The following is a 57,671-nucleotide window of genomic DNA, read 5'->3' as shown; positions in this document are numbered from 1 at the left end:
AGGTGCAACGCCATGGCTAATAGCCAAATAAACTAAAAAAGAACCAATTAAAATTTTAGTAGCGCCAACAATAATCCAACCTGGGCCGGCCAAAATTAATGCACTTAGCCATTGTTTTGGATTGTTTTTTTTCTGAGGTAAAAACCGTAAAAAATCAACTTGCTCACCAACTTGGGCTATTAAAGAAAACATGATAGAAGCGGCTGCACCAAAAAGTAGCAACTGAAAATGATTAGAATTTTGATTATCCAGTGAGTTTAGCTCGTAATTTGTCCAACCTTCAAAAGCTTGCCACTCGTAAATAGCAATAAAAATTAAAGGGATAATTTGTAAAAACATCCAAATGGGCTGAGTCCAACGTTGAAATTTACTTATTTGGGTGATGCCATGAGTGACTAAAGGAATAACCATCACAGCAGATAAAAAATAGCCTATGTATAGCGGTATGTTTAAAGTCAATTGCAAAGCCATCGCCATAATAGCCGCTTCAATAGCGAAAAAAATAAAAGTGAAACTGGCATAAATAAGCGATGTAATCGTTGAGCCTATATAGCCAAACCCTGCGCCCCGCGTTAGTAAATCTATATCTATTCCATTTTTAGCTGCGTGATAGCAAATTGGTAAAGCGGTTAAAAAAATAATTAAAGAGACAAGTAAAATGGCAAGAACAGAATTAGTGAACCCATAAGACAAGGTCATAACGCCACCAATTGCTTCCAAAGCCAAAAAAGAAATCGCACCGATAGCTGTAATAGCGATTTGTGAACAAGACCATTGTCTAGCCGATTTGGCTGTAAAGCGTAATGAATAATCTTCTAATGTGTGGTCAGCAACCCATTTATTGTAGTTTCGTCTAACTCGAAATATATCTTGTTCTGCAGACATTTTATTACCTGATGACTTGATCTTAGAGATTCAATAAAGAATGAAGCTGTAGCAATGAATAAGCCATATTGGCAAATTAAATTTTGATGAGATTTAAATCCTATTTATATACGTCAATTAACGTATCCGTTTAAGTGAAATGTACCAGGGCTAAATAACGCAGTTGGCTAGTGCATTGCGCTAATAGTTTGATTTTTCGAAATGCGTAGACTGATTAACTAGCTTAAGAGCTCAACTTTTAAAGCTTTCGGATAACTAAACTTTCGGATAATTAAACAAGGTGGCGATATGAAAACACAATCAGGAATAAAAACAAAAGTAAGTGGCTTACTTAAAAAGTTAGCGCTTCCACTGGCTATCTCTTTAGCCACTTATTCTCAGGCACATGCAGCCGACGTGAATACCACAGGCTTAGCTGTAACAGAAGATACAGTTAAGGTTGGTATTTTACATTCAGTAACCGGCACCATGGCGATTAGTGAAACAGGTTCTGTCCAGGCTGAAAAGCTTGCGATTGAACAAATAAATGCCATGGGTGGTGTATTGGGTCGTAAAATTGAATATGTGCAGGAAGATGGCGCAAGTGATTGGCCGACGTTTGCTGAAAAGTCGAAAAAGTTATTAGTTAACGACAAAGTTGCGGCCGTTTTTGGATGTTGGACTTCAGCGTCTCGTAAAGCCGTTTTACCTGTGTTTGAGCAATATAACGGGATGTTATATTACCCGACGTTTTATGAAGGCTTAGAGCAGTCACCAAACGTTATTTATACAGGGCAAGAAGCGACTCAACAGATTCTTGCAGGGATTGACTGGCTGGTTAAAAATAAAGGGGCAGAAAAATTCTTCTTGTTGGGTTCTGATTATATTTGGCCCAGAACCTCTAACAAAATAGCGCGTAAACACATCCAAAAGTTAGGTCTTAAAGTGGTTGGCGAAGAATACTACCCACTTGGCCACACCCAATTTAACTCTGTTATCAACAAAATAAAGCTTAAGAAACCAGATGTTATTTATGCGATTGTGGTAGGTGGTTCTAACGTTGCCTTTTACAAGCAATTAAAAGCCGCTGGCATTGATATGACTAAAGAAAAGCCATTGGTACTGACTATCTCAGTAACTGAAGATGAAATTTTAGGTATTGGCGGCGAAAATATTGAAGGTGCTTATGCTGCGATGAAATATTTTCAAAGCATTGAAAATAAAAATAATGAATCTTTCGTATCGGCATTTAAAAAGCGCTGGGGAGACGACATTGTTATTGGCGACGTAACGCAAGCTGCATATTTAGGTCCTTGGTTATGGAAAGCGGCGGTCGAAAAAGCAGGATCTTTCGATATCGATAAAGTTAGAGCGGCTTCACCAGGAATTGAATTAACCACTGCACCTGAAGGCTATGTTCGTATCCATGAAAATCATCACCTTTGGTCTAAAACGCGTATCGGTCATGCTCAAGCAGACGGTCAATACGATATTGTTTATGAAACTGACGAGTTGATGGAACCTAACCCGTTCCCTAAAGGTTACCAATAAAACCTCTTGGCGTGGGTTAGTTTTAGCCCACGCTATCTCATCATTACAAGATGTTTCAATATGACCGGAGGATGGGGATATGTTTGCTGAATACAGCGCATCTGAACTAACGGCAATTTTTGCAATGCAAGGCTTTGCCGGCTTAATACTCTTTTCTGTGCTTGTTTTAATGGCGCTTGGTTTGGCAATTATTTTTGGCCAAATGGGTGTGATAAATATGGCTCACGGTGAGTTTATGATTTTGGGGGCTTATATTACTTATTTGACTTCCAATGTGTTTGCTGAATACCTGCCTAGTTTATTTGTAGGTTACTTTTTTGTTGCCATGGTGCTGGCATTTGGGGTCACATTTTTACTCGGGATGGCTGTTGAATGGGGGTTAATTCGTTTCTTATATAAACGCCCTTTAGATACCTTGTTAGCAACTTGGGGATTAAGTTTAATTTTACAGCAGCTTTATCGTACTATTTTTGGCGCAAGAGAAGTGGGTGTGAGTTTACCCGATTGGATGATGGGCTCTTACGCACTGACCGATATTATAGAAGTGCCAATTAACGGTATTTTTGTGATGATCCTAACGTTAGTCATCGCGTTAAGCGTGTATTGGTTGATGTATCGATCAGGTTGGGGACGTCAAGTTAGAGCGGTTGTTCAAAATAGACCAATGGCAAGCGCAGTTGGCATTAATACCGAAAAAGTAGATCGTGTAACTTTTGGATTAGGTTGTGGTATTGCTGGTATTGCAGGCAGTGCATTTACCATGGTTGGTTCAACGGGCCCAACTTCTGGACAGCTTTATATTGTTGATACTTTCTTAGTTGTTGTTTTTGGTGGTGCACAAAGTTTACTTGGCACAATAGCTTCAGCTTTTTCAATTTCACAAGCTCAATCTACCATGGAGTTCTTCTTGAGTGGTTCTATGGCTAAGGTACTGACCTTGTTGTTTGTTGTCGGCATATTGATGCTTCGACCACAAGGCCTATTCGCGATGAAAATCCGTCACTAAGGATAATATTATGATGCATTCATTAAAACAGATATTTCCGCGCAATGATTTGGTCGCTTTTGCTGTATTAGCTGCAATTCTAGCGATTGTTTTTCCGCTAACTATGGATATTTTTAGGCTTAACCTAGTTGGAAAATATTTAACTTATGCCTTTGTCGCTTTAGGGTTAGTTTTATGCTGGGGTTATGGTGGCATTTTGAGCTTAGGTCAGGGAATTTTCTTTGGGCTAGGCGGTTATTGCATGGCTATGTTTTTAAAGCTTGAGGCTTCAAGCCCTGAAAATACAGCGATTCAATCAACGCCTGGTATTCCTGATTTTATGGACTGGAACCAAATAACCGAGCTTCCTTGGTTTTGGGAACCCTTCCATAGTTTACCTTTTACTATTTTAGCTGTGATGGTTGTACCCACAGTATTTGCATTCTTTATTGGTGTAGCCATGTTTAAGCGGCGTGTAGGGGGTGTTTATTTTGCGATTATTACCCAAGCTATCGCTGCCATTTTAACTATCTTAATTATTGGTCAGCAAGGTTTTACCGGAGGTGTAAACGGGATCACTGATTTAAGAACTTTCTTGGGTTGGGATATTCGTACCGACAGCGCTAAATACCTATTATATTTTGTTAATTTAGTTTTATTGTTTATCTGCTTAGTGATAGCTCAATTTGTTCGTAAAAATAAATTGGGTCGCATCTTAGTTGCAATGCGAGTTCGTGAAGAAAGGGTGCGTTTCTCGGGCTATGACGTTTCAAATTTCAAAATATTTGTATTCTGCTTAGGGGCGCTATTTTCAGCACTAGGCGGCGCCATGTTTACATTGCAAGTCGGATTTATGTCACCAACATTTGTGGGCATAGTGCCTTCAATTGAAATGGTTATCTTATGTGCCGTTGGTGGTCGTTTATCGATATTTGGCGCAATTTACGGTGCATTATTAGTTAATTTTGCAAAAACTACTTTTTCTGAAACCTTTCCTGAACTTTGGTTATTCGCAATGGGCGCTTTGTTCATTAGCGTTGTGCTGTTCTTTCCGAATGGTTTAGCAAGTTTGTACCAAGAATACTTTTTGCCTTGGGTTAAAACCAAGTTCAACTTAACTAACAAAGCCAGCAAAGCCATAAATGCTGAGCTTGAATCTAAAGTTAAACCACAAGTTGAACCACAAGTTGAACCTAAAGAACAGCAAGATAATTCAGCGAAATTACCAGCAGGTGCCAGATATGAAAGCTAATGATTTTGTTTTAGCGGTTGAGGGATTAACCGTTTCTTTTGATGGATTTAAAGCAGTTAACGATTTATCTCTATACGTTGATGAAGGAGAAATACGAGTCATTATTGGCCCTAACGGTGCCGGAAAAACCACCGTTTTAGATTTAATTTGCGGGAGAACTAAATCAACTTCAGGCTCGATTAAATTTAGAGACAAAGAGCTGACAAAAATGAGCGAGCACCAAATTGTTCATGCCGGAGTGGGGCGTAAATTTCAAAATCCGTCTATTTATGAAGACCTCACTGTATTTGAAAACTTGGAGCTGTCTTACCCCAAAGGCAGAGGGGTATTTGGGGCTTTGTTTTTCAAAAGAGATCAGGATGTGATTAATCAAGTACAAGCCATTTCTGAAAGTATTTTTTTGGAGAACTTGCTCGATAAACCGGCTGGTTTATTGAGCCACGGCCAAAAACAGTGGTTAGAAATAGGAATGTTACTAATTCAGGATCCTGATTTGTTGATGTTAGATGAGCCCGTAGCCGGCATGTCTGTAGCCGAGCGTCGAAAAACAGCTGAGCTACTTAAGCGTATTACTAAAGGTCGTTCAGTCGTTGTTATCGAGCATGATATGCAATTCGCTGAAGAAATTGCAGATAGAGTAACCGTATTGCACCAAGGCAAAGTGTTGTCTGAAGGCAGTATGGAACGAGTGCAAAACGACCCTAAGGTGATTGAAGTTTATTTAGGTCACTAATTTAGAGTTATCAGGCGGAGAAAATTATGCTGCAAGTTAAAGATTATCGTGTTTCTTATGGCCAAAGCGAAGTAGTGCACGGCGTTAACTTTGAAGTTAAAGAAAATGAAATAGTAGCCATTATGGGCAGAAATGGCATGGGGAAAACTTCATTAATGAAATCACTGGTAGGCATGGTGCCCGAGAGTGGCGGCTCTGTTTCATTGGGCGGAACCGATTTAACCGGAATGAAAAGTTTTGCTCGTGTTGCCAATGGTGTCGGTTTTGTACCTCAAGGACGAATGATATTTTCAACAATGACAGTGCTTGAAAATATTGAAACCGGATTAACCTCAACTAATCAATCTAGGCTAACGGATGATAGCGACCTCTACGAGTTATTTCCTGTTTTAAAAGAAATGAAAAAACGCAGAGGTGGCAATTTATCAGGGGGCCAACAGCAACAACTAGCGATTGCCAGAGCGCTCGCTAGTAACCCTAAAGTATTAATTTTAGACGAGCCCACAGAGGGAATTCAGCCTTCAATCATTAAAGAAATGGCTCGAACACTTAAACGTATTCGCGATGAGCGAGGTTTATCTATTTTGGTGTCTGAGCAAGTTTTAAGTTTTGCCTTAGAAATTGCTGACAGAGTCTTGGTGATTGAAGGGGGCAATATCGTTCATCAAGATGAAATCGCCAATATAGATGAAGACAAAGTTGCCAGTTATTTATCAGTTTAATGTTTTATAAATTTATTCCATTTTTACCGCAACCCAAACTGCGGCTGGTCCGCAAGGAGAACTACAATGACTAAAACAATTATCAAAGTTGATTTAAACCAATCTGCATATGAAAATGAAAAGCTTCATAATCGTTGGCATCCAGATATCCCGATGGCTGAAACGGTCAAACCAGGTGATGATTTTATTATTGAATGTATTGACTGGACTGGCGGCCAAATTAAAAATAATGACGACGCGAGCGATGTTCGGGATGTTGATTTAACCCAAGTGCATTTTTTATCAGGCCCTGTTGGGGTAGAGGGTGCTGAACCCGGTGATTTATTAGAAGTTGATATTTTAGATATAGGTACTTTTGATGAAAGCCAGTGGGGTTTTAATGGTTTCTTTTCAAAGAAAAATGGGGGTGGGTTTTTAACCGAGCATTTCCCCGAAGCGCAAAAATCGATTTGGGACTTTAAAGGTATGTTTACGTCGTCTCGACATATACCGGGAGTTGAGTTTGCAGGCATGATTCACCCAGGTTTAATTGGTTGTTTACCCTCTTCAGAAATGTTAAATGAATGGAATACTCGCGAAAAGGAGCTTTACGATACCGAGCCAGATCGAGTTCCCGGGTTAGCTAACTTACCTTATGCTGATACTGCTCATATGGGCAAAATGAGCGGCGATGCTAAGAAAGCAGCGGCAGCTGAAGGCGCTCGTACCGTGCCGCCTAGAGAACACGGCGGTAATTGCGATATTAAAGATTTATCTCGTGGTTCAAAAGTATACTTTCCGGTTTATGTAAAAAATGCAGGATTGAGTGTTGGCGACTTACACTTTAGCCAAGGTGATGGTGAAATTACGTTTTGTGGCGCAATAGAAATGGCTGGGTGGATACATTTACGCGTTAAGTTAGTAAAAGATGGTATGCGTAAATATGGCGTAAAAAATCCAATCTTTCAACCAAGCCCAATTACTCCAAAATACGATGACTACCTTATTTTTGAAGGGATTTCAGTTGATGAACAAGGCAAACAACATTACTTGGATGTAAATGTTGCCTATCGTCAGGCTTGCTTAAATGCCATTAACTACCTTGAAAAATTTGGTTATACCCGCGCTCAAGCTTACGCAATTTTAGGGACCGCGCCTGTGCAAGGTCATATTAGTGGCGTGGTAGATGTGCCTAATTCATGTGCGACTTTATGGCTACCAACCGATATATTCAAAGAAGATATTAAGATCAATTCTGAAGGACCAACCAAATACTACGATGGATCAATTGATGTACCAAAAGCGCCCGACTTAGATTAAAGCACTACATTTTTAGCGTTATTTGCATACTGCTCTGTACCCTGTTTGGCTCAGAGCAGTTTAAATGCTTACGAAATATTGATTGTGTTTATTTAACGAGAACAGAATGAACTAATATTGGAGTTATGCTATGCCATTATACGATTATAAGTGCAGTAAACATGGTGTTTTTCAAAAGATGGTGCCAATTGCGTTGGGCGATAAACCATGCGAGTGTCCACATTGTGCTCAACTGAGTGCTAGAGTTATTTTAGTTGCCCCAGAAATCCTGAATATGGCAACTGAAAAACGAAAAGCCCATGAAACTAACGAAAAAGCGAGTCATCAACCTGTGTTTTCTACAGTTGAAAGTCGAGATAAAAAGCATGGTCGAAATTGTGGCTGTGAAAGCAAAGCAAGTAAAAGTTCTCGAGCCGTTTATCTAGCAGATGGGAGTAAAATTTTCCCATCTGCCCGCCCTTGGATGATTAGTCATTAAATTAACCTTAACTCGGGTTAGATTACATTGCTGGCTGAATAGTATTATCAGCTAGCACCTCCCTGAATTTTTTAAAATTTGCGATAAGTCACTTCACACTTATCCCCAGCTTAGGTATGCTTTGTCGCAATTTTATCAATTCTAAAAATATACAGGGAAGCGCTTTATGTCGCAGTCATTAACAACCGTTATTCTTGCCGCTGGTAAAGGCACAAGAATGAAATCGTCATTACCTAAAGTTCTGCATAAAATAGGTGCTAAACCTATGGTTAAGCATGTTATTGATGCGTCGCATTCACTCGATGCACAAAAGCTTATTATGATTTATGGTCATGGTGGCGATAAATTAAAAACTGCATTAGCAGCAGAATCATTAATTTGGGTTGAACAAAAAGAACAATTAGGCACAGGCCACGCTGTACAGCAAATTATTCCTGAAATTACCGATAACGAGCAAGTGCTTATTTTATATGGCGACGTACCCCTAATTAGTTCAGCCACGCTTGAAAAACTATTAACCTCAGCGCCAGATAAAGGCATAGGGTTATTAACCGTTAATCTTGAAAACCCAACCGGATATGGCCGTATTATTCGTGACACAGATGGCAACGTAACCGCCATTGTTGAAGAGAAAGATGCAAACGGCATGCAAAAACAAGTGAACGAAGTGAATACCGGCATTTTAACCGCACCTGCGAGTTTACTTAAAACTTGGTTAGCGGATTTATCTAACGATAATGCCCAGCAAGAATATTACTTAACCGATATTATTGCTATGTGTGCGGACCAAGGTTATCCGATTGAAACTGCAAACCCAGCAGAAACGGCCGAGGTAGAAGGCGTTAACAATCGTTTGCAACAAGCTACATTAGAGCGAATTTATCAACAGAAACAAGTTGAAAGCCTAATGGTTGAAGGGGTTACATTTAGAGATCCAGCCCGCGTTGATGTACGTGGTACGGTAAGTGTTGGTCAAGATGTGGCAGTTGATATCAATGTGGTTTTTGAAGGTGACGTTGAACTGGGTAACAATGTTACCATTGAACCAAACTGTATTTTACGTAACTGTAAAATTGCCGATGGCACCTTAATTAAAGCCAATACCATTATTGAAGATGCCGTGATAGGCCAAGCTTGTTTTATTGGGCCATTTGCGCGTATTCGCCCAGGGTCAGAATTTGCAGAAGGCGTGCATATTGGTAATTTTGTTGAAACCAAAAACACTAAAATAGCCAAAGGTTCAAAAGCCAATCACTTAAGTTATTTAGGTGATAGCGATGTAGGTGCTGGCGTAAACGTGGGTGCAGGTAGCATTACTTGTAATTATGACGGAGCAAATAAATTTAGAACCACAATTGAAGATAACGTATTTGTTGGATCTAACTCATCAATTGTTGCCCCCGTTAAATTGGCTAAAGGTACAACAGTTGGAGCTGGCTCAACCATAGTTAAAAGCTCTGAAAACGATGAGCTAGTGATTGCCCGCGCTAAACAGCGTCATATATCAGGTTGGCAACGACCGGTTAAAAATAAAAAATAACTTATATTTATAGTGAACCTTCATATTTTAAGAATGCGACAAATTGTCGCATTCTTTGTTTTACACGCTTTTATTAAAGACTAAAATCAACAAACTTATTTTATTCTACTTATTTAAATGCAATTTTTTTGACTTTGTTGCTGTCTACTAATTGAATGATACATTATCAGCCATTACAAAAAGGAAGAGTTCAGACATGTTTAATCAAATTAAATTATTAAAAGGTGCGTTTATTACATTATGCACAGCCACCTTGTTAGCAGCTTGTACCGCGGCCAGTGTAGATAAACAGCACATAGGTGAAGACTCCTATAGCAACCTAGATAGCTTTGTTTTAACCACAGGTGATCGATTGCCATCGGTTACGCTTAACGACAGCCAAGGCCAGCAGCACAATGTTAGTTCGTTAAGTGATAATCAAAATATTTTATTAGTGGTTTATCGCGGTGAATGGTGTCCGTTTTGTATTGGCCAGTTAGAGTCGTTTGAAAACGTGCTACCAGAGCTTAAAAATTATAATACCCGCTTAGTCGCCATAAGTCCTGATAGCCAAGCAACTAACAAAAACACCCAACGAAAATTTGGTTTAGATTATTTGTTTTTAAGCGATGCCAAAATGAAACTTATTGATGAGCTTGGCTTGCGCAAAAACGATAAAGTGCCTCACCCAGCCACAATATTAATAAGCAAAGGCGGCGAAGTACTTTGGTATTATGTAGATAAAGACTTTAAAACCCGGCCAACAGGCGAGCAAATGAAAGCCGTTTTAAAGCAAAATTTAACTAAATAATATTAAGCCCCACGCTGTGAATAACCTGAGGGTAACATGTGGGTTAGCTGTGATTTGGTTGTGAGTTGGTTATTAGTTAGTTATGAGTTAAAAGCGTGCTTTTATAAGCAAAACCAGCAAACAAATTAAATGGCTTGGGCGTTATGCTCAGGCCATTTTTTTACAAAATTTTTTATTCAAGCCCAGTTTAAATGAATCTCTTTACCGTATCGCGCCAAAAGTAATGGGCTTTTGTCTCGGTTAGCCTCAGGGCAAAATCATACTTGAATCATTTTCATACAAAGATTAAAGGGTGAGCCATCATTTTCGCAAAAACGCTGCAAGTACATTCCTGTAAGCTTGAATTTTTCGTCCTGAAAAAACCATTTTGCTCTAAATAACGACTCTCCTAGATACTACCCACTATATTTCAGAATGTGATCTTGCCTATGGTTAGTCTGCATTTAGGTCAATTTATTAAAAAATGACTTGCAGCTTAGCGCTACTTCTGTTTAAATTTCGCCCTAACTTTCAGACCGAAACTTAACCTTAATAAAAAGAAACTAACCGAAAGATGTCAAAACGTAATACTCAACAAAGACGCCACACTATTCATAGCCTAGTTAATGAAAACGGCGAAATGAGCGTTGAAGCTTTATCAGAGCGTTTTGAAACTTCAGTGGTTACTATTCGTAAAGATTTAGCCGCACTTGAAAAAAGCGGACTTTTATTACGCCGTTATGGTGGTGCAGTGCCACTACCGCAAGAGGTGATAACCGACGCTGAAAAAACCGTTTCGCCAGCCAAGCAAAGTATTGCGTTAAAGGCGGCTGAGTGCATTCGTGAACATAACCGAATTTTAATCGATAGCGGACGAACAACTGCCAGCTTAATACCGCATTTAAATCACAAACGTGGCTTAATTGTGATGACCAACGCACTAGATGTCGCCAACCAATTACGTGAGCTTGAAAACGAGCCTACTATTTTAATGACAGGCGGCACCTGGGACCCTCATTCAGAATCTTTTCAAGGCCAAGTTGCTGAGCAAGTTTTAAGATCTTATGATTTTGATCAGCTTTTTATTGGTGCCGATGGCATAGATTTAGAGCGCGGTACCACCACTTTTAACGAACTCATCGGTTTAAGCCGAGTGATGGCAGAGCAAGCCAGAGAAGTCATAGTGATGATAGAGTCAGACAAAATTGGCCGCCGAATCCCAAACCTAGAGCTAAACTGGAATCAAATTACAAGAATCATCACCGATTCAGACATTACAGCTGAAGCGGTTAAACAAATTGAAAAAATGGGTGTGGTTGTGAATATCGCCAACTCACCAAAACAAGGATAAAGGAACATAAATTATGTGTGGAATTGTAGGTGCAGTAGCACAAAGAGACGTCGCAGAAATTTTATTAGAAGGCCTACGCCGCTTAGAATACCGAGGCTATGATTCAGCCGGCTTAGCCGTCATTCAAAACAGTGAATTGCAGCGTATTCGTCGTGTGGGTAAAGTTAAAAATTTAAGCGAAGGCTTAGCTGATCAATTTTTATCAGGTGGCACTGGTATAGCACACACTCGCTGGGCAACTCATGGTGAACCGACAGAGCGCAATGCCCACCCACACATGTCACAAGACAGAATCGCAGTTGTTCACAACGGTATTATTGAAAACTACCGTGAATTAAAAACACAATTAACCGAGCAAGGCTATCAGTTTAACTCAGATACTGATACCGAAGTATTAACGCACCTTATTCATCAACTATTAGACTCTGGCCTAGATTTACTAGCCGCTGTACAAAAAGCTGCACAAACGGTGACTGGTGCATATGGGACAGCGATTATAGATAAACAAAACCCAGATCAAATGGTCGTCGCACGCTCTGGCAGCCCGCTTGTTATTGGCTTAGGCATAGGCGAAAACTTTGTTGCCTCTGACCAACTTGCACTATTACCGGTAACCAGTCGTTTTATTTATTTAGAAGAAGGCGACGTTGCCCGAATTAGTCGTAAATCAGTTGAAATTTTTGATAAATCTGGCGAACAAGTTGAGCGAAAAGTTAACTTAGTTGACGCTAAAGCGGATTCAGCTGATAAAGGCGAATATCGCCATTACATGATGAAAGAAATTTTTGAACAGCCAACCTGTGTGCGTCAAACCCTAGAAGAGCGAGTTTCAACCTCGGGTATTGAAACTGGCATTTTTGGTAATGGTTTTGAAGAGGTGATCCCTCAAATTAACCACGTAACCATTGTTGCATGTGGAACCAGTTACCACGCAGGCATGGTCGCCAAATATTGGTTTGAACAATACGCAGGTGTCAGTTGTAGCATCGAGATAGCGTCTGAATTCCGCTACCGTAAATTTTATGTTCACAACGGCAGCTTGTTTGTATCAATTTCACAATCAGGTGAAACCGCCGATACTTTAGCCGCGTTAAAACTAGCAAAAGAGCAAGGTTATTTATCGTCACTCACTATTTGTAATGTGATGGGATCATCGTTAGTACGTGAATCAGACTTTCACTTTATGACCCGCGCCGGGACTGAAATTGGCGTTGCTTCAACTAAAGCATTTACCACCCAATTAGTTTCATTATTATTATTAGTATTAACCATTGGCAAACACAAAGGCTTAAATGCTGAAACTGAACTAAACATCGCCTCTGCATTAATGCAGCTACCGGGTAAAATTGAAAACGCATTACTCGCCAATGACGAAATTGAAGCCCTAGCTGAAGAGTTTGCCGACAAACACCATGCATTATTTTTAGGCCGCGGTGAGCAATACCCAATTGCAATGGAAGGTGCGCTTAAACTTAAAGAAATTTCATACATTCACGCCGAAGCTTACGCAGCCGGTGAATTAAAACACGGTCCAATTGCATTAATTGATGCTGAAATGCCAGTGATTGTAGTCGCCCCTAATAATGAATTATTAGAAAAACTACATTCAAACGTTGAAGAAGTGCGCGCGCGTGGCAGTGTACTTTATGTATTTGCCGACAAAGACGCCAAATTTGAAAGCGACGAAACTCAAAAAGTAATCAGCGTAGTGCCAACTGAAGATATAATTGCACCGATTGTTTACACCATTCCACTACAATTATTAAGCTACCATGTAGCCGTAATTAAAGGTACAGATGTGGATCAGCCTAGAAACCTAGCCAAAAGCGTAACTGTCGAATAAGTTATTGAAAAATAATTAAATTTTTGGGTAAGCAATTAACATGCTATCCCACAGGTTTATGAGCTGCCATTTACGCAGCTCAAATTTTCGTTCTATTGTAGGTTGCGGTAAGCCAGAGGCGCACCCAACATTGTGGCATATTAAATAAAAATGTTGGGATTCACTTTGCTCGACCCAACCTACCGAGCTTCGCCCGGCTCGGTCTTTATTTAGACTAGCCCACAAAAGCAAGACCAGCCCAGAGTTGTAAGCATAGCCTTCGCAAACTAAGTCCACTTCCAATGCAAAAATTGGCACCATTATATATTGTCCGTTAACCGCCTCAGACTTACCCATTCTTCGCCATATTTTGTAAAGACAGAAGCAAATTTATAACCATCACCATGCGCAGTAAAACAATCCAAGCAAAACATTGCCCAACTTGAATTGTTTTTAAAAGGTCCGTCAACAAAAAACGTTTCGTCGGCCAAAGGGGATTCACAGCACTCACAATCAGGAGGACTACCTATAAATTTTTCGTCGATTTTCGAAAGACAGTCTATATCGAAACACTGCTTCAAAATCATCGTGTGACTAAAAATAGGTTCTACTAAAGCTCCTTTATGGTAGGCATTTATTCTCTGATAAATTTGTCTGACCATTGATTGATTTTCATGCAAATAATAAACAAAGCTTTCAATTGCTTCCTTTGATTCGCAAACAACCCACCTAAAGTCTTCAAATCGTTCGAACCGCCTCTCATTATTGTATTTCCTCACCTTATAGGTTTTGTAACTTAACCCCAAATCAAACAATATGTCGACGTGACGATCATCAGAATGGTCTCCCATCATCATACACACAATATTAGCTACAACACCGTTGTAATACTTATCCAAAATATGTCTAAATCCCTTTGTCGGATTATGAGCTTCTAACATACCTTGGTAAGAAATGTCTTCGTCACTATCAATAACGTTTATCGAAAAGTATGGCAAATATGAGGTTGGATCTTTATAGTGCACCGATAAATAAATCCCCAAAATGCCAAGAGATAAATTGGAAATATTAATTTCTACAATTTTCTTGTCTTCGATTAATTCATTGATGATCGATAACACATGGTTTTTCCATGGGGGATTATTTCTTAAACAATTTTCGACCCTACGTTTTACGTAAGCTGCCTCAGACTTAATTGATAAATTTGCTTTTCCACTAAATTTTTTTGAATCTACAGTTTCAATTTCATTTAATAAAGTGTCGTCAGTTAAACATTGATTCAAACCAAATGTTCCAGCTTTAATCAATTTTAAAACTCGAAACCCCATAAAATGTAATTTTTCCGAAAACTTAGCAGGATTTTCTATGGTTAGGTAATCACACTCTACTAATCCCAAAAGACCAGCAAAATTATCGTAAATTGTTTGAGTATCCGGATTAGCGCATAGTTCTTCGGTATCAACAAATAAATTTTTAGAATATTTCTCTATTTGCCTTAGATAAAACTCTTTACTTTTACGTTGATGAGCAAGAAAAACTAAATATTGGAAAAGTTTAACTTGGGGTATTTGTCTTGGTGAGGAACCAAATAGCGTGGTTAAGGCGGATTCCACCCTATCTTGCTCGTCTTTTGCAAAGGAACTTGGTACTTTCACAACAACGATTATAAAGTCATTTAATTCCAATTTTTTGCAAGATTTCTTAATACTATCAATACCACACTTTAATGAGGTTTTATCCAAATACCAAAAACCTTCATACCAGGGTGCAAACATGCGCCCTTCAGAAAAATCCAGAATTTCCACTTTTGTCGCACGAACATCAGACTGATTGATAAACTCTAGTTGTAAGCCAAGTGTATCTATTGAGCTTTCATGATAAAAACGAGAAAAAGGCACAATCAACTCGCTCCATACCGTCGAAGCAACTATAACTCTTATCTCGTCTTCTCTTGCCGAAAAATGAGATTTTACTCCTTCTAAATACTTGTAGATCTCATGGATCGCCTCTCTAGAGCTGGCGTTAGATTTTTTTAATTCAATAAGTACATGCTTTCCATTTTTATCCCTCGCGTAGATATCAATAAAACCTCTTGTTCCAAGGTCGTTGGGAATGTACTGTTCTTTTTTTAAAAACGTCAACCCAGATTCGATAAGATCGACATTAGCACACAAAATTTCCTGAATTTGCGACTCACTTAAATTTGTCACCATTATATATCCTTTATTTGGGTATTTTTTGAATGTGTAGAACCCGAAATTAGCAGATATTTTTTCGTTATTAATGCTTACCATTGAAAAGTACATAATGTTCTGGTCAATTCCAGTCAGCCACTTTTCTTAAAAAATTAAACGCTGCTAGTTATTAGCTGAGTAAAGCCGTTGCAGGTTGTTCAGAAAAATAGATATTAATAAGAGCTGGTCTTACAATTTTGCTAATACTTGAATAATGTAAAATAAAATACTCATCTATTTCTTTCAAAGTATAACCTCCGATTTGGTAAGCTCCTATAATAGCCTAACCCCAAGTTTGATTTTTCCCATAAGCATTAATGTAAACCCAACCTACAGTAATTGAAAAATCATTGCATTTAAACGGCTTAAACTCATAATCAGACGCCTAATAGAAACATATTTAAGATCTGTCGCCCAAGCCTGATGTTTGTTTATGTCGGCTTACGCGCCCACGGCGCTAAACCGACCTACATTGACCTACACGGTTTCCATTGACCTATGCGGGGTTGTACCGACCTAGATAGATTTGCACTAACCCACACAGACCAATGCCGGTTTCACCAACCAATATCTAATTATTCCTATTTAATCATACCGGTATTGATACCGTCTTTTACCCATTTAATTTTCATTAGTCACTTTTAACTTTTGAACTAAAAAATCTACAGCTGCTTTTACCTTTGGTACTAGGTAGCCTTGTTTTTGATATAACAAATAAACCGCCATATTTGCGTTTTGAGTGATTGCTAATTCATGCTCAAATTTTAGTTCTTGTAGCTTTCCTGATTTAAGGTATGGCGCTAATGCCCATCGCGTAGACATTAATATACCTTCACCGTTACAGGCTTTTTTGGCTAGCCAAGGCCCGTTATTTGAAATCGCGACCGCTGGGCCAGAAACATCTTGCCATTGACCCTCTATATCACATAACCAAGGGGTTGGCCCTGTCGGCGTTTTAAAATAAAGGCCTTTATGTTGCTTTAATTCCTGTACGGTTTGAGGTGTGCCATGCTTTGTTAGGTAACATGGCGAAGCAACAGGAATAAAGCTATTGTCCATTAAGTTTATTGCTAATACGCGCTCATTTGGGGCGTAGCCACCCCGTATTGCAATATCGACATCATCACGGTTAAGAGCTGATAATTCATCGCTTAAACTCACATCTAGTACAATTTCAGGGTATAAAGCGGAAAATTCGTCTAATAAAGGCAGCAATATTTGCTCACCAAAACTCACCATTGAGCTAATACGCAAATGCCCCATTGGTGTTGTTTGATAGCTACGAACGGTTTCGTTGCTTTGTTCTAGCTGATTTAATATTTGTTGAACATCGTTATAATAAATTTGCCCCACTTCGGTTAGCTTTACAATGCGGGTTGAGCGTTTTAAAAGTGTTGCGCCTAAGCTTTGTTCTAAATCAGCCACGCGCCTTGATAAAGAGGAGGGCGGTACATTAAAGGTACTGGCAGCTTTAGTAAAACTGCCAGTTTCAACAACTTTGATAAAGTATTTAATCGCGCGTAGTTGATCCAACAAACTTCTCCATTTAATAAATGCTTTTGTATTATTGTCTTTAAAACAAAAGTGATTCGCATTTTCCCTTATATATAACCGGATTAAAACAAGTAATAATGAGTTTAAGTTAAATTCAGATGCTTAATTGCATTTTTTGGCAATTTAAGCATAACTTTCACGCTAATAATGGAAAGCTAAATTATGAATGAATCAAATATACAACTTATATCTACGATTTCCGACGACAATAAACTAACACTGGCGTTAAAAAATATTGAAATGCCACAACCCGCTGACGATGAGGTGGTGGTTCGCATTGAAGCCGCGCCATTAAACCCGTCAGATTTAGGGGTTATGTTCAGCGGTGCTGATATGTCGACAGCGGTGCAATCTGGTACTGAACAAAACCCAGTGATTACCGCAGATGTTCCAGCTAAAGCTATGCCTGCGTTAAAAACGCGAGTGGGTAAAGCAACATCTGTGGGTAATGAAGGCGCAGGAACCGTTGTTGCGGCGGGCTCATCGGCTGCGGCCCAAGCCTTAATCGGTAAAACAGTGGCGGTGATCGGCGGTGGAACTTATCGTAAATATCACAGTGTTAATGTACAAAGCTGCTTGGTTTTAAAAGAAGAGACGACGGCTAAAGAAGGCGCTTCTTCTTTTGTTAATCCGTTAACGGCATTAGCTATGGTTGAAACCATGCGAGCTGAAGGCCATAAAGCGATTATTCATGCGGCAGCTGCGTCTAACCTGGGGCAAATGTTAAACCGTATTTGTATGGCCGATGGTATCGATTTAATTAACATTGTTCGTAAACCTGAACAAGAAAAACTACTAACGGATATGGGCGCTAAATATGTGGTTAACTCAAGTAGTGATACTTTTCTGGATGATTTAACGGCGGCGATTATTGAAACGGGCGCAACTATTGCTTTTGATCCTATTGGTGGCGGCCAATTAACCAGTGATATTTTAAATTGTATGGAAGTTGCGGCAGCTCGAGATACAAAAGAGTATAGTGTTTATGGGTCTGACACTTTTAAACAAGTGTATATTTATGGCGCATTAAACCGAGGCCCTATTACGTTAAACCGTAACTTTGGTTTTGCGTGGGGTGTAAATGGCTTTTTATTGTTTAATGCGTTAGGTAAATTAGGAACCGACACTGTTATGGCAATGCGCAAACGCGTTGCTAATGAAATCACCACAACATTTGCAAGCCATTATACAGATGAAGTATCACTAACAGAGGCCCTACAGTTATCGTCAATAAAAACCTATGCTAAACAAGCAACAGGTGAAAAGTATTTAATTACCCCTCAAAAATAATTGAGTTTTTAAATGTGTAAAACGCGTCAGCAAGCAAAAACCACAGAGTTATAAATAACTTTGTAGGCGCGAAGCTTGCTCGCGCGTAAATGTTAGCCCCCAATTTGCTGTTATCTTTATTGCTAAGTTTAAAAAATTCACGCTGAATGTATAAGTTAACTTGTGGTTTATAATCGCTTGAGTGTCATGTCTGGATTGCCTACAATGACGCACTTTTATTTTTAACTTATTAAATTCAGGTTTTTAATTATGAGCGATAATAAACCCGCTTTACCGGATCGTTTGTCAATCGATTCACGCAGCAAACACTACGTAGCTGAATGCTTTGAGCATGAAATTGGGATTAAATTAAACGGCAAAGAGCGCACTAACATTGAAGAATATTGTATTAGTGAAGGCTGGGTAAAAGTACCCTCTCCAAAAGCGTTAGATCGCCGTGGTCAGCCGTTGTTAATTAAATTAAAAGGTGAAGTTGAACCTTTTTATAAATAATTCAGAGCGTGCCTTCAGTGCCCGAAATAATTCTGTTTTTGGGCATTTAAAGTCACTCAAAATCCTCATTTTCTAACCAGAGATAACGCCCCTGATTAAAGCCTATTCCATAGTATTTTAGCGTTTTACTACTGCCAACTAACTTTTCATTTAAGCTTGGATAAATCGTTAAACATTCCTGATTAAATTTTAGCTGTTCAGTGCTATTGATGGGCTCAGAAAATTCAGCCCAATCATTTCTATTGACGATAAACCCTTGGTATCCAGCATCGATCATTAGTTGGATTTTATCGGAGTTTTTATATCTAAACTCAGCTAGCCCCAGGTTAGAATGCTTTGAAAGAAAAATATTTAACTTATCGGGCAATTCACAGTTTTGGTTTAGCTTCGAATAAGTGCCAGAGAGCTGGTATGCAACTATGCCTGTTGCTAGTATAAGGATACAAAAGGTTGTTAGACTTTTCATATTACTCTAATTTGGTAAAAGCATGTTGATTTCTGATCGCACTATTAAAATATGTTCCTTGAGAAGCAGCGGTTAATAAGCCATTGTAAATAGAGGATGCAACATTGTTATAGCGGTAAACACTATCGTTATGAAATTTAATATCAAGCAATTCGTTCAGGTTTGAATATCCAAATTGGTAAATAGCGCTTGATGAAGCATTATGTTGAGGGTGCATGGGATATGGAATTAAATTAACTGAAATTGCAGTTAATTGCTTTGCAATTTCTAGTGGTTGCCCATCTTGCCCATTTAAATAGGAATCGACGAGTCCATGTCCTGATTTATCTATATTGTGGACTTGCGATTGAAAGTTCGCCGAGACTGAATTAAATGTACTGCGAACTAAACTCATAACTACGTCTTCTGAGTTGGTTATATGCCCTGTAACATTTGGATAAACACTTGCTATAGGGCCTCCGGGAATATCGACAGGACTTGCTAACTGCATGTGACCTAACATTGGGTAGTTAAATAGCTCATATTTATTCGGGAATTTATAACTGTTATACATTTCGGTTATAATTGCATTTCCGTAAAAATTGCCTTGTGAGTGAGTAATTAGGATGACTCGACTACAAGTATCTAGTAATTCTTTTAAAGCGTATAATCCAAAAATACTAGTCCCTTCATTAAGAGTTTGTTGATACTCATTGCTAATATCTTGCAAAAAAGATTGAAGTCCTAACTTTTCAATCTGAGGCCTGTTCGTTAAGAATCTATGTTCACCATTTAAAAAATCAATGATAGCGTCAGCCGCTTCGTCATCTTCCCATTTGTGTTTTCCTACTTCAAATATTTGAGAAACAAAAAACTCAGATGCGTTGTGATTCCCTGTGACCTCGGAAGAAAACCCTTTTTGTATTAAATACGCCTGAATAAACTGTTTGATTGCAGATTTATTGAGTATGAATCCAACAGAGTCAGTAAACATACCATTAATGTAATGAGTCTTTATTTGATCTACATTTTGTTCGCAAGATGATTGAGCTAAATTACAGAAAAATACGCTTAAAATTAAAGTTAAATATTTCATTTTTCATTCTCCATCACAACCGCTAATTGTTCACAAGGATTAATATTTTCAATATCAAACTCATCTGAGTCGAGTTGGGTATAGAGATTTTCTTGAATAATAAATTTAAATTTAATCCGGTCGAATGTATTGAAGAAACTTGACTCTTTCCAGGCTATATCACTAAAGCTTTGCTTACAAAGTCGAGCTTGGATAAGCCTCCCTAAAGTTTGTTTGGCATTTTCAGCAGATACACTGTGTTGTGAATTAGAAAAAAGCATTAGGTTTGTGTAAATTTTTCCAGCTTTCAGCGCATATTCTTTAGTTTGTTCTGGTATTCTGCTCATTTTTATATGCACTTCAAAATCATCACGAATTAGATTCAAATTTTTATCTGTACCAATCAAACTATTAAATTCATTAGAATTCTCGTCATACTCAGGTAAATCATATCCGATAGCAGGGTGATCAAACGGAAGCCAGTGTTTTTCTTTCCACTTACCTTGCTTAGTTTTTTTTATTAGTGTGTAGTATTTATTCTGGTAAAAAATACTATTGCCAATTTGATAATGTTTTCTGGCAGACCAAGACTCGATAGTTTGTAGCTGGGCTTTTTTGCCAAATGAAGCAATGATATTTTTAGTTGAGATATTTTCTGGTGTCTTTTTATAGGCCGAGACTATTTTGTGCCAATTTTTATCAGGCTGATGGATATAGATATTGTTACCAAACCGAATCATATCGCCCTTTTGGTATTTAAATTCAATATTAAACTCAGGCAAGTCTTCAAATTGAATAGAGTAGGCTGTTAACGGGAACAGTAGCAGAAAAAGAATATACGAAGTCGTTTTCATGACGGATCCTTGTCCATATTTAAAGCATCATGCTTAGAATGAATTTTAACTATGAGCTTAATTGCAATTGCAGAAATTGCAATTATTTAGCAAATTTCAGTACTGTTACCTATATATAGCTGTTTTCCCATAACAATTTAAACCTGTGAACTTGCCTTGCCATATTTGGCTGATAGCTAAACAAATGTTTATTGTTTGCTTTGACTGAGTTAGCATATGTTTTTTTAAGTTTCCCGCTGGACTTTTATTTTGCAAACTTTGACTAAACAACAAATTCGTAGCCAAGTTATTAAATTAACAAAACTTTCAGATAAAAAGCCGGATTATTATTTTATCCAAGGCTATTTATTGGGTTTAGGGGTCAACCCTGAAATGGTTATGCCTAACCATTGGCAAGTGGATTTATTTGGCGATTTTAAGTTTGGTTCGCAAGACGATATGCAACTCTTAAATGCATTAATGGAGCTGTATAACTTGCAAATGGACAGCATAATGCAGCAGCAAATTAAATTACCACCACAATGTGCGTTAAGCATAAACAATTATCAACAGGCTTTGGCACAAGACGCGCCTTTAACCAATTGGTGTGCTGGTTTTGCGAAAGCTTTGTCATTAATTAATACAAAAACTTTAAAGCAAGCTCAACAAAAGGAACTTAAAGATTTACGCTTTGTGGTTAATCAGCTAGCTGGAAACGACCCACAGGCACAAGAATTACTGGCTGAGAATTGTGGCTTTATTCATATTTTATTACAGCATAAAAAATATTTAACAACTCGAATTCACAATACCATTTATGCGATGCGCTTTGAGGGGAATTTAACGCCGGATGCTGATGTTGATCACCTTTATCAAAATGAATCTCAGTCGGAGCTTGTGCACGTAAGTGACGAGCAATTAGAAGAGTTTGATGAGCTGGTTGATATATTTTTAAGCTGTGATTCAACAGAGATTCGCGAAGGGATTTCTGATGTAATTAAAGCTGCAGAAGAACTATTAGGCGATCACTTTGTTGAGGATAACACCGGATATTTTTGGGGACTACATGAAACCCGACCTTATATGATGCTCAGAGCCCGCCGCGCTGAATTTGCGTTTAAAGAAAAGCGTTATCAGGCTTGTGCAGATGAACTTGAAGCCTTAATGGTTTTGAATCCAAATGATAATCAGGGTAATCGCTACCTTTTGATGAACTGTTATGTTTTGCTTAAACAGTGGGATAAATTAAACGAACTGTTATCGCGAGATGATGAAGAAAGCTTATTTACAATGGCAAGTAAAGTATTGAATTTGTATGCATTGCAAGGTGATTCTGCAAAAAGTAAAACCGCGAAAAAAGAGCTGAAACAATATAATAAATTTGTTGAACGCTTTTTAACGGGGCAAGTTAAATTACCGAAAGAACTACCAGAATATTATGGCCTAGGTGATAAAAACGAGGCGGTTACCTATGTTTGTAACGGCGGTAAACTGGCTTGGCAAAGTGTTGAAGGCGCCTTGTTTTGGCTACGCCGAAAATAACCAGTCGCTATGCATTTATAACTGAGCTATAAACGCATTGCTTTAATGTTAAATTCAATGCGTTTTTGTATTGTTGTTTTCATGTCTGCTGGCATTAAACTATTGGTAAGTAATGTTTTATAGTGCTTTTCGACTGCGGCGACTAATTTTTGGCTAAATGCTTTACCTTGAGTAAATCCTAGTCCTATTTTTTCAGCTAACAGGTAAAAGTCTTCACTAGTGTAATAGCCAAATTGCTCATAAGCCTCAGAAAACTGACCATCAATTTCTGATTCTAGTAATGACAAAGACAAATACTCAGTTGCATAATTTGGGTAGGGGGTTATGCTCAAAATATCGTACAGTGGAGTAAAATCTTTCATGGTTGTTGTTCGGCAACCAGGTTCACGGTACAGTGAAAAGTTTTTTAAGTGTAGATCATTATTACCCACAAGGTATGCAAATAAAACTTGCCTAAAACCGTTTAATAATACGGCTTTATTTTTACCGCTGGCTTCAAATAATTTTTTTAATGTCCATTCATATGAAAGTTCAGATGAGCCTTTATTTTTTGGATGTACATTGCAAAGTGATGCAGCATCTTCAATTAAAAACCTGCCACCTTGTGCGCGAATATCAAAGCGTTTGACCACATAACCTAATTCTCCATTTTCAAATGGTACTAATGAGCATTCTGCAACATTAAAGCCAATCGCCTGAGCCAGTCTCATTATAGTAATTTCGTTCTCAGGCAGGAATTTAAAGTTTTTAGGCGCTGGTTTAACGATATACTGTCCGCCCGTTTGTTGAGGAATTAATCGGCCATTTTCAAGTGACATTAATAATTTAGATTGAACTCCTGATACAGAAGCGCCTTTAACATACTTGGGTGCTAAATGTTCCATATCATCGGGGTTACCTTTAATTATAAGGTCATTTTCAGGCATAGCTTTTAAACCAAACATTCGTTTTAGGTGTATTTTGCTATAGCGAACGTCAAATTGACTTGCTTTGATTTGTTTTAAACTACCATTACAAATTAACATATACAGGCTCTACTGATAGTGCACCGATAATATCTTTACCGTTTGCTAATAACAGGCCAAATGAGTCTTGTTTATCTAACCTTTCTATTTGGCTTTGATGGGTTCTAATCCAACCTTCGGAGATCATATTTTCAAAAAAAGGTGGTAGAAAATCGAATTCATAGCGTTTTTGAGTTAAAGGAAATGCATGGCCGATAGGGTCACCAGTTGATATATACTCTTCATTATATTCAAATAGGTACAAGTTATTTTCGGCGGTTAAATCGGAGCAATACTCAGTTATGGAACCCGCTAAATAGCCATTGCAATAAATTAAACCTTGGCGACTAATTTTCATTGTTTGGGTTGCCTATATACAGGTTTTTTCCCATCACATTTAAGATGGCTTGAACACTTTTAATATTGCTATTACTGGGTTCTTGCATAGTTCGGGTGAGCGTTGCTCTACCTATATTAGCTAGTATGGCAAAGTCATTTAATGTGATTGAGTGCGTTTTACAGTATTGGTTAACGATATCACTTAGTTGTCCTATCGAGTGATAAGAATCGATACTAGGTTGATTGATTTTTGCTTTGTACTTTAACGCAGTTAATAAAGCTTCTATCTGCTCGATGCTTTCAGTTATTTCTTTATTGTTCATTTATCGGCTCTTAAAGATAAATAAATTATAATTAATCACTTAAGATTAATTTAAGTTATCAATAACAATATATGATTACCTTAAATTTGGCAAACTTAAAATTAATCTTATTTGAGCTATATTACCTACAATAAGGTTATTAAACTCATATTAGATTAATTTTGTTTTTCTTGAATCAATTATGAGTTTATTTTAGTTTTAATATGATTTTGTAATCAATTTTGAGCTTTATCCGGTATGGGATTTTATCGGAGTTTTTATATCTAAACTCAGCTAGCCCCAGATTAGAATGCCTGGAAAGAAAAATATTTAACTTATCGGGCACTTCACAGTTTTGGTTTAGCTTCGAATAAGTGCCAGAGAGCTGGTATGCAACTATGCCTGTTGCTAGTATAAGGATACAAAAGGTTGTTAGACTTTTCATTTTACTCTAATTTGGTAAAGCATGTTGATTTCTGATCGCACTATTAAAATATGTTCCTTGAGAAACTGAGTTATGGTTTTAATGATTTTGTTTTACCCTTATTAAGCGAATTTTGCCCACCTAATAAATCTCACCTTTTAACTCTACTTGTGTTAAATACACTCGCATATCAAACTCAAGCTGGTGGTAATCTGGCTGCATGTATTCGCAAAGCTTATAAAATGCTTTGTCGTGAGTTTTCTCTTTCAAATGCGCCAGCTCGTGAACCACTATCATGTTTAAAAAGGCTTCTGGTACGTTTTTAAACGTGGATGATATTTTTATTTCGTTTTTACTTTTGAGTTTGCTTCCCTGCACTTGCTGTTTATAGGTATGCAAACCTAAAGCATGATTTACCACATGTATTTTATTATCGAACTTAGCTTGGCTTAATGGCGATGATTGTTTCATAAAGCGTTTTTTTAACGCAAAGGTGTAGTCTCTTAATGCTGCATCTGAATTTATTTGATGAGTATGTGGATATTTACCGCGAAGGTAATCAGCCAACTTATTTTGTACAAGCAAATTTTTAATGCTGGATTGTAAATGTTCAGGGTAGTGTGCAAGATAGATAAGTTTAGCGGCTGACATGATAAGCAATCAGTATGGTCGAATTGAATATGCCGCTAGTATACCAAAAAAGCAAAGCAAAAAAGTGATTAAAGTAGTGGGAATACAGCAGGAAATCGTGTTAAAAAGCTTTTGTTAATTATGCAGGTGAAGTTAGCCGGAAATAAATTTAAATCTAACGCCGGCTATTAATTAAAGGAATCAAAATAACCCATGCCTATTAAAAAATATTTTAAAACGCTGTTTTCAGCCAGTTTTATTTCAGCCACTGCTTTATATAGCCAGTTAAGTGTAGCTGCTGATATTAAACCTAACGCTGTGGTTGCCGCTGATGCTCAGCTGGTTCAAGTTTCTGATCAATTTGAATTTACCGAAGGGCCGGCCGTTGATCAGGCTGGTAATGTTTATTTTACCGACCAACCCAATAATAAAATTTATTTGTGGAAAACAGACAACTCAATTGAATTATTTATGACACCTGCAGGTCGTGCAAATGGTTTATTCATTGATGAGCAAGGCAATATTTTAGCTTGTGCTGATGAAGATAATCAATTGTGGAAAATTTTGCCAGATAAAAGCAAAACAGTTTTGGTTGAAGAGGTTAACAATAAAGCCTTTAATGGCCCCAACGATGTATGGATATCGGATGTCGGTGATATTTATTTTACCGACCCTTATTATCAACGTGACTATTGGAAGCGAACCAACCCAGAATTAAAAACACAAAGCCTATATCGGCTCGATAAAAAAGGACAGTTGCAATTACTAGATGCTGATTTTACTAAACCAAACGGCATTGTCGGTTTTAAAAATAAATTATACGTGGCTGATATTGGGGCAAACAAAACGTATGCTTATACCATAAATAAAAATGGTACTTTATCTGATAAGCGTGTTTTTACTGAGCAAGGTTCAGATGGTATGACGATAGATGAGCAAGGCAATCTTTATTTAACGGGCAAAGGCGTTATGGTATTTAATCCACAAGGTGAACAAATTGCGCATATTCCAGTAGAAAAGGCTTGGACAGCGAATGTTACTTTTGCTGGAAAGCACAGAAAAACCCTATTTATAACCGCAATGGATTCTGTATACACTTTAAAAATGAAAGTGGCGGGCGTGAAATAAAAATTAGATAAAAAGCTAAATATTTGAATTTAAGAAGCGTTAAGTTTAGCAATATAACCACTAAAGCGTATTTACTCTTTCATGTTTATATTGCTCACTAAGCACAGTTAAATTAAATGTCGTTTAGGTTAAATAATAACTATTAACATTTATGAAGCAATAAGGTGTCAATATTTTGTTTTAATGTTATAAGATGTTTTATTTATGTCAGATTTACTTTATCAAAATATGTTGTAGTTTGTTTAAATCAATTGTTTTTATTGTTTAGGTTATGAATATTATAAAACTCACCCATGTTGTTGCTGCCTGTTGTTTGACACTTTTTGTTGGTGCTTGCAGTGAACCAAACTCAAATAACGAAACTCGACCAGCCAAAGTAGAGAATACTGAAACTCAAGCTAAGCTAAGCTCTGTTTTAATTTTTTCTAAAACTGAAGGTTGGCGCCATGACTCAATTCCGGTTGCGGTTGAAACTATATCTCAATTAGTTAAAGACCAAGGCTTAACACCAGTCGCAACTGAAGATGCCAGTATTTTCAACGACAATGAACTGAATAAAATGGCAGCCATTGTATTTGTAAATACAACGGGTGATATTTTAAACGAGTACCAGCAACTGGCTATGGAGCGCTATATTCAAGCCGGTGGTGGTTTTGTTGGGGTACACGCAGCAACAGATACCGAGCATGATAAAGGCAATTGGCACTGGTTTCAGCGTTTAGTGGGTGGCGCATTTAAAGCCCATCCAGGTGACCCCTCTAATGTACAGCAAGCAAAAATTAGAGTGTTAGATCCTAATCACCCATCAACCAGCATGTTGCCGGAAAAATTTTATTTTACTGACGAATGGTATGACTTTAAAGAAATGTCAGATCGTCGCCATGATTTGCTTTCGATAGACGAACGCAGTTATCAAGGTGGTTTGCATGGCGATTATCACCCGTTAGCTTGGTATCATGAATTTGATGGCGGACGAGTATTTTACACAGCCATTGGCCATAGTAAGGAAGCTTATCAAAACGAGCTTTTTTTAGAGCATTTAACCGGCGGCCTTGACTATGCGTTAGCGGATCGCAAGCCACTTAATTATGATAATGTTCGCCCAGATCCTAGACGTTTTAAACAAAAAGTTGTTATTGATTCTTTGGTTGAGCCAGTTAGTTTTGATTTAACTGATGATTATTCGGGCGCTATGATAGTTCAACGCGAAGGTAAATTGTTATGGTTAGATGTTGCTAGCCAGCAATTAGAAACCATGGCAGAGCTAGATGTTTTTAAACCGAAAAAACGAATTGAGTTTGGTTTGTTAGCCGCAACTTTTGATCCGGATTTCGATAAGAATAAAATCATTTATGTAATGTACAATCTTGAAGATAAATCAGGTAAACATGATTTATTGCAACGTTTATCTCAGTTCAAAGTGACTGATAAAAAAGTGGATATGGACTCCGAACAAGTTCTGTTTGATATTCCAAACGATGATACCTGTTGCCATACAGGTGGCAATTTAGAGTTTGATAGCCAAGGCAATATGTTTATTGCATTAGGTGATAATGCGAATCCATTTAAATCAAATGGTTCAGGCCCAATAAACAATACGCCAGAAGGCACTGCACATGATGCTTTAAGAAGTGCGGGGAATAGCCAAGATTTGCGCGGTAAAATTTTACGTATCACACCAGATAAACAAGGTAGTTACAGCATACCTAAAGGCAATTTATTTGCCTCTAAAGAGCAAGGTCGTCCTGAAATTTATGTGATGGGTACACGAAACCCATACACCATAGCTGTCGATCAACAAACTGGTGATTTGTACTATGGTGATGTCGGCCCGGATGCGAAAAAGGACACAGCGGAATTTGGTCCACGTGGCTATGATGAAATCAATAAAGTAACCCAACCTGGCTTTTTTGGTTGGCCTATCGCAATTGGTAATAATCAACCCTATCGCATGTATGATTATCAAAATCAAAAAACAGACAAGTTGTTTAATCCACTGGCCGCTAAAAACTTTTCACCTCGTAATACTGGTTTAAAAACCTTACCACCAGCTCAACCAGCATTAGTTTGGTATCCGTATGCCCAATCGCCACGTTTTCCTGAATTAGGTAAAGGTGGGCGAAATGCGTTGGTTGCAGGTATTTATCCAGCGGCTAATGGTGAAGCGCTAGCTTACCCTGAATACTATCAAGGCAAGTTATTCATTAGTGATTTTATGCGTAGTTGGATTAAAGTTGTTACGGTTGATGAGTATGACGACGTTATAAAAATTGAAGATTTTGCACCAAGCGTCAAATTAGGCGGGCCGTTAGATCTGTCAATCGAGAAAGATGGTCGTTTATGGATTTTAGAATACGGTTCGCAGTGGTGGCCGGGCGAAAAAACCAAAGAAGCTAAACTTAGCTATATTGAGTTTGACGCTGATGTTGAGCTAGCAATTCCAGAAGATGAACCTGAAATTGATGTATCACAAGGTGGTGGTTTAGGGCATGAGACGCAATTACTCATTGCTGAAGGTAAAGAAGCTACTGTTAATAACAGCTGCATTGCCTGCCACAAGCCAAACGATAAATCGGTAGGCCCTAGCTTTTTGCAAGTTAAAGAAAAATACTTAGCGCGAGAAGATGCTAAAGATTATATTGCTCAAGCAATTGCCAGTGGTAGTAATGGCAAATGGGGTGAACATGCAATGCCAGCTCATGATTTTATTAAACTTGATGAGCGTGAAAAAATTGCAGAATACATTTTGTCGTTAACGGCTGAAAACGCTAAATAACTCAGCTTATAAACAATGGCGGCTTACGCGACTACGTCGCTAAACCGCCCTACGAATATGATGCAATGTGATTTAGGGTTTTGAATAAGTAGGGTGGTTTAGGTGCGAAGCGCCGTAAGCCACCGCTGTTTTAAGCCTTGTATTCCATCAATATCGATCTCTGTTAAATCACCCTCCGCTTTATCATTTTTTTTCAATAAGACTTTATTTGGCTAACCTGATGTCATTGAAAATGGCGGCTTACGCGACCACGTCGCTAAACCGCCCTACAAATATGATGTGATGTAATTTTAGGTGTTTTAATAGGTAGGGTGGTTTAGGTGCGAAGCGCCGTAAGCCACCTATGTTTGAAGCATTGTATTCCATCAATATCGATTTCTGTTAAATCACCCTCGGCTTATCATTTTTTTCAATAACATTTTATTTGGCTAACCTGATACCATTGAAAATGGCGGCTTACGCGACTACGTCGCTAAACCGCCCTACGAATATGATGCAATGTGATTTAGGGTTTTGAATAAGTAGGGTGGTTTAGGTGCGAAGCGCCGTAAGCCACCGCTGTTTTAAGTATTGTATTCCGTCAATCGATTTCTGTTAAATCATCATCGTCTATAATTTACTTAAATAATATTTGTGGAGGCTGGGATGCCTAATTACAAACGTTTTAAAAAAGCGGGTGGTCTTTATTTTTTCACGGTAACTTTAGCAAACCGTTTTAATAACGATTTGCTCATCCGACATATCGAACTTTTAAGAGCTGTTGTTAAAAAGGTAAAAACTGAATACCCTTTTATTATTCATGCTTGGTGTGTGCTGCCAGATCATATGCATTGTGTCATTGAATTGCCTGAAGGTGATGACAACTTTTCGTTACGATGGCAATTAATCAAAACGCACTTTTCAAAAAAATTACCTAAATCAGAATTTTTATCTGAAGTTCAATTAAAACGAAAAGAACGAGGCATTTGGCAAAAACGATTTTGGGAGCATGTTATTCGGGATGAAACGGATTATTGGCATCATATCAATTACGTTCATTTTAATCCGCTGAAACACGGTTTGGTTACACAATTAAAAAGCTGGCCTTATTCAACATTTCATCAATACGTACAAGCTGGTGTGTATAGCGAGAATTGGTGCGGTGATACAGGTGATTGATGCAATTATTATGATTGCCATTGAAATGATCTAAATGTAGGGTGGTTTAGGTGCGAAGCGCCGTAAGCCACCGATACTGTGTTTAGCCCTTATCGTTTCTCCGTGTTGGTTAAATTATGTCTAAACTAAATGGCAATGCATTAAAAAACCAAAACCCAGTTTCTAATTCAAATTGCCAAAGACGCTGTGCATCTGAAAATTGATGCACTCTTGGTGAGTCCCATAATATTTGTGCTTGCCCTGTTAATGACAATAAATGACCACGAGCAAAATCGATAAATAACAAACCAGCTTTGCCACTGGCTTCAATGTTGCCAAGGGTATTAAAAAAATTGTTACCAATATAATCCGGAATTAGCAGTCGATTGGGCGTTTCAATATTAATAAACCCTTGTGCGCCACCACGGTGCGATACATCAACCCCTTTTGCTTTTGAATTATCAGACGCAAGATCCGGGCAATAGCTTGCAACAAAAAAGGTATCGGCTTGCGAGATTAACTCAATCGCCATTGCATCCAGTTTATTGAGTCCACCAGCTTGTGTGGTTCTGTTACGCCAATCTGAGTGCGGTATCACTTTTTTTGGTGAAATATATTTAGGACAATTACCAAAGGTTTGTTGAATGCTTAAGGTTAATTTGCCACTTTGTTTTTCAGTTAAATTGGCACTCAGACGATTGCGTCGTCTGGTGTCAAGTTCGATACCTAATATGCCAATGGGCGCACCTTTTGTTATATGTTCAAGTGGGTCTCCTTTGACTGTTGAAGCTTTTATTTCTAATGTTTTATTATCGCAAGACTGAATAAAGCCAATAGGGTTAAATAAGATAGATGCCCAAGGTTTAAGTTGAGTATCGACTGAACCGACAAAAATATATTCGAGCTGTTGATAAAACTGCCTATGCTGCTCGGGCATATGGTCGCGAATGACTCGTTGACCAATCGCTTCCATTTTATTGCGTACACCTAACCGTTGCTGAATTTCTTTCTCAGCAAAATGAAAAGGAGAATCCACCAAGGTGGTATTCATTTTGCCAATCCAGCTGGAGTTTTAGGCATAGGTATAAAACCGGGCAAGGCTTCAAACCGAGCTAGCCAATCTTGAATATAAGGATAATATTTGAGTGAAACATCACCCTCAGGTGCATGCGCGATATATGAATAATTGGCAACATCTGCAATGCTTGCACTTTCACCAACCAGCCAATTTTTATTGGCCAAGTGACAGTTGATAATGTTTAAAACTTGGTGTGCTCTGTCGATTGCTACCTGATGCTCAAGCTCTGCACCAAATACCTTCACCAATCTGGCCGCCGCTGGGCCGTAGGCAATTTGTCCACTCGCCACAGAAAGGTATTTTTGTATTTCGCTAGCGAGTTTTATATTAGCTGGAAACCACTGACGGCTTTTGTCATAAGTGTTAGCCAAGTAATACAAAATAGCGTTGGAATCAGAAATAATAAAGTTGCCATCTGCTAACACAGGAATTTGGCCAAAATTATTTTTAGCCAAAAACTCAGGCTGTTTATGTTCACCATTGGCTACGTCAACCGAGATAAATTCATATTCTAAATCTAATAACGATAAAAAAACTTCAACCCTGTGAGAGTGGCCTGATAATTTAAAACCGTATAATTTTATTGCCATGATAGTTAACCTCTATTTTTTAGATGCATTAAGTATGAGCTTGTATCCATTGATGATAAATACTGCTAATGTTGATTCATTGTCTACAAATCATGAACAATCGATATGGATACAATTGAAGGTATCAAAACTGTTATCGCCGTTGTTGAAACTGGGTCTTTTACAGCGGCCAGTGATCGGCTGGCGATTTCAAAATCGTTAGTCAGTAAATATATTGGTGAAGTTGAAGAAAGATTGGGCGTGCGTTTGTTTAACCGGACAACACGTCAAATAGCGCTGACTGAAGCCGGTAACAATTATTACCAACATGCGTTAGATTTATTAGAGCAATACAATGTTATGCTTGAAAATGTAGTTGGCGAGCAAGCTGAACTTAAAGGTTTATTAAGGCTAAGCGCTCCATTTTCATTTGGAGAGCAAATTCTGGCACCTGTTTTATCAGAGTTTATGCAACGTTTTCCAAAACTTAAAATAGATTTGAGATTGAGCAATAAACCCGTTGATATGCTGGAGGAAGGGATAGATTTACGTATTCGTATTGGTCGGATTGAAGACTCCAATATGATCGCACGCCAACTACAAAAAATACCATTAATCTTAGTTGCATCACCTAGCTATATTGAGCAATACGGCTTGTTAGATAATCCACACAATTTAGAAAAGCATGATGCAGTCATAGATAGTAATTTTGGCCTAGGCAAGCACTGGCCGTTGTATCACGAAAAGCAAGGTGAGTTGCTTGTTAATGTAAACTCTAAGCTAACCGTAAATGGCTCAAAGGCTGTAACTGAGCTATCCGCCGCTGGCGCGGGTATAGGTTTAGTGCCGCGCAATGTGGTAGAAGCCGATCTTAAATCCGGTCGTTTAATTCATTTATTGCCTGATTATAAATCGTTAGAGTTTGGCTTGTATTTGATATACCCGCACAGAAAATTTTTACCAAAAAAATTAAAATGTTTTATTGAATTTATGCAGCAAAAATTTGATCATTACTAATTTCGGGCAGGATAAATTTTGAGTTCGAATAGGGTTACCCTATAAGTTGGTGCTAAACAATACAAAGGATGTAAACATGAAATCTATTCAGAGGGTCGCGCTGGTAACCGGCTCAACTTCAGGCATTGGTCGAGCCATTGCCGTTCACTTAGCCAAACAAGGTTTTGCGGTGGCCTTTCATTCACGAACGTCAGTTGAAGCCGGTCAAAAGCTGGCGAAAATGTACGAGCATTGCAGCTATACAAGAGCTGACTTATCAGACCAAGAACAGTGCAAAACGTTAATTAATTCAGTATTAGCTCAGCATGGCAGGCTTGATGTTTTAGTCAATAATGCAGGGATTAACGCAATGATTCCGCACGGGAATTTAAAGCAGGCCAATGCCCAAATCTGGCGAGATTTATACGAGGTTAATGTGATTGCGCCCTGGACTTTAATCACCGAAGCGCAAGAGGCGTTAACGCAGGCATCATCTGAAAAATGTCCAGGCAGTATTATAAATGTAAGTTCTCACGCCGGAATTAGACCTAAAGGTGCGTCTATTCCTTACGCAGCTAGTAAAGCTGCATTGAATCATATGACCAAATTATTGGCATTAAATTTAGGCCCTGATATTCGCGTTAATGCTATTGCTCCGGGTCTGGTTAATACTCCGATGACGCAAAACTGGGATTTTGCTCAACAACTCTGGCAACAAAAGTCGCCAATGAAACGAGGTGCTGAACCTGCAGATATTGCACACATCGCTTCAATGTTAATTGAAAATCAATATATTACAGGTGAAGTATTACTGGTAGACGGTGGCTTAAATTTAACTTGATACATAGGGAATGAAATGAACTCAGACGGCTTACGCGACCACGTCGCTAAACTGCCCTACAAGTGTTATGTGATGTGGTTGAGGGTGTTTTAATAAGTAGGGTGGTTTAGGTGCGAAGCGCCGTAAGCCACCGATACCGATATTGTGTTTAGCCCTTATCATTTCTCAAAGCTGTTAAAATTATTGACTCGCCATATATTTACGCCAGCTACCAAACTCACTGATATTCTCACCACTTTGCGCTGTACTTTCTGCAATAAATCCACTGACAAAACGACCATCTGCCAATTCAACTTTACCTATACCCAGCGGCTGCGCAATGCCTTGTAAAAAAGAGGCAAAATATTCGGTTGGCATACGCCAAACCTCAACTTCAAAGCTTTGTGTTTGTGCCTGTGAACGAATTAACGCAGGGCGTTCAACCTGTCCAGGTACTGAATACATTTGATACGCTTTAGCTGTGGTTGTTTTTTCAATTAATACGGCTTCACGCTCTGTTAATTGCCAATTTAATGCCATACCTGATAAATGTGCACCACAAACGGCCATATCAATAAAACCAGCATTATCATCTGAATTAATATTTTCGGTTTTAAATGGCCAATCAGTTGCCCCTAACGTGAGTTTATTTTGTTGCATAATTTTATCGGCATAAGCTAATAAAGTTTGATCTTGCATCGCAAAGCTAAATAAAGTCACGCCAAATGGCATTTTTTGATCAGTAAAGCTAGTAGGCACTGCAATAGCTGAAAAATCTAACAGATTCATAAAGTTTGTGTAATAACCCAAATTTGAGTTAAAGCTAATTGGATTTTCGCGAACTTCTTTACGGGTATAATGCTTGCCTGCGGTGGGGGTTAGTAAAAAATCGACTTGTTCAACCATTAAATCAGCTTGTTTTTTTAATGCCTGCAGTTTGTAAAGCGCATCAAAGCAGTCGGTTGCTAATGGTTTATTACCTGAACTGATAATTGTTCGGGTAACGTCCAGCATGGCTTGTGGCTGATTTTCAATAATGGCTTGAGTTGCTAAATATCGCTCTGCAACCCAAGGACCTTCGTACAATAATTTAGCGGCTTGTAGCATGGGCGAAAAGTCGAGCGTTTGCTTTTCGCCGCCTAACGCTTCAAGTTTAGCAACTGCTTTTTCAAATTCGGCTTGATAGGCATCATCGCCAAAAAACGCCAACTGTTCAGGTAAAGGCACTGCAAAACTAAACTTATCTTTTGTTACAACCGGCTTTTGATTGGCTGGTGGGTTTTGACGCGAGTAGCTATCGTCTGCATCGTATGTTGCTGCAATTTGAAAAACTCGGTTAGCATCGCAAGCATTTAACGCAAAAATACTGACACAATCTAAACTGCGACAAGCTGGCACAACACCCGATGTAGACAATAACCCCTTACTGGGTTTTAAGCCCACCAAATTATTAAAACAGGCAGGCACTCGCCCTGAACCTGCGGTATCCGTACCCAGTGAAAAACTGACTGTACCTAATGCCAGCGAAACGGCTGAGCCTGAGCTCGAGCCACCCGAAATATAATCAGAGTTAAACGAGTTAGGTGTTTCGCCATAAGGTGATCTAGTACCCACTAAACCAGTCGCAAACTGATCTAAATTGGTTTTACCAATGGGTATTGCGCCTGCTTCAATCAGCTTTTCCACCACAAATGCTGATTTTTCTGGGGTATAACTAAATTCAGCACAAGCGGCGGTAGTTGGCACGCCTGCTAAATCAATATTGTCTTTAATCGCAAATGGCACACCGTATAAAGGGTGAGTTTGTGGTGATTTGGTTTTTAAGCCATCTAAATAAGGTTTGAGCTCGGCATCATTTAATAAATAAATCCACACAGCTTGCTGGCTTTTAGCTTGTGTGATGAGATCGGTTATTAATTTTTGGGGTAATAAAGTGCCAGCAGAATAAGCTTTATTTAATTCGCTAATGGTTAAATTTGTTTTATTCATGATTAAGCTTCCTCTAACACCATTAATGCCTGACCGGCATGAACTTGCTGGCCTTCTTTCACTAAAATTTTAATAATTTTTGCGGGTTCAGTGGCCGCGATATCAATTTCCATTTTCATTGATTCAAGCACTATCATAGATTCGCCTGATCCAATTTTTTGATTAACCTCGCTATTTACTTTCCATACACTGCCAGCGGCGGTGGCTTCCATTAAATATTGGTTGTCGGCTAATTCAATGGCTTCACTTTTTTGTTCTGCATCGGCTTCAAATGAATAATTAAGCTGACCTGTTCGTTTCCATTCGGCCATTTCATCAGCAAATGCCTGTTCTCGCTGTTTGGTAAAGGTTTCAATGTCTGCTTCGTTATCTTTCCACTGTTGAATAAGTTCAGGCATAGATACAGTGGCTTTTTCAATTTTGGGTTGCCATTTACCTAATGGAAAATCTTCACGAATTTGCATTAGCTCTTCATGGCTAACCGGATAATATTTAACCTGATCAAAAAAGCGTAATAGCCAAGGTTGGTTAAATACGTCATTACTGCGATAGCGATTCCACATTTGTACGGTTCGGCCTACAAATTGATATCCGCCCGGGCCTTCCATGCCATAAATACACATATAAGCACCGCCAATACCGACAGAGTTTTCTGCAGTCCAAGTACGGGCAGGATTGTATTTGGTCGTTACTAAGCGATGGCATTTATCTAGTGGTGTTGCAACGGGTGCGCCTAAATACACATCGCCTAAACCTAATACAAGGTAGTTTGCGTTAAATACAATATCTTTAACTTGCTCAATGCTTTCTAAGCCATTAATGCGTTTAATAAATTCTAAGTTAGACGGGCACCAAGGCGCATCTTTACGCACTGACTGTACGTATTTATCTATCGCTTCTTGGCAGGCTTTATCGTTCCAACTTAATGGTAGGTGGACAATACGTGATTCAAAGCTGAGTTGGCGAGTATCACCTAACGCTAAATCAATTTCTTTAATGCTTGCGATTAAATCAGTTACCTCTAATTCAAGATTTTCATAATGAATTTGCAGTGACCGAATACCTGGTGTTAACTCTAAAATACCTTTTATATTTTTTGCTTGTAGCCCTTCTAATAAGGCTTGAACACGAGCTCGCAAAGTTAAATCTAAAACCAACTCGCCATATTCGGCCAATAAAAACTTATCGCCCGCTTGGCGAAAGACTAGACCCGGTTCGCCGTCATCTGTTTGTAAGGTATCTAAAATAGGGGTAGAAATTGCAGCACTTTGGTATTCGCAGTTTACATTTTCTAACTTGTCTATTTGCTGATTTTGCGCAATTTCAATTTGTTTGGCGGTGGCTAAATCAACGACTTCAAAATTTAAATTATCACCGGCTTTTAATTGACCTAATTTCCACAAATCAGCGCTGATCACCGTAAAAGGGCAAACAAAGCCACCTAAACTTGGGCCATCTGGGCCTAAAATTACTGGCATGTCACCGGTAAAATCAACAGTACCAAATGCATATGCATTGTCGTGGATATTAGATGGATGTAAACCTGCTTCACCGCCCGTTTCACGTGCCCAATCAGGTTTGGGACCAATTAAACGAATTCCAGTTCGGCTTGAGTTATAGTGAATTTTCCAAGTGTGAGACTGAATGGTTTTAATATCGTCTTTGGTGAAAAAATCAGGTGCACCATGCGGGCCATATATTACTCGTACCGTCCAATCATTGGTGACTGGTGCAATCACATCGGCTGGAATTTTATTGTCAGTTTGGGTTTGTACTTTTTTATCAATGGATAAAAAATCCCCCATTCGTAATGCTCGCCCGCAATGTCCGCCAAATTGCCCTAAGGTAAAGGTACTTTTGCTGCCTAAATAATCAGGGCATTGAATACCACCACTGACCGCTAAATAAGCTCGCGCACCTGCAGCCGTTACTTTACCTGTTTTTAAAGTTTGGCCCGCTTTTACGTTAATAATTTGATGATTTTGTTGTGATTCGCCATCTAAGCTGATTTCAATTTCAGCACCGGTAATGGCCACTTGGCAGTCGTGGTAAAACTTTAAGCTTGGGCCTTGCAGCGTGATCTCTAAACCGGCAGCATCGGCTGGGTTATTTAATAAACGGTTAGCTAAACGAAATGAATAAAAATCAAATGGACCAGAAGGGGGCACTCCTATATCCCAGTAACCTGTGCGCGCTGGATAATCTTGAATGGTGGTCATAGTGCCCGCTTTTAAAACTTCAAAGCCTGCAAATTGGGCGGTAAAATCATTTAAACTGCGAGTAAAAATTTTACCTTGTTTAAAGCTGTCATCTGCTAATACTTGCTGCACGTAATCGATGTTGGTAATAACACCATAAACTTTTGAGTCGTTTAATGCTTTGTTCAGTTTGGCAATGGCTGACTCACGATCATCTGAATGAACAATGACTTTTGCCAACATAGGATCAAAAAACGGTGATACGGTTAAGCCAGCTTCAACCCAATGGTCAACTCTGACGTCTTGTTGAGGCCATTCAACTTGAGTTAATAAACCCGCGGAAGGCTGAAAGTTTTTTGCTGGGTTTTCAGCGTAAATTCTAGCCTGAATTGCGTGGCCTTTTGGTTGAATTTTATTGAGCGATGATAAATCTAAACCTGTCTTGTGAATGCTTTCGCTATAAGCAACTTTTAGCATCCATTCAACTAAATCCACCTGATAACACATTTCAGTAACACCATGCTCTACTTGCAAGCGGGTGTTTACTTCTAAAAAGTAGAATTTGTCTTGATCATGGTCGTAAATAAACTCAACAGTACCGGCATTTAAATAATCAATTGACGCCATTAAGTTTTTTGCGGTGGCTAACATAGCGCTGCGGGTATTAGCGGGTAAGTTGGGTGCTGGGGTTTCTTCTATTACTTTTTGGTTGCGGCGTTGGCTAGAACAATCTCGCTCACCTAAAGTGACTACCTCGCCAAAGCCATTACCTATTACTTGAACTTCAATGTGGCGCGCTTTTTCTACAAACTTTTCAACAAATACCCCATCGTTCGAAAAATTTTGTGCACCTAAATGTTTTACATTAATAAAAGCTTTTTCTAGTTCACCAACTGAGTCGCATCTTTGCATGCCAATGCCACCGCCACCGGCGGTACTTTTTAGCATGACCGGAAAACCTACGCTGTTAGCGTATTGGGTCAGCTCGGCTAAATCTGATATTAAACCACTGCCGGGCACTAAAGGCACATTGGCTTTTTCTGCTATTTCCCGTGCTTGGTGTTTTAATCCAAAGTCGATCATCTGTTGTGCTAGCGGGCCAATAAAACTGATTTTTTCTTGTTTTAATTTTTCAGAAAAGCTCGCGTTTTCACTTAAAAAGCCATATCCAGGGTGGATAGCCTGAGCGCCGGTTTGTTTGGCAATTTCAATAATTTTATCTTGATTTAAATACGTCGTTGCAGCAGCGCCTTCACCTAAGCTATAAGCTTCGTCAGCAGCAGTAACGTGTAAAGATTCTTTGTCTGCTTCTGAATAAATGGCAATACTTTTGATACCCAATTTTTTAAGGGTGCGGATAATTCGACAGGCAATGGCGCCTCGGTTTGCGATTAGGACTGTATTAAACATATTAAGATACTCGTCTTAGCGGGCCGTCCCGCATCAAACTTGTTTTTAGTATTCGGGTCGTCCCGATTACTTTGCCTAGCGGCTGTTTTTTCTCGTTTTAAATCAATCAGGTGTTTTGGGAAATTTAAAACTAATTCCAAATTAAAATTTCGATTGGCGTTGGGTTATAGGCATTGCAAGGGTTGTTCAGCTGCGGACAATTTGAAATTAACACGACAACATCCATTAACGCTTCAAGCTCTACATATTTACCTGCGCCACTAATTCCGTCAGCAAAACTGAGTTTTCCGTCACTGGTCACTGGCACATTCATAAAAAAATTAATATTGTGGGTAATGTCTTTTTTGCTTAAACCTAATGCTTCGTTTTCTGCGATAGCTAATAGCCAGCTATCTCGACAAGCATGCATACATTTTTTTTCAAGTGCATAACGCACTGTATTGCTTTCGGTTGCGCAAGCGCCACCAACTGTGTCGTGTCGGCCACAGGTATCGGCAACAATTTTTAGCATAGGCTTGCATTCGTTCGACATTAAAACGCTGCCCGCCGTTAAATACACATTGCCTTGTTCACGAATCGTGTCGGTTGCACTGTAACGTTCGCTGACATTGTTGGCGTTATAAAATAAGGTATCTGCAGCTTGGTTGCCTTCTAAGTCGAGTATGCGAACCGTCTGGCCTTTTTTGACTACTTTTAAATAATAGTCACCGGCATTAACAACTTCGCGATCAATTGTTGCTTCGGCTTGTAATGAACTTTCGATAATCATGAAATAACTCCTTAAAGACCTAAGTGATATAAACGGTTATTTTCGTAACCACGCTGGTTTTCTGCGCATGAGTTTTTACATAAATCATCGTCTGTGACTGTTGCCGATGAAAATATTTGGTACTCAACTTCAAATTCAGGATATTGAGCTGAATCGTTTAAAGGATGTGGGCAGGTGTGAAATAGCACAATCGTGTCCATCTCAAAGCGCAGGTCAATAAAATCGCCGGCTTTTGATTGTGATACACTGTAAGTTAAAGCGCCGTCATCATTCGGTTCTACTTTGCTGAATAAATTTAAGTTGGCGGCTAAATCTTGCTTGTTTAAACCATATTTAGTGGCTTCAACTAAAAATGCATCGTTACCATTTTGTTTCCAGCTGTTTCTGTGGTTTTGGTAATCACGCGGGCCCCATTTTTTTTCACTCATGCTTGCGTTTGTATTACCACAAACTGTGTCGTGCCAACCAAAACTATCATCTGTTATTGCGCAAAAAATGCGTCCCATGTCTGAATATAAACAATGGCCTTTGGTTAGCTTAAAAGTATGTTGGCACTTTAACGTATCGGGTGCGTTATAACGCTCTAATAAATTTTCTGGGTTATAAAACAACATACCCACATTGGCATTGCCGGTTTTGTCTATCAAACGCAAGCTAGTACCGCGCCGCATTTTCATTGACCAGTGTTTGCCCGATGGCAAAGTATCTTTGTATAAAATCATGAGTTAACTACCTTTTTTGCATATTTTTCAGCCAGCGATAGCCCCGCTTCTTGCTGCATTTCGGTGGAAAGTGGTAAGTCGTAGGTAATTTGTGCACCGTAAGATGTTGGCGCTTGTGGGTCGTGACGCACTTTGTCAAACACCCAAAGGCGAGAACCTAGCTCAAAGCCTTCTTGAATATCGTGCGTGACCATAAAAATAGTTAGCTTATTTTCTTTCCAAATTTTACGAATAAGCTGATGCATATCTTTACGAATCCCCGGATCAAGTGCGCCAAAAGGTTCGTCTAATAATAAAATTTTGGGTGACTTCATTAACGCTTGTGCGATTGCTAAGCGTTGCTGCATCCCACCTGATAATTGATGTGGATATTTATTGGTAGCATGCGCTAAACCGACGGCTTCGATAAAACCGTAAGCTTTGTCGGTAATTTGGCGTTTCTTTTTACCAAAAGTGCGACCTAAAAAGTTTGATGCTGAAAACTCATCGGCAATCATCACATTTTGTAAAACCGTTAAATGCGGGAACACTGAGTATTTTTGAAATACAATGCCGCGCTCTTCATTCGGTTCTGGTGAGATGGGTTGATCGTTTAATAAAATTTGACCTCGAGTCGCCTGTTCACTACCTAAAATCATTTTTAATAAAGTAGTTTTACCACACCCTGAAGCGCCCACCATAGAGACGAACTCTCCGGCCTCAACGTTTAAATTTAAACGTTCTAAAATTTGCACGTCGCCGTAAGATTTCCAAACATTGTTGATTTTTAATAAACTCATTTGCCGGCCTCCTGATGGTGATACCAAGGGAAACATAACTCAGAGAGTTTGCGCAGGCTAAAATCCATGGCAAAAGCTAAAGTGGTTATCCAAAGTACGTAAGGCAAAATGACATCCATTGACATATATCGTCGTACTAAAAAGATGCGATAACCCAAACCTTCTTGTGCAGCTATGGCTTCAGCAGCAATTAAAAATAACCATGCTGTACCTAGAGATAATCGTACCGCTGAGATTAAACGCGGCATAATTTGTGGCAGCACCACCCGAATTGAAACTAACCAAGTAGATGCACCCAAAGTTTGTGCTTTTATTAGCATCTCCGAAGGAAGCTGGCGCACATGAGATTGAATATCACGAATAATCACAGGCGCAGTACCAATAATAATGAGCATTATTTTGGCAAACTCGCCCAAACCAAAGCTAATAAAAAGAATCGGTAAAATAGCCATTGGGGGCACTAATGAAACTATGGTTATTAAGGGCGAAAAGCCAGATCGAAATACCGGCAGTAAGCCAGCTAACATACCAAGCAATAACCCCGTAATCGCGCTAATGCCTATTCCTATGCAAATTCGATATAAACTGGCGCCCGTATCCACCCAAAATAAATATTCACCACTGCGTTTATCTTCGGTAAAAGCCATTCGCTCAACGGCTGCCGAAATTTGTGTAAAACTCGGTAGCAGTTTGTCGTAAGGGTTTTCAGCCAGTCTGTCATTTGATGCTGTCCAGTACAGCATCAAAATTAATACAAACGGAATAATGGCTAAAAATCCTTTAAGTGAGCGTGATGGCTCTATATTCATCAGTTTTTTCATATAAATTTGCCCGTTTTATAGCTTGCCGTCGGCAGCCATTTGCATAAAGCTAGGGTCGAATCTCAGTTTAATGTTTTGCGGATTACCAATGGTGGTAGAGGGCGTTTGAATACCAATAAATCCAGCGTCTGGCGCGCCATCACCTAGTAAACCATGCTCAAATGAAAACTCAGCCACGTATTTCATGGTGGTTGCTAATTTTGGGTTTTTGGTAAACTCAACAGCTTCTTTAGCTTGGTAAAACATTTTGGTACTTGCTAACTGCGCTTTATAGCCAGCTAAATCAGTACCTGAAGCGGTAGCTAATTGGGTTAGTACTTTTTTATCGCTCATATCTTCCATAATTTCATACCAAGCGCCAACTAGAGCTTTACCAAAGTTAGGGTTTTGTTTGAGGGTGTCGGTATGAACAACCATTAAGTCAATGATTTCACCTGGAATATCAGAAGAATCAAACACTTTGTTTGCGCTGGGTTGTTTTTCAATTTCTGAAAGCAGTGGGTTCCAAGTGACAATTGAAGTGACGTCTTGCGTTGAATAAGCAGCGACTAAATCAGCATCGGCTGTATTAACCACATCAACATCACGCTCTGATAAACCGACCGATTCTAAACCGCGAGCTAGTAGGTAATGAGATACGCTCAGCTCAACTAAGTTAATTTGTTGGCCTTTTATATCAGCTAGCTTGGTTTTGTCTTTTAAAACGACACCGTCGTTACCATTAGAAAAGTCACCCACAATTAATGCAGTACTATCGACAAAGCTAGCCGCTGGAATGGTTAAGGCGTCCATGTTGGTCATGGTGCAAGCATCAAATTGACCGGCTGTGTACTGATTGATGGATTCTATGTAGTCATTGATTTGAACGACATCTATTTCAATATCGTATTTGTCGGCCCATTTTTTGATGATGCCTGAGCTGTCGCCGTATTCCCACGGCATCCAGCCAACATAAATTGACCAGCAAATGGAAAACTTATCTTTAGCAAAAGCATTTGTGCTTGTGATTAAAGCGAGGATTAAAGTGAATATTTTTATCTTTTTCATATCGCGTTCTCCAAAGTTTACACGGTTTTTTGAGCGCAGGAGGCCTAATTAAATTGAACCTCCCGGGCTTTTATCCCGCCGTGTAACCCTTGCTGACGCAAACATAAAAACACAAAAACAAACAGTGTGATTGGTTATTATGCGGCTAGGTTGGCAACTCTCGGACCAGACATTGATTTTTCAATTAATAAAATAATTAGTAAAAGCCAATCGGAACCCTAGTTGTCTGTTTAGCACTGTGCTGGTTCAATTTGATTGAACCCCTGCAACTTAACAGTAAGCATAAAACTAGCCAAAGTGTGTGTGGAAGATAATTTAAAATTCAAGATCATGAAATATAAGGATTAAATTTTATTTTTTACCATATGAAAGCGATAAATAACGAACCTTTATTTAGCCTAAGATGGAACCAAATTGGTGCATTGCATTAAATTGGGGCGATTTAACGCGGCGTGATTAAGCGGTAGGTTATTGGCAGAAGCTTTAAGATCTTTAAAAATAAATTTGATGAGTGCGGGCGAAAATATAAACTAGAAAGCTAACCCGTAAAATAGACAAACGAGTTTAAGCCTAAGCTTAAACTCGAATCTCTGCGCCCCAACCATCTGAGTAACCTTTGTTACTTTCAACACATTGGGTAAAGAGTTCATCAATTGTACTAATGGTCTGGTAGCTTGGAACAGCCGTTAAACTTGCAACTAATTCAACACCGCCACCTGTATCAGGTTTTTGGATCATAACTTCGCTAAATTTTTGGTCGCCTAAGTTAAGTTGCTTAACCAATGGCAAAACCGCTTTAGCGGTGTCTTCAAATTCAAATGCTGCAAAAAAATCAATTTGCATTGGTTGGCTTAAATCTGCGCCTTCTGCTGCCATTTCAGCTAAAATTTGGCCGGTTTCATCGTCTGGGAATTGGCTTGTCATGTTTAATTAGCTCTAAGTTAATCGGGTGTTTAAAAATAATTTTCAATTTTAGCATAGCTATTAAATTTGTTTGAGTGAATTTGGCTGGGACGTACTGCTTATTTTCGTTTTAAAGTGCTTGCAATTTAACCAATTAAATTCTAAAGTTTCAGAAATAATTGAAACTTTGTAGAGCTAAACCAAATGACACCTAAAATTGAATCTTTTGTAATGCACTGTGGCGAGATGGGGAGTCGTTGGGGTTTTAACCGAACGATAGGCCAAATGTGTGGCTTGTTGGTGATTTCAGAGCAGCCTTTAACCGCTAATCAAATATCTGAAAAACTGAATATTTCACGCGGTAATGTCAGCATGGGTATTAAAGAGCTGCAGTCGTGGCGTTTAATTCAAGTGCAGCACAAGCCGGGTGATAGAAAAGAGTATTATTCGCCTGCTGGCAGTATTTGGGATATGGCGATTCGAGTATTTGAAGAGCGTCGAAAACGTGAAGTTGATCCAACTTTGAGCTTGTTACGAGATAATTTATTAGATCAATCTGAGTCAGATGAAGAAGCTTATGCACAACACAAAATGCATGAAATTCATGACCTGCTTGATGCCTTGACTCACTTTGCTTCTGAGCTGCCCAAAATGGGCCCAGAACGCTTAAACAGTTTGATGAAATTAGGCGCAGGCGTGGGTAAGGTGCTGGATATGAAAGATAAATTGTTAAATAACTCAAGTAAATAATAGTCACTGCTTTTTATTTAGGAGCTACTTATGCTGGATACCCTTATATTGTCGCGGATACAGTTTGCTGCCAATATTAGTTTTCATATACTTTTTCCGGCGATTACCATAGCGCTGGGCTGGTTTTTATTTTATTTCAAACTTAGGTTTAACTTAAGCGGTGATCCAATTTGGATGCGAGCTTATCGCTTTTGGGTTAAAGTTTTTGCGCTCACCTTTGCAATTGGTGTTGTGACTGGGATTACCATGTCGTTTCAGTTTGGTACTAATTGGCCCGGCTATATGGAAACCGTGGGTAATATTGCAGGCCCTTTATTAGGGTACGAAGTGCTCACTGCCTTCTTTTTAGAGGCTACCTTTTTGGGCATTATGTTATTTGGCATTAACCGTGTGCCCGCCAAAATACACACCTTAGCCACTTTTATTGTGGCGCTTGGTACCAGTATATCGGCATTTTGGATTTTGTCGCTCAACTCTTGGATGCATACCCCAGCCGGCTACGAGATGATAGATGGCGTGGCACATGTCACCAGTTGGTTAGAGGTTATTTTTAACCCATCTTTTCCTTATCGTTTTAGCCACATGATGGTGGCATCTGGGCTTACTGCTTCTTTTTTAATCGCGGGTATCAGTGCTTATAGAATTTTACGGGGCGATGCAAAGCGCGCACCTAAACTTACTTTAAAAACCGCATTAACCGTTGCCTGTGTGTTAGGCCCGCTGCAAATGATTATTGGTGATATGCATGGGTTAAATACCTTAGAGCATCAACCACAAAAAGTAGCTGCGATGGAAGGTGTTTGGCAAACCGAAAAAAATGTACCTTTGTTACTATTTGCGATTCCAGATGAAGCCGCTAAAAAGAATCATTTTGAATTAAAAATTCCGAATATGGCCAGCTTAATTTTGACTCACAAAATAGATGGCGAAATTAAAGGCTTAAATGAATTTGAAGGTAATCATCCACCTGTAGCACCTGTATTTTGGGGCTTTAGAATTATGGTTGGTTTGGGGCTATTAATGATATTTGTGGCTTGGTTTAGCCGAATTAAGCTTTGGAAAAGTGAACATTTATCACCATGGAATTTAAAAGTATTGTTTGCGATGAGCTTTTCTGGGTGGGTTGCTACATTGGCAGGTTGGTATGTCACCGAAATTGGCAGGCAGCCAGAATTAGTAACGGGTATATTAACCGTAAAAGATGCCGCGACCGATATTGCCCCAGCTAATGTGGGATTATCGCTCAGTTTATATTTGATTGTGTACGCGATATTAATGGTCGCTTATTTACATACCGTATTTTTAATGGCCCGCGGAGCTGTTGAAATCGAAGAAGTGAGTTATGAAGAGGTACGAAAATCCAATATGCAACACGAAAACTCAGATGAGGTGAACCATGTTTAGTGCTGAAACATTAGCGGTGATTTTTGTTGGATTAATGGGACTATCAATTTTTTTATATGCCATTTTAGATGGTTATGACTTAGGGGTAGGTATTTTACTCCCGCTTGAAAACCAGCAGCAAAGTGACAATATGATTGCCTCAATAGGCCCATTTTGGGATGCAAATGAAACTTGGTTAGTGCTAGCCATTGGTGTGTTGTTAATTGCATTTCCAAGTGCGCATAGCTTTATTTTAAAAGAGTTATATATTCCTGTTGCTGTGCTGCTTATTGCCTTAATTTTACGCGGCGTTGCTTTTGATTTTAGGATGAAAGCGGCTTTTAGTCATCGGCCCACTTGGGATAAAGCGTTTAAAGTGGGTTCGTTACTGGCTGCTTTAAGCCAAGGTTACATGTTAGGCATGTATATTATGGGCTTTGAGTATTCATGGCAAAGCACGGCTTTTAGTTTATTAAGCGCAGTTGGGGTTGCCGCTGCGTATAGTTATATTGGCGCTTGTTGGTTAGTGATGAAATCAGAAGGTGAGTTACAAAAAAAAGCGACCAAATGGGCTCGTAAAGCAGGTCGATTTAGTTTTTTAGGCGTACTGGCGGTATCTGTGGTTAATCCTTTAATTAACGCTAGTGTTTATGAACGCTGGTTTAGTTTGCCAAATATGATTTTATTATTGCCTATGCCTGCATTTTGCTTTGTTTTGTTTTTAATTGTAGACCGTTTATTAAAGCGTATGCCGTTTCAAGATGACGTAAGTTGTTGGATTCCGTTTGTTGGCGCTATTATGATCTTTTTCTTGTGTTTTAATGGCTTAGCTTTCAGTTTTTTCCCTGACATAGTACCGGGTAAAATTACCATTTGGCAGGCAGCTGCTGCGCCTGCATCCTTAAGCTTTATTTTATGGGGTGCGTTAGTAGTTATACCTTGTATATTGGCTTACACCTGTTATTCGTATCGGGTATTTTGGGGGAAAACCAAAGAACTTAAGTATTATTAAAATTGTTTGCTAACAAGGTTGCAGAGTCATGAGATATTTTTTTGCTATTGAGCCAAATGCGCAGGCCAAATTAAACATAGATCACTGGCGAAACCAATATTTACCGGCTTTTGATCACCCTGTACCTGTGGGTAATTTTCATATTACGACCGCATTTTTAGGGGAAGTCGAGCAAGATAAATTAGAGGTTATTTGTGAGCATATTGATAAGCAGCATTTGCCTGCACCTTTTTCGTTAACGTTAGATCAGCAAGGCTATTGGTCTAAGCCTAAAGTATATTGGTTAGGCTGCCAGAACGTACCTAAAGGTCTATTAGATTTAGTTAAGTTGACAGAAAAAGCGGGCAAAATAGCAAAAATTAATTTACCTAAAAGGCCGTATATTGCGCATTTAACTTTGGCTCGAAAATGCGCATTTGAACCTGCGAGTGCTTTATTAGCGCCAGAATTTACAACCCCGATTACTGAATTGGGGTTGTATGAATCTATTTCTGGTAAATCAGGCGTTAAATACTTAAAACGATTTAGCTGGACGTTACCAAATAAACGCTAACGCAGAGTCTAAATAACGCCGAGTTTAAATAAAAAGGTAAGCCGGATTTAATACCAGCTCAACCACTCATAATATTAAACATAAAAAGCACTTTACTTAAACTTAGGGTTATTGAAATTCAGGATTATCCAAATTGAGTATCCAAGGCACGCCAAATTGGTCGTTTAACATAGCAAAACGTTTGGCCCAAAAAGTTTCACTGAGTGGCATAACAACATCCGCATTTTGAATTAAAGCGCTGTAAACTCTTTCAATTTCATCTAAATTTTCAAATTGAACACTGACGTTAATGCCTTGTGGCTTTTGGTATTGCTGTGGTGGGCAATCGGATCCCATTAAACTTTGATCGCCAATTGCGATTTGAGCATGCATGATTTTATCATCGAAGCCTTCAGGCACTTCACAGCCGGGAGTCTCTTCGCTTGAATCTGGAGCTTCTGCCCAAGTGATACTAAAAACAATTCTGGCATTAAATATTTTTGTATAAAATTCAAAAGCCTGCTTGCAGTTACCATTAAAATTAATATAGCTAACAAATTGCATGATATTTCCCTTATTTAATTTATTCACTCATTAGGTGAATAAATTATAGTAGGGAAAATAGCTTTTAATTTATTGAGTGGCTAATTAATTTACTTTTCAGATTCATTTAAATTAGACTGCCCAGTTACAGGCTGTATTTGCTCAACTGTTTTTGCAAATAAGGTGCTGAGTTTTTGGGTTTGTTGTTCATTTACTTGTTGCTCAATGAGTTTTTGTTTAAAAACTTGGCTGGGATCTATTTCATCTAAGCTGAGTTTTTCATACTGGCTAAAACCGGCTTGTTTATGTTGGCGTTTACGTCTGACTAATAAAATTTCAACCGGATATTGTTGGCAAATTTGTTCGGCTTGTTTTTGAACGTCTGAATGAAAATCGGCGCTGTCTATTTCAAGATCGAGCCAAGCGATTTGAGTTGAATTTGGGTCTTTAAATTGCGCTTCAAGTTGTAATTCAATTTGAGCTAAATCACCAGTTAAACATACAATAGGTTGAAAATTTGGAATGGGCAAAGTTTCAACTCGGGCAGCTTGGCCGGTAATGAGTTCCACAAAAACTACGGATTTTTCGCGATGTGATTCATCAAAACTCATGGCGATAGGAGAGCCGCTATATCGCCAATGTGGTTTGTCGGCAATGGTTTGAGCTTGGTGAATATGACCCAGTGCTAAATAATCAAAATTAGGAAACTGGCTCGCCGGAAAAGCCTCTAACGTGCCTATGTAAATATCGCGTACAGAATCACTGGTGCTGGCGTTTACCACGGTTAAATGACCTGTACCAATAATGGGTAAATTTTGCCCTAGTTGTTCATTTTTAGTTTGCGCAGCGGCATAAATATTTTGGTAATGCTGGCTAATCGCGTTTAATAAATCAGGCTTTTGTGAGCTTTGTTCTTTGTTTGAATGACTGCTTAATACATCTCTCGGGCGAACAAATGGAATGGCGCAGCATTGAGCCGCAGGTTCGCCCGTTTTATCGATTAAGGTAACTACTTGTTTGTTTGGATTGCTTTGCACGTTGGCAATTAAATGGCTATTTAAGCATGAAAACACATCTTTTGATTCGTTTAGCATAGCAACCGAATCATGATTGCCACCTAACAAAACTAATTGGCAGTGCTGTGCTTGCAATTTTACAACAAACTGGTTAAGTATTTCGCGTGCGTAACTGGGCGGCGCGCCGGTATCAAACAGATCACCAGCGACAATGAGTGCATCTATTTGATGCTGCTCAATTTGTTTTAATAGCCAGTCAAGAAAGGCTTGATGCTCATTTTTACGGCTTTTACCATAAAAATTTTGCCCTAAATGCCAGTCTGAGGTATGCAATAAACGCACAAAATTTCCTTATATTTTATTTTTTAGGGTTTGGTGTATAAACCGGATTTGGGAATGCCGTTACTTTATCACCCAAGCTTGAAATTTTAGCTGTACCTTGTTTTTTTACTTGATCAATTCGCAATATATTATGCATAGGAATATAACTGGTTTCGACTGAATCAAACTCAGATTTGAGCTTTTCTTCGCTGGTGTCCAGCACCAGCGAACTATGGTTGTTCCAAACAAAGTCGCCTATTTCAATAAACCCAAATAAATTGCTGGGCATGAGTTTACGTACATAAAGCTCATATTTTTCGCCGTTGTTAATAAATTGAACTCGGTAAATTGGGTTTTTATCGCTCATGGTATCGGTTTAGTTTGCAAAAAAGAGCGGCATTTTAACACATTAAGTTTGTTTAAATTAAGTCGCCTGAACTTTCATCTAAAGGTTAAGCTTATATTTATTGGTCTTAACACTGCAAATTAGTGACTGAATAAATTAGTATAGGGGGTAACAGGTTTGTAAGAACTGAATTTAGTTAACATCTCAATTTACAACATAATGCAGAGGTTATGATGTCTTTAGTTTATAGCACAGATGGCGGCCGAATTAAGCCAGAAGAAAAGCAGCCAGAAGCCCAAACATTTAGTGACGGTTTTATCCGTATCAGGCGAGAAACCACAGGCCGAAAAGGCAAAGGCGTGATTACCGTAGCTGGTTTGCCGTTAGTTGGAGACGAACTTAAAAAATTGGCGCAAGTGCTAAAAAAGAAATGCGGCACAGGCGGCTCAGTTAAAGATGGCATTATTGAGATTCAAGGCGATAAGCGAGATGTGATTAAAGCCGAACTTGAAAAACAAGGTTATAAAGTTAAATTAGCTGGTGGCTAAAAATTTATCAGCCATAGCAAAGCTACGGCTCTAATGGTTATTAGTAATATAGTGAAATCAAGTTACGTTCAAATGTTTTAATTTCTTTGCTATGACATGCAAATTTTTTTCTCATTTGTGCTATTCCTTTAAGTGCAGATTTACGTAAATCTTTACTGCCTTGATTCGCGAGTAAGCTGGTAATACCACTCATGGTGCCGTGAGGTTTAGTTTTACCAACTTTGTTAAATACATCTGTAAACTCTGGATTTACTTTGTATTTATTAACGGTTGTACCACCATAATAACGAGCTATTTCAACGCCTAATAGATTAGTAAAAACAGTATCAGGTTGGTATCCAGTCACGTAAAATGTTACAGGGGTATTGGATAGGCACTTGGCAAAATGACTATCGTATTCAAACAAATATTTTGCTGCAACTGAGTCTTGTATTTTTACATGACTATATAAATTGATAACAGCGTCAGTCATTGAGTTAGCAAAAGTGCCGGCAAATGCTTTTAAGCCTTTTATTTGAGACGCGCCATAGCTTTGGTTGATTCTTTTTACTAAACTTGCATCGCCTTTATATACAGCATTAAGAAATGTGGCCCCCGCAAGTCCATCAAAAGGGCCACTTACTTCAGGCATGGGTTGATAGTCTGATGAGCTATAAGGTTGCGAATTTGAACGTGTTGGCTTTCTAATCCCTTGTTCTATCTCTTGTTGCTTTTTCTTTTGCCATTTTTTCAAGGCAATTGCATCTCGTTCTTGTTGTATTTGCTTTCCTGCTTGTTTTCTTTGTGCTAACAAATCTGCCGACTGTTGTAATGCCTGCTCATGTTTCTCTTCAATTGATTTTCCAGGCACCTGAAGTGAATCCATTAATAATAATGTTTCTTTATCGGGCGGTGTATAAGTTTTCTCTCTTTGAGAATTAAATAGCGAAACCATATAAGGGCTGGGCTTGGCGCGTTTAAACGCGGCTCTAATCGATTGCTTTATTCGGCTACCTTGTTTAAATTCAAATTTTATGAATTGGCCCTCAGCATCCATCGCAACAGGGGTTCGTAATCGGCTTTTCATACCAACTTGTTCTGGCGTACAGTGGCCTTTTAAATAGGCTATCGATTGTAGAGATGTTTTTCCATTGGTATTTTTTAAATGAACATTGTAAAAACATGACTTTGCTATAGTTAAATAACCTAACATAAAGTTGTAATCATCCAACTGGCCTGTCCATAGTGCAAGCTCAGCTTGAACAAACGCATCATCTATTGCTAATGCTCCTTGCCACGAACCTATAAATTTGTGATTGGGTTGGTCAAAAGATAAATCTTTAGAGAATACTTCGTTTAAAAATGTTTTTCTGGAATGATGAGTATGCAAAAAGCGTTTTGCCGCCAAGGCTAACGATAGTTGTTCATTATGACTTAGATAGGAATTATTTAATTGTTCCATATAGCCTTTTAGGGGTAAATTTCGTTTAATTAAAAGCTGAGTTTCGGTCGCTATTGTTTGTTTTGTCGATGCTCTATCAGGGCGCCAAGTTATTTTCAAAGGCGGGTTTGGCTCGACATCAAAATAGCCCTGCTCAAATAGATTACATGTCTCAGTATGGCGAGTCAGTATTGTTTTTTCGTTTATGGTTTGTTGTGAGTACAAGGTATCAAAACACCTGTTTGTTTCATCGTTTACTTTAATAAAAGCGTCATTTGGCTTTGAAAAACCGTGAGGGAATAAAAAATAAAGCTCAATTGATGTTCCATTGTAAGTAAGTTCAGTTTGTTGAAACAAGGGAGTATCGTCGAATACAGGTGTTAACTTTATCTCTAGTTCCTTTAGCGCTGCGGCGAACTTATCATTTAATTGCTTGGATTTTTGCCGAGTCAGGTGGCTTTTATTCTTGTTGGCACTTGCATGGTTATATCGGGCAAAAACACTTATTTTATTATTCTCTAACAGAGTTAGTTGTGTGTTTTTCAATATGCTTTTGTTCTCACAAGTACTGTGGGTAAAATTGGAGGAGAGTTTTAAATATCTGTTGGCGTTTCTGTTATTTTGTAAAGGTTGTTGGTTTATCTCAAATATACAATTTTCTTTTTCATTATAAATATAGCCGTTTATTTGTCCGGATTCATTTCGTGTTAACTCAATAGCAATCGGGTAATGGGTATCTTTAGAATCATTTGAGTAAACCCACTTCTTAACGCCGTCTATTTCAATATACTCACGTTTTGGTGTGTTTTTCGTGGTGATTAAATCGCCAGACCAGAATCCAATAAATTGATGACCTGATCCTGCCATGTTTTGGGCTAGTTTTTGTGGGTCGCCTAAGGTGTTTATTGCGTTTTGCTGAATTTCGTCTGCATTATTGGTGTTTAACGACATGGTTATACTGTCTTTATCCATCCCTGAACCCGCAATAATATAGCTGTCTTTTGGAAAAGTGGATAAAGGAAATTGGTTTTCTAGTTCATTAGCTTTTAATATCTGAACAGTAACAACGCGTTCTTTGTTTATTGCACTTGGCATAATGACTACTACTGAAGCTGTTTGATTTATCAAATCACCGGCCTCAGAACTTTTAACCAGTATGTTTTTTCCATTTTTGTTACCCTCTACAGTGTAAAGTGGCTGTTTAAGCTGGGAGGTAATTAAAACGCTAGCCATGTGTACTGGCATCATTTTATTACCTCTTTTTTTACTGCTCTGAAGGCTTATGTTTGTTACTTTAAAGTAGGTGGGTAATTTATCGATAATATCAGGTTTGATATCTTCAATTGTAAAAGTTGAAGCAAGTGAATACGATATACTGTAGGGGTTTATAAGTAGAGCTAGGGTAAAACTAATAAAACAACATGCGTTTAAAGTCATAACCCTAGTTAACTCTCGTGTGAGTGAGACAGCAAGATTAAAAAAGCCACGACAATCTGGCTTATTAAATTTTCTTAATAGATGATATGTATGACCACTTAGAAACATGCTTATGCCCCTGTAAAATACAAATAAATGAATGTTGATTCAGTCTTTATGCGTACATCATTTTTGTGAATTTATTATTTTTGTAAACCTGAGATGAGTATTAACTAAAGAGGTCACTGTTTTATTGCATTCATACAACTGCTGCATTAGTGCACCTGGCACGAAAACTCTTTTTTGTAAGTTTACAGTTCAAACAACTGGTTATAATTAAACGATAACTTTTGGTAGATAGCAAGTGTAAAAAATTAGACTTGTTTTAGTTGGAAGGTGTAGAGTTTTGGACGAAGAAACTTGGCTATTGCATTGTGCAGCTTCGCTTTTATTCAAATTTCTGGGTGGTGCTTTACTTGTTGCAACCACCCAAAATTTTAAGTTTTATATTTAAGCGAATGTATTTAATAACCAACCAATTAGCAAAATTTGGGGCACTGTTACTAAAGGTAAAACGAGTGCTATTTTCCAGCTTTTCATCGTGTCTTTAATTGCCATAATTTCAGTATAATCGGTTGATGCACCTGCCATTAAAAAAGTAAAAGCATTGCCCGGTGCACTCGCTCGGGTTACTAAATCGGCTGCGATTGGGGTTGAGCCTTCAGAGCATACTTCAATAATGGTTGCCGCTAATAAAGTCAGCGCTAAGCCGGCCGTTGTTGCACCAAACCAAGTTTCAAATACATCCATAGGCACAAATGCTCGTAGTAAGGCGACCATTACCACGCCAAAAAAGATCCAGCGCATCACCATTTTGCTGCCGTTATAACCGTCTTTTAGCATGTTTTTGTATGCATTAAACGAATGATCAGCATTTTTAAATAAATGTTTTACTTCACTTTTTAACTTATAGCCATCTGGCAAATCTGTTTTATTTGGGTTGTTAGGGACTATGCCTTTCATTTCAAACTGGTCAAAAATAATCCCACTTAACCAAGCTATTAGCATTGAAAAGACAATAAATAACAAGGTTAGTTTAAGCCCAATCAAACCGATTAAAATTAAGGTTAGCGTAAATGAATTCCACGGGCTAGCGATTAAAAAAGCCATTACTTGGCCTAAGCTAGCGCCTCTTTCATACAATTTCATTGCGACCATTAAAATACCATGGTTACATAAATCTAGGGTGACACCAGCTAGTGTGGCTCTAACAATGCCTTGTTTGGTATGGCCTTTACCTAACACTGAAATTATCATTTCACGCGGAATCCGATTAAGCCAGCCAACTAATACTATGCCTAGCAATAATCCCCACCACATGGCGTTAAACATTTCAAATGAAGTACTTGCCATGGTTTCTAACCAATTGGGTAGGGGTAATTGTAGGTCAGTAAAATTAACCAAGTACAAACTATAGGTCGCTACTACAAATACAATTGAGCCAGATAATATCCAGTCAATTGAAAAGCCTTTTGTATTGGGTTCGCAACATGAGCTGGCAGCTGGTTTTGCATTATCGCTCGGACCACAACATGAAGTTGATTGATTTGTTGAAGCTTGGCTGCTTGGCTGGTCACTCGGGCCGCAGCATGAACTTGCGGTTTTTTTTGGTGTGCTTTCTGGTTTACAACAACTACTCATGAGTTATTTCTCCTGAAAAGTCTTCAATTAAATGACAAATGTGATCACCTGTTGGAGAGCAATCTTTTTGTTTTTGCCATTTTTGCATTGCTTGCTTCATTTGCTGATAAGTGGCCTGCATTTGTGCTAGTTTTTGCTCGGTTTCTAGCAGTCGTTGCGCCATAATTTCACGAACTTGTGGACAAGGTGATTCACCGCTTTCAGACTGTTCAATAATGACTTTAATGTCGGCCAGTGAAAAACCAAGCGACTTGGCTTGAAGGATAAAATGCAATCGAGTTTTATCATCCGAGTTAAAAAGCTTATAGCCGTTATTAGGATCGCGAGTGGGTATTAATAAGCCAATTTTTACATAATGGCGTATCGTATCTGGATTAATCTTAAACTGTTTTGCTAATTCAGCGACTGTCATTTTGACCCCCATTTACTCAAACAGGTTTAATTCGATAGGTATGAGTATAAAGCTAGGTGTTACACACAGGTCAAATTTATTTTTAAAAAGCTAAAAGCTTTTTAGTATTTCGGGATCAAATTCGGTTGTATTTAATTGAATATTAAGTTCATCGGCTTTAACGTCTAGCTTGGCTTGCCAAATACTGAGCTCTTCCATGGTGATGGTGTTGTCGTCGAGTTGCCAAAGTTGGCGGCAGCCTTGGTAATAATAATGAAGAACTTGCATCGCGCTGACATCATTTTGATCGGCAGCGGCCCGTACTTTTTTTAGTTTTCGGGTGATCAAGTTAAGCGACTGTTTTAGTCGCCAAACATAATATACTTCGTGCATAAACTCATGATGTTTTATTTTATTAAAGCCAATAAACATGGCGATGCACGTGATAATAACACCGGTTAAATTCCAGTGAAAATGTGTGCCAGATGGGTCTGGAAATAAAGCTATTAATAGCTGTGCTATGCCTAAACTGCCAATTGCTAATAAGGCTATACTGGCAACAATGACTTGGTTTAGGTGTTTTCGGTATCTTGCTTTGTCTATTTTTTTTAGTTGCATATTTATGTCATTATCATTTTTAGCTGCAACCAACATAAACAAAGTTATGTTGGTTGTGAATGTATTATCCTGAATGATTAGTGCTGATGCCCGCCAACGCCATGAGCATGACCGTGCGAGACTTCTTCCGTGGTTGCCGCTCTTACCTCTTTTACCGATAAATCAAAGGTGAGTGTTTTACCGGCTAAAGGCGGATTGGTATCTACTGTGACCATAAACTTACCGCTTTTTATAACCGTCACTTGGCGTTGGCCTTGATCAGTATTAACAATAGCAACCATGCCCGGTTTCCATACTTTGGCACCTTGTAGATGTTTAGCTGGCACACGTTGAATTGCATCATCGTTTTCGTTACGCATGCCGTAAGTTTCTTCCGGTGGTAAAGTAACGGTAAAGCTGTCGCCAGCTTGCTTACCCTCTAAAGATTTTTCGACACCTGGCATCATATTGTTATGGCCATGCAAATAAGCCACAGGGGTGTCGCCTTGGTTGCTTTCTAGTTGTTTACCTTCTTTGTCGGTAATGGTGTAGTTAAATTGAACAACGGTATTTTTTGTAATTTGCATTAATAATTCCTAAATCAAACAGGTTTGAGCTTACTTGCCTTTGGGCTAATTAGGCCATTATAACCGATCTTCCGCACCACTTTTAGGAATAAATTTTCTGGTAATGATAACCTAAGCAATCAATGATCGTGTGATTGCGATCCTCAAGATTAGCAACGATCTCAGTGTCTTGGTTGATATACATGATGGTGACCCCTTGAAAGCATTGGAACACCCAGCGAGCGGTGGGTTTCTGATGGGGTTTGTATTTCATATCCGGGAAGTACTGCTCTTGCTCTACAAGTTGTTTGCGGATCTGATGCTCCAAGGCTGCATATACCATTAAACAGACCGTCATCACCATTAATAACGCTTCTATTCGTTCTGGCTTTTTCAAGAAAATGGCGTTGGTTAAAAAGTCTGGGCTCTTCAGAAAGCGGAAGCCTTTTTCTACTGA

54 protein-coding genes and 1 riboswitch (2 of these 55 only partly in view) are annotated in these 57,671 nt (G+C 38.7%); of the genes, 24 read left to right on the top strand and 30 right to left on the bottom strand.

Annotation, left to right across the window (positions count from 1 at the left end):
* Positions 1-885 carry the 5' end (the start) of a hybrid sensor histidine kinase/response regulator gene (locus tag OLW01_RS13895; protein WP_268074520.1) on the bottom strand. Its footprint begins 2,493 nt before the window's first position, so only the first 885 of its 3,378 coding nucleotides appear in the window; it begins with the start codon at positions 883-885; its stop codon lies beyond the left edge, outside the window.
* 288 nt (positions 886-1,173) lie between these two features.
* Between OLW01_RS13895 and urtA the strand changes: the two genes are divergently transcribed.
* The 11 genes from urtA to glmS all read left to right on the top strand — a co-directional run bounded on the left by urtA (position 1,174) and on the right by glmS (position 13,387).
* Positions 1,174-2,415 carry an urea ABC transporter substrate-binding protein gene (urtA, locus tag OLW01_RS13890; RefSeq protein WP_268074519.1) on the top strand — a complete coding sequence of 414 codons (1,242 nt, stop codon included), beginning with the start codon at positions 1,174-1,176 and terminating at the stop codon, positions 2,413-2,415.
* Between the two features lie 79 nt (positions 2,416-2,494).
* The gene (urtB, locus tag OLW01_RS13885; protein ID WP_268074518.1) at positions 2,495-3,421 is read left to right on the top strand and encodes an urea ABC transporter permease subunit UrtB; all 927 of its coding nucleotides are present in this window, start codon (positions 2,495-2,497) and stop codon (positions 3,419-3,421) included.
* A 10-nt stretch (positions 3,422-3,431) separates the two neighbouring features.
* Positions 3,432-4,652 carry an urea ABC transporter permease subunit UrtC gene (gene urtC, locus OLW01_RS13880; protein ID WP_268074517.1) on the top strand — a complete coding sequence of 407 codons (1,221 nt, stop codon included), beginning with the start codon at positions 3,432-3,434 and terminating at the stop codon, positions 4,650-4,652.
* Entirely contained in the window at positions 4,642-5,385 is a 744-nt protein-coding gene (gene urtD / locus OLW01_RS13875; protein WP_268074516.1) for an urea ABC transporter ATP-binding protein UrtD, read from the top strand. The genes urtC and urtD overlap by 11 nt, the downstream gene beginning before the upstream one ends.
* 26 nt (positions 5,386-5,411) lie before the next feature.
* Positions 5,412-6,107, top strand: a complete 696-nt coding sequence (gene urtE / locus OLW01_RS13870; RefSeq protein WP_268074515.1) for an urea ABC transporter ATP-binding subunit UrtE — start codon at positions 5,412-5,414, stop codon at positions 6,105-6,107.
* A 66-nt stretch (positions 6,108-6,173) separates the two neighbouring features.
* Positions 6,174-7,406, top strand: coding sequence for a formamidase (gene fmdA, locus OLW01_RS13865; RefSeq protein WP_268074514.1), 1,233 nt, complete (start codon positions 6,174-6,176; stop codon positions 7,404-7,406).
* 130 nt (positions 7,407-7,536) lie between these two features.
* Positions 7,537-7,884 (top strand): zinc ribbon domain-containing protein, encoded by a 348-nt coding sequence (locus OLW01_RS13860; protein ID WP_268074513.1) that lies wholly within the window; start codon positions 7,537-7,539, stop codon positions 7,882-7,884.
* Between the two features lie 166 nt (positions 7,885-8,050).
* On the top strand, positions 8,051-9,424 hold the full coding sequence (glmU, locus tag OLW01_RS13855; RefSeq protein WP_268074512.1) for a bifunctional UDP-N-acetylglucosamine diphosphorylase/glucosamine-1-phosphate N-acetyltransferase GlmU: 1,374 nt from the start codon (positions 8,051-8,053) through the stop codon (positions 9,422-9,424).
* A 196-nt stretch (positions 9,425-9,620) separates the two neighbouring features.
* The gene (locus OLW01_RS13850; protein ID WP_268074511.1) at positions 9,621-10,214 is read left to right on the top strand and encodes a peroxiredoxin-like family protein; all 594 of its coding nucleotides are present in this window, start codon (positions 9,621-9,623) and stop codon (positions 10,212-10,214) included.
* 553 nt (positions 10,215-10,767) lie between these two features.
* On the top strand, positions 10,768-11,544 hold the full coding sequence (locus OLW01_RS13845) for a DeoR/GlpR family DNA-binding transcription regulator (protein ID WP_268074510.1): 777 nt from the start codon (positions 10,768-10,770) through the stop codon (positions 11,542-11,544).
* Positions 11,545-11,557: 13 nt separating this feature from the next.
* Positions 11,558-13,387, top strand: coding sequence for a glutamine--fructose-6-phosphate transaminase (isomerizing) (gene glmS / locus OLW01_RS13840; RefSeq protein WP_268074509.1), 1,830 nt, complete (start codon positions 11,558-11,560; stop codon positions 13,385-13,387).
* Between the two features lie 15 nt (positions 13,388-13,402).
* Here the strand turns inward: glmS and OLW01_RS13835 are convergent, their stop codons facing one another.
* The 3 genes from OLW01_RS13835 to OLW01_RS13825 form a co-directional block, all read right to left on the bottom strand.
* The gene (locus OLW01_RS13835) at positions 13,403-13,687 is read right to left on the bottom strand and encodes a hypothetical protein (protein WP_268074508.1); all 285 of its coding nucleotides are present in this window, start codon (positions 13,685-13,687) and stop codon (positions 13,403-13,405) included.
* Complete coding sequence (locus tag OLW01_RS13830) at positions 13,687-15,579, bottom strand: endonuclease NucS domain-containing protein (RefSeq protein ID WP_268074507.1); 1,893 nt, start codon at positions 15,577-15,579, stop codon at positions 13,687-13,689. Before OLW01_RS13830 ends, OLW01_RS13835 begins: the two co-directional genes overlap by 1 nt.
* Before the next feature lie 642 nt (positions 15,580-16,221).
* On the bottom strand, positions 16,222-17,133 hold the full coding sequence (locus tag OLW01_RS13825; protein WP_268074506.1) for a LysR family transcriptional regulator: 912 nt from the start codon (positions 17,131-17,133) through the stop codon (positions 16,222-16,224).
* Positions 17,134-17,316: 183 nt separating this feature from the next.
* Between OLW01_RS13825 and OLW01_RS13820 the strand changes: the two genes are divergently transcribed.
* On the top strand, positions 17,317-18,444 hold the full coding sequence (locus OLW01_RS13820; protein WP_268074505.1) for an MDR/zinc-dependent alcohol dehydrogenase-like family protein: 1,128 nt from the start codon (positions 17,317-17,319) through the stop codon (positions 18,442-18,444).
* 249 nt (positions 18,445-18,693) lie between these two features.
* Positions 18,694-18,936: a DUF3297 family protein gene (locus tag OLW01_RS13815; protein WP_268074504.1), complete on the top strand. Its 243-nt coding sequence runs from the start codon at positions 18,694-18,696 to the stop codon at positions 18,934-18,936.
* Positions 18,937-18,988: 52 nt separating this feature from the next.
* On the opposite strand, the gene OLW01_RS13810 is transcribed toward OLW01_RS13815, so the two are convergent.
* From OLW01_RS13810 to OLW01_RS13800, 3 genes are all read right to left on the bottom strand, one after another.
* Positions 18,989-19,303, bottom strand: a complete 315-nt coding sequence (locus OLW01_RS13810) for a hypothetical protein (protein WP_268074503.1) — start codon at positions 19,301-19,303, stop codon at positions 18,989-18,991.
* A 100-nt stretch (positions 19,304-19,403) separates the two neighbouring features.
* Positions 19,404-20,477 (bottom strand): KTSC domain-containing protein, encoded by a 1,074-nt coding sequence (locus OLW01_RS13805; RefSeq protein ID WP_268074502.1) that lies wholly within the window; start codon positions 20,475-20,477, stop codon positions 19,404-19,406.
* Positions 20,474-21,310 (bottom strand): hypothetical protein, encoded by an 837-nt coding sequence (locus OLW01_RS13800; protein WP_268074501.1) that lies wholly within the window; start codon positions 21,308-21,310, stop codon positions 20,474-20,476. The genes OLW01_RS13805 and OLW01_RS13800 overlap by 4 nt, the downstream gene beginning before the upstream one ends.
* A gap of 249 nt (positions 21,311-21,559) precedes the next feature.
* Between OLW01_RS13800 and OLW01_RS13795 the strand changes: the two genes are divergently transcribed.
* On the top strand, positions 21,560-22,831 hold the full coding sequence (locus OLW01_RS13795) for a UPF0149 family protein (RefSeq protein ID WP_268074500.1): 1,272 nt from the start codon (positions 21,560-21,562) through the stop codon (positions 22,829-22,831).
* A gap of 26 nt (positions 22,832-22,857) precedes the next feature.
* Here the strand turns inward: OLW01_RS13795 and OLW01_RS13790 are convergent, their stop codons facing one another.
* From OLW01_RS13790 to OLW01_RS13775, 4 genes are all read right to left on the bottom strand, one after another.
* Positions 22,858-23,856, bottom strand: coding sequence for a type II toxin-antitoxin system HipA family toxin (locus OLW01_RS13790; RefSeq protein WP_268074499.1), 999 nt, complete (start codon positions 23,854-23,856; stop codon positions 22,858-22,860).
* Positions 23,843-24,193, bottom strand: a complete 351-nt coding sequence (locus OLW01_RS13785; RefSeq protein ID WP_268074498.1) for a HipA N-terminal domain-containing protein — start codon at positions 24,191-24,193, stop codon at positions 23,843-23,845. Before OLW01_RS13785 ends, OLW01_RS13790 begins: the two co-directional genes overlap by 14 nt.
* On the bottom strand, positions 24,183-24,497 hold the full coding sequence (locus OLW01_RS13780; protein WP_268074497.1) for a hypothetical protein: 315 nt from the start codon (positions 24,495-24,497) through the stop codon (positions 24,183-24,185). Before OLW01_RS13780 ends, OLW01_RS13785 begins: the two co-directional genes overlap by 11 nt.
* A gap of 544 nt (positions 24,498-25,041) precedes the next feature.
* Positions 25,042-25,551, bottom strand: coding sequence for a YgjP-like metallopeptidase domain-containing protein (locus OLW01_RS13775; RefSeq protein ID WP_268074496.1), 510 nt, complete (start codon positions 25,549-25,551; stop codon positions 25,042-25,044).
* 192 nt (positions 25,552-25,743) lie between these two features.
* Here OLW01_RS13775 and OLW01_RS13770 point away from each other — a divergent pair, with 192 nt between their 5' ends.
* From OLW01_RS13770 to OLW01_RS13760, 3 genes are all read left to right on the top strand, one after another.
* Positions 25,744-26,658 carry an SMP-30/gluconolactonase/LRE family protein gene (locus tag OLW01_RS13770; protein WP_268074495.1) on the top strand — a complete coding sequence of 305 codons (915 nt, stop codon included), beginning with the start codon at positions 25,744-25,746 and terminating at the stop codon, positions 26,656-26,658.
* Positions 26,659-26,929: 271 nt separating this feature from the next.
* Positions 26,930-29,434 (top strand): ThuA domain-containing protein, encoded by a 2,505-nt coding sequence (locus OLW01_RS13765; protein WP_268074494.1) that lies wholly within the window; start codon positions 26,930-26,932, stop codon positions 29,432-29,434.
* A 645-nt stretch (positions 29,435-30,079) separates the two neighbouring features.
* Positions 30,080-30,592, top strand: coding sequence for an REP-associated tyrosine transposase (locus OLW01_RS13760; RefSeq protein ID WP_268074493.1), 513 nt, complete (start codon positions 30,080-30,082; stop codon positions 30,590-30,592).
* 109 nt (positions 30,593-30,701) lie between these two features.
* Here OLW01_RS13760 and OLW01_RS13755 read toward each other — a convergent pair whose 3' ends face one another.
* Entirely contained in the window at positions 30,702-31,622 is a 921-nt protein-coding gene (locus tag OLW01_RS13755) for a pyridoxamine 5'-phosphate oxidase family protein (protein WP_268074492.1), read from the bottom strand.
* The gene (locus tag OLW01_RS13750) at positions 31,619-32,239 is read right to left on the bottom strand and encodes a glutathione S-transferase family protein (protein WP_428980164.1); all 621 of its coding nucleotides are present in this window, start codon (positions 32,237-32,239) and stop codon (positions 31,619-31,621) included. Before OLW01_RS13750 ends, OLW01_RS13755 begins: the two co-directional genes overlap by 4 nt.
* A 105-nt stretch (positions 32,240-32,344) precedes the next feature.
* On the opposite strand from OLW01_RS13750, the gene OLW01_RS13745 reads away from it, so the two are divergent.
* Together OLW01_RS13745 and OLW01_RS13740 are read left to right on the top strand one after the other, a co-directional pair.
* Complete coding sequence (locus OLW01_RS13745) at positions 32,345-33,235, top strand: LysR family transcriptional regulator (RefSeq protein WP_268074491.1); 891 nt, start codon at positions 32,345-32,347, stop codon at positions 33,233-33,235.
* 76 nt (positions 33,236-33,311) lie between these two features.
* Entirely contained in the window at positions 33,312-34,055 is a 744-nt protein-coding gene (locus OLW01_RS13740) for an SDR family NAD(P)-dependent oxidoreductase (RefSeq protein WP_268074490.1), read from the top strand.
* Between the two features lie 180 nt (positions 34,056-34,235).
* Here OLW01_RS13740 and atzF read toward each other — a convergent pair whose 3' ends face one another.
* From atzF to OLW01_RS13700, 8 genes are all read right to left on the bottom strand, one after another.
* Complete coding sequence (gene atzF / locus OLW01_RS13735) at positions 34,236-36,023, bottom strand: allophanate hydrolase (protein ID WP_268074489.1); 1,788 nt, start codon at positions 36,021-36,023, stop codon at positions 34,236-34,238.
* 2 nt (positions 36,024-36,025) lie between these two features.
* The gene (gene uca / locus OLW01_RS13730) at positions 36,026-39,631 is read right to left on the bottom strand and encodes an urea carboxylase (RefSeq protein WP_268074488.1); all 3,606 of its coding nucleotides are present in this window, start codon (positions 39,629-39,631) and stop codon (positions 36,026-36,028) included.
* A 130-nt stretch (positions 39,632-39,761) separates the two neighbouring features.
* Complete coding sequence (locus tag OLW01_RS13725) at positions 39,762-40,400, bottom strand: urea amidolyase associated protein UAAP2 (protein ID WP_268074487.1); 639 nt, start codon at positions 40,398-40,400, stop codon at positions 39,762-39,764.
* Positions 40,401-40,411: 11 nt separating this feature from the next.
* A complete protein-coding gene (locus OLW01_RS13720; protein WP_268074486.1) occupies positions 40,412-41,122 on the bottom strand; it encodes an urea amidolyase associated protein UAAP1 in 711 nt (236 codons plus the stop codon).
* Positions 41,119-41,901 (bottom strand): ABC transporter ATP-binding protein, encoded by a 783-nt coding sequence (locus OLW01_RS13715; RefSeq protein ID WP_268074485.1) that lies wholly within the window; start codon positions 41,899-41,901, stop codon positions 41,119-41,121. Before OLW01_RS13715 ends, OLW01_RS13720 begins: the two co-directional genes overlap by 4 nt.
* Entirely contained in the window at positions 41,898-42,722 is an 825-nt protein-coding gene (locus OLW01_RS13710) for an ABC transporter permease (protein ID WP_268074484.1), read from the bottom strand. Before OLW01_RS13710 ends, OLW01_RS13715 begins: the two co-directional genes overlap by 4 nt.
* 15 nt (positions 42,723-42,737) lie before the next feature.
* Positions 42,738-43,769 carry a putative urea ABC transporter substrate-binding protein gene (locus OLW01_RS13705; RefSeq protein WP_268074483.1) on the bottom strand — a complete coding sequence of 344 codons (1,032 nt, stop codon included), beginning with the start codon at positions 43,767-43,769 and terminating at the stop codon, positions 42,738-42,740.
* Positions 43,770-43,826: 57 nt separating this feature from the next.
* A riboswitch (guanidine-I (ykkC/yxkD leader) is annotated at positions 43,827-44,002 on the bottom strand.
* A 343-nt stretch (positions 44,003-44,345) separates the two neighbouring features.
* Positions 44,346-44,693 carry a ribonuclease E inhibitor RraB gene (locus OLW01_RS13700; protein WP_268074482.1) on the bottom strand — a complete coding sequence of 116 codons (348 nt, stop codon included), beginning with the start codon at positions 44,691-44,693 and terminating at the stop codon, positions 44,346-44,348.
* A gap of 183 nt (positions 44,694-44,876) precedes the next feature.
* On the opposite strand from OLW01_RS13700, the gene OLW01_RS13695 reads away from it, so the two are divergent.
* The 4 genes from OLW01_RS13695 to thpR are packed head-to-tail and all read left to right on the top strand — an operon-like array spanning position 44,877 to position 48,370.
* Positions 44,877-45,422, top strand: coding sequence for a GbsR/MarR family transcriptional regulator (locus OLW01_RS13695; RefSeq protein ID WP_268074481.1), 546 nt, complete (start codon positions 44,877-44,879; stop codon positions 45,420-45,422).
* Between the two features lie 30 nt (positions 45,423-45,452).
* Positions 45,453-46,826 (top strand): cytochrome ubiquinol oxidase subunit I, encoded by a 1,374-nt coding sequence (locus OLW01_RS13690; protein WP_268074480.1) that lies wholly within the window; start codon positions 45,453-45,455, stop codon positions 46,824-46,826.
* Positions 46,819-47,817, top strand: coding sequence for a cytochrome d ubiquinol oxidase subunit II (gene cydB / locus OLW01_RS13685; protein WP_268074479.1), 999 nt, complete (start codon positions 46,819-46,821; stop codon positions 47,815-47,817). Before OLW01_RS13690 ends, cydB begins: the two co-directional genes overlap by 8 nt.
* Before the next feature lie 28 nt (positions 47,818-47,845).
* Positions 47,846-48,370, top strand: a complete 525-nt coding sequence (gene thpR, locus OLW01_RS13680; RefSeq protein ID WP_268074478.1) for an RNA 2',3'-cyclic phosphodiesterase — start codon at positions 47,846-47,848, stop codon at positions 48,368-48,370.
* Between the two features lie 108 nt (positions 48,371-48,478).
* On the opposite strand, the gene OLW01_RS13675 is transcribed toward thpR, so the two are convergent.
* The 3 genes from OLW01_RS13675 to OLW01_RS13665 all read right to left on the bottom strand — a co-directional run bounded on the left by OLW01_RS13675 (position 48,479) and on the right by OLW01_RS13665 (position 50,596).
* Positions 48,479-48,913, bottom strand: a complete 435-nt coding sequence (locus OLW01_RS13675; RefSeq protein WP_268074477.1) for a VOC family protein — start codon at positions 48,911-48,913, stop codon at positions 48,479-48,481.
* 89 nt (positions 48,914-49,002) lie between these two features.
* The gene (gene sbcD, locus OLW01_RS13670) at positions 49,003-50,250 is read right to left on the bottom strand and encodes an exonuclease subunit SbcD (RefSeq protein WP_268074476.1); all 1,248 of its coding nucleotides are present in this window, start codon (positions 50,248-50,250) and stop codon (positions 49,003-49,005) included.
* Between the two features lie 16 nt (positions 50,251-50,266).
* Entirely contained in the window at positions 50,267-50,596 is a 330-nt protein-coding gene (locus tag OLW01_RS13665; RefSeq protein ID WP_268074475.1) for a DUF1820 family protein, read from the bottom strand.
* 212 nt (positions 50,597-50,808) lie between these two features.
* Here OLW01_RS13665 and yciH point away from each other — a divergent pair, with 212 nt between their 5' ends.
* A complete protein-coding gene (yciH, locus tag OLW01_RS13660; protein WP_268076240.1) occupies positions 50,809-51,123 on the top strand; it encodes a stress response translation initiation inhibitor YciH in 315 nt (104 codons plus the stop codon).
* Positions 51,124-51,163: 40 nt separating this feature from the next.
* On the opposite strand, the gene OLW01_RS13655 is transcribed toward yciH, so the two are convergent.
* The 6 genes from OLW01_RS13655 to OLW01_RS13630 form a co-directional block, all read right to left on the bottom strand.
* Entirely contained in the window at positions 51,164-53,791 is a 2,628-nt protein-coding gene (locus OLW01_RS13655; protein WP_268074473.1) for a hypothetical protein, read from the bottom strand.
* 678 nt (positions 53,792-54,469) lie between these two features.
* On the bottom strand, positions 54,470-55,660 hold the full coding sequence (locus OLW01_RS13650) for a permease (protein WP_268074472.1): 1,191 nt from the start codon (positions 55,658-55,660) through the stop codon (positions 54,470-54,472).
* Positions 55,653-56,072 (bottom strand): MerR family transcriptional regulator, encoded by a 420-nt coding sequence (locus OLW01_RS13645; RefSeq protein WP_268074471.1) that lies wholly within the window; start codon positions 56,070-56,072, stop codon positions 55,653-55,655. The genes OLW01_RS13650 and OLW01_RS13645 overlap by 8 nt, the downstream gene beginning before the upstream one ends.
* A gap of 90 nt (positions 56,073-56,162) precedes the next feature.
* Entirely contained in the window at positions 56,163-56,669 is a 507-nt protein-coding gene (locus OLW01_RS13640) for a DUF3087 domain-containing protein (protein WP_268074470.1), read from the bottom strand.
* Positions 56,670-56,746: 77 nt separating this feature from the next.
* A complete protein-coding gene (locus OLW01_RS13635; protein ID WP_268074469.1) occupies positions 56,747-57,235 on the bottom strand; it encodes an FKBP-type peptidyl-prolyl cis-trans isomerase in 489 nt (162 codons plus the stop codon).
* Between the two features lie 82 nt (positions 57,236-57,317).
* Positions 57,318-57,671 carry the 3' end of an IS1634 family transposase gene (locus OLW01_RS13630; protein WP_428980190.1) on the bottom strand. It continues 1,257 nt past the right edge of the window, so 354 of the gene's 1,611 nt are visible here — the last part of the coding sequence; its start codon lies off the right edge, out of view; the stop codon is at positions 57,318-57,320.

It is taken from the genome of Catenovulum adriaticum (assembly GCF_026725475.1).
GTDB classification, from domain to species: domain Bacteria; phylum Pseudomonadota; class Gammaproteobacteria; order Enterobacterales; family Alteromonadaceae; genus Catenovulum; species Catenovulum adriaticum.
The sequence above is the reverse complement of the archived record's forward strand: the minus strand, read 5'-3'. Positions and strand labels throughout refer to the sequence as shown.

Excerpts from the sequence above, each read along its gene's own strand:
- urtA (WP_268074519.1), top strand. The coding sequence starts at position 1,174 with ATGAAAACACAATCAGGAATAAAAACAAAAGTAAGTGGCTTACTTAAA.
- urtB (WP_268074518.1), top strand. The coding sequence starts at position 2,495 with ATGTTTGCTGAATACAGCGCATCTGAACTAACGGCAATTTTTGCAATG.
- urtC (WP_268074517.1), top strand. The coding sequence starts at position 3,432 with ATGATGCATTCATTAAAACAGATATTTCCGCGCAATGATTTGGTCGCT.
- urtD (WP_268074516.1), top strand. The coding sequence starts at position 4,642 with ATGAAAGCTAATGATTTTGTTTTAGCGGTTGAGGGATTAACCGTTTCT.
- urtE (WP_268074515.1), top strand. The coding sequence starts at position 5,412 with ATGCTGCAAGTTAAAGATTATCGTGTTTCTTATGGCCAAAGCGAAGTA.
- fmdA (WP_268074514.1), top strand. The coding sequence starts at position 6,174 with ATGACTAAAACAATTATCAAAGTTGATTTAAACCAATCTGCATATGAA.
- OLW01_RS13860 (WP_268074513.1), top strand. The coding sequence starts at position 7,537 with ATGCCATTATACGATTATAAGTGCAGTAAACATGGTGTTTTTCAAAAG.
- glmU (WP_268074512.1), top strand. The coding sequence starts at position 8,051 with ATGTCGCAGTCATTAACAACCGTTATTCTTGCCGCTGGTAAAGGCACA.
- OLW01_RS13850 (WP_268074511.1), top strand. The coding sequence starts at position 9,621 with ATGTTTAATCAAATTAAATTATTAAAAGGTGCGTTTATTACATTATGC.
- OLW01_RS13845 (WP_268074510.1), top strand. The coding sequence starts at position 10,768 with ATGTCAAAACGTAATACTCAACAAAGACGCCACACTATTCATAGCCTA.
- glmS (WP_268074509.1), top strand. The coding sequence starts at position 11,558 with ATGTGTGGAATTGTAGGTGCAGTAGCACAAAGAGACGTCGCAGAAATT.
- OLW01_RS13835 (WP_268074508.1), bottom strand. The coding sequence starts at position 13,687 with ATGGTGCCAATTTTTGCATTGGAAGTGGACTTAGTTTGCGAAGGCTAT.
- OLW01_RS13830 (WP_268074507.1), bottom strand. The coding sequence starts at position 15,579 with ATGGTGACAAATTTAAGTGAGTCGCAAATTCAGGAAATTTTGTGTGCT.
- OLW01_RS13820 (WP_268074505.1), top strand. The coding sequence starts at position 17,317 with ATGAATGAATCAAATATACAACTTATATCTACGATTTCCGACGACAAT.
- OLW01_RS13815 (WP_268074504.1), top strand. The coding sequence starts at position 18,694 with ATGAGCGATAATAAACCCGCTTTACCGGATCGTTTGTCAATCGATTCA.
- OLW01_RS13805 (WP_268074502.1), bottom strand. The coding sequence starts at position 20,477 with ATGAAATATTTAACTTTAATTTTAAGCGTATTTTTCTGTAATTTAGCT.
- OLW01_RS13800 (WP_268074501.1), bottom strand. The coding sequence starts at position 21,310 with ATGAAAACGACTTCGTATATTCTTTTTCTGCTACTGTTCCCGTTAACA.
- OLW01_RS13790 (WP_268074499.1), bottom strand. The coding sequence starts at position 23,856 with ATGTTAATTTGTAATGGTAGTTTAAAACAAATCAAAGCAAGTCAATTT.
- OLW01_RS13785 (WP_268074498.1), bottom strand. The coding sequence starts at position 24,193 with ATGAAAATTAGTCGCCAAGGTTTAATTTATTGCAATGGCTATTTAGCG.
- OLW01_RS13780 (WP_268074497.1), bottom strand. The coding sequence starts at position 24,497 with ATGAACAATAAAGAAATAACTGAAAGCATCGAGCAGATAGAAGCTTTA.
- OLW01_RS13775 (WP_268074496.1), bottom strand. The coding sequence starts at position 25,551 with ATGTCAGCCGCTAAACTTATCTATCTTGCACACTACCCTGAACATTTA.
- OLW01_RS13770 (WP_268074495.1), top strand. The coding sequence starts at position 25,744 with ATGCCTATTAAAAAATATTTTAAAACGCTGTTTTCAGCCAGTTTTATT.
- OLW01_RS13765 (WP_268074494.1), top strand. The coding sequence starts at position 26,930 with ATGAATATTATAAAACTCACCCATGTTGTTGCTGCCTGTTGTTTGACA.
- OLW01_RS13760 (WP_268074493.1), top strand. The coding sequence starts at position 30,080 with ATGCCTAATTACAAACGTTTTAAAAAAGCGGGTGGTCTTTATTTTTTC.
- OLW01_RS13755 (WP_268074492.1), bottom strand. The coding sequence starts at position 31,622 with ATGAATACCACCTTGGTGGATTCTCCTTTTCATTTTGCTGAGAAAGAA.
- OLW01_RS13750 (WP_428980164.1), bottom strand. The coding sequence starts at position 32,239 with ATGGCAATAAAATTATACGGTTTTAAATTATCAGGCCACTCTCACAGG.
- OLW01_RS13745 (WP_268074491.1), top strand. The coding sequence starts at position 32,345 with ATGGATACAATTGAAGGTATCAAAACTGTTATCGCCGTTGTTGAAACT.
- OLW01_RS13740 (WP_268074490.1), top strand. The coding sequence starts at position 33,312 with ATGAAATCTATTCAGAGGGTCGCGCTGGTAACCGGCTCAACTTCAGGC.
- atzF (WP_268074489.1), bottom strand. The coding sequence starts at position 36,023 with ATGAATAAAACAAATTTAACCATTAGCGAATTAAATAAAGCTTATTCT.
- uca (WP_268074488.1), bottom strand. The coding sequence starts at position 39,631 with ATGTTTAATACAGTCCTAATCGCAAACCGAGGCGCCATTGCCTGTCGA.
- OLW01_RS13725 (WP_268074487.1), bottom strand. The coding sequence starts at position 40,400 with ATGATTATCGAAAGTTCATTACAAGCCGAAGCAACAATTGATCGCGAA.
- OLW01_RS13720 (WP_268074486.1), bottom strand. The coding sequence starts at position 41,122 with ATGATTTTATACAAAGATACTTTGCCATCGGGCAAACACTGGTCAATG.
- OLW01_RS13715 (WP_268074485.1), bottom strand. The coding sequence starts at position 41,901 with ATGAGTTTATTAAAAATCAACAATGTTTGGAAATCTTACGGCGACGTG.
- OLW01_RS13710 (WP_268074484.1), bottom strand. The coding sequence starts at position 42,722 with ATGAAAAAACTGATGAATATAGAGCCATCACGCTCACTTAAAGGATTT.
- OLW01_RS13705 (WP_268074483.1), bottom strand. The coding sequence starts at position 43,769 with ATGAAAAAGATAAAAATATTCACTTTAATCCTCGCTTTAATCACAAGC.
- OLW01_RS13700 (WP_268074482.1), bottom strand. The coding sequence starts at position 44,693 with ATGACAAGCCAATTCCCAGACGATGAAACCGGCCAAATTTTAGCTGAA.
- OLW01_RS13695 (WP_268074481.1), top strand. The coding sequence starts at position 44,877 with ATGACACCTAAAATTGAATCTTTTGTAATGCACTGTGGCGAGATGGGG.
- OLW01_RS13690 (WP_268074480.1), top strand. The coding sequence starts at position 45,453 with ATGCTGGATACCCTTATATTGTCGCGGATACAGTTTGCTGCCAATATT.
- cydB (WP_268074479.1), top strand. The coding sequence starts at position 46,819 with ATGTTTAGTGCTGAAACATTAGCGGTGATTTTTGTTGGATTAATGGGA.
- thpR (WP_268074478.1), top strand. The coding sequence starts at position 47,846 with ATGAGATATTTTTTTGCTATTGAGCCAAATGCGCAGGCCAAATTAAAC.
- OLW01_RS13675 (WP_268074477.1), bottom strand. The coding sequence starts at position 48,913 with ATGCAATTTGTTAGCTATATTAATTTTAATGGTAACTGCAAGCAGGCT.
- OLW01_RS13665 (WP_268074475.1), bottom strand. The coding sequence starts at position 50,596 with ATGAGCGATAAAAACCCAATTTACCGAGTTCAATTTATTAACAACGGC.
- yciH (WP_268076240.1), top strand. The coding sequence starts at position 50,809 with ATGTCTTTAGTTTATAGCACAGATGGCGGCCGAATTAAGCCAGAAGAA.
- OLW01_RS13655 (WP_268074473.1), bottom strand. The coding sequence starts at position 53,791 with ATGATGCCAGTACACATGGCTAGCGTTTTAATTACCTCCCAGCTTAAA.
- OLW01_RS13650 (WP_268074472.1), bottom strand. The coding sequence starts at position 55,660 with ATGAGTAGTTGTTGTAAACCAGAAAGCACACCAAAAAAAACCGCAAGT.
- OLW01_RS13645 (WP_268074471.1), bottom strand. The coding sequence starts at position 56,072 with ATGACAGTCGCTGAATTAGCAAAACAGTTTAAGATTAATCCAGATACG.
- OLW01_RS13640 (WP_268074470.1), bottom strand. The coding sequence starts at position 56,669 with ATGCAACTAAAAAAAATAGACAAAGCAAGATACCGAAAACACCTAAAC.
- OLW01_RS13635 (WP_268074469.1), bottom strand. The coding sequence starts at position 57,235 with ATGCAAATTACAAAAAATACCGTTGTTCAATTTAACTACACCATTACC.